This is a genomic window from Bacteroides pyogenes DSM 20611 = JCM 6294, from assembly GCF_000428105.1.
In the GTDB taxonomy this organism is placed as follows: domain Bacteria; phylum Bacteroidota; class Bacteroidia; order Bacteroidales; family Bacteroidaceae; genus Bacteroides; species Bacteroides pyogenes.
Genome location: NZ_ATZH01000027.1, coordinates 1 through 57,671, shown reverse-complemented (window position 1 = coordinate 57,671; position 57,671 = coordinate 1). Strand labels below are relative to the sequence as shown.

At 41.0% G+C, this 57,671-nt stretch carries 45 protein-coding genes, 1 tRNA gene and 2 pseudogenes (1 of these 48 running past the window's edge); 26 read left to right on the top strand and 22 right to left on the bottom strand.

The genetic code is table 11. The annotated features are described in order from the left end of the window. A protein-coding gene (locus C234_RS0107830) for a hypothetical protein (protein ID WP_027325307.1) crosses the window boundary here: on the top strand, positions 1–118 show its 3' portion. It extends 260 nt beyond the left edge of the window; only the last 118 of its 378 coding nucleotides appear in the window; the start codon falls outside the window, past its left edge; its stop codon occupies positions 116–118. A gap of 122 nt (positions 119–240) precedes the next feature. Here C234_RS0107830 and C234_RS0107825 read toward each other — a convergent pair whose 3' ends face one another. Continuing rightward, positions 241–675: a hypothetical protein gene (locus C234_RS0107825; RefSeq protein ID WP_148295184.1), complete on the bottom strand. Its 435-nt coding sequence runs from the start codon at positions 673–675 to the stop codon at positions 241–243. A gap of 188 nt (positions 676–863) precedes the next feature. Then, complete coding sequence (locus C234_RS0107820) at positions 864–1,577, bottom strand: tRNA1(Val) (adenine(37)-N6)-methyltransferase (RefSeq protein ID WP_027325305.1); 714 nt, start codon at positions 1,575–1,577, stop codon at positions 864–866. Between the two features lie 239 nt (positions 1,578–1,816). On the opposite strand from C234_RS0107820, the gene lon reads away from it, so the two are divergent. From lon to C234_RS0107805, 3 genes are read left to right on the top strand one after another with little or no spacing between them, the layout of a single operon-like run. After that, positions 1,817–4,282, top strand: a complete 2,466-nt coding sequence (gene lon, locus C234_RS0107815) for an endopeptidase La (protein WP_027325304.1) — start codon at positions 1,817–1,819, stop codon at positions 4,280–4,282. After that, positions 4,279–5,409 carry a tRNA guanosine(34) transglycosylase Tgt gene (tgt, locus tag C234_RS0107810; RefSeq protein ID WP_027325303.1) on the top strand — a complete coding sequence of 377 codons (1,131 nt, stop codon included), beginning with the start codon at positions 4,279–4,281 and terminating at the stop codon, positions 5,407–5,409. The genes lon and tgt overlap by 4 nt, the downstream gene beginning before the upstream one ends. Positions 5,410–5,411: 2 nt before the next feature. Then, positions 5,412–6,509, top strand: coding sequence for an LptF/LptG family permease (locus C234_RS0107805; RefSeq protein ID WP_027325302.1), 1,098 nt, complete (start codon positions 5,412–5,414; stop codon positions 6,507–6,509). Positions 6,510–6,846: 337 nt separating this feature from the next. Here C234_RS0107805 and C234_RS0107800 read toward each other — a convergent pair whose 3' ends face one another. After that, positions 6,847–7,350, bottom strand: a complete 504-nt coding sequence (locus C234_RS0107800) for a redoxin domain-containing protein (protein ID WP_027325301.1) — start codon at positions 7,348–7,350, stop codon at positions 6,847–6,849. Positions 7,351–7,613: 263 nt separating this feature from the next. Between C234_RS0107800 and serB the strand changes: the two genes are divergently transcribed. Both serB and C234_RS0107790 read left to right on the top strand, forming a co-directional pair. Then, the gene (gene serB / locus C234_RS0107795) at positions 7,614–8,843 is read left to right on the top strand and encodes a phosphoserine phosphatase SerB (RefSeq protein ID WP_027325300.1); all 1,230 of its coding nucleotides are present in this window, start codon (positions 7,614–7,616) and stop codon (positions 8,841–8,843) included. 46 nt (positions 8,844–8,889) lie between these two features. Beyond that, positions 8,890–10,140 carry a DEAD/DEAH box helicase gene (locus C234_RS0107790; protein WP_027325299.1) on the top strand — a complete coding sequence of 417 codons (1,251 nt, stop codon included), beginning with the start codon at positions 8,890–8,892 and terminating at the stop codon, positions 10,138–10,140. A gap of 12 nt (positions 10,141–10,152) precedes the next feature. Here C234_RS0107790 and C234_RS0107785 read toward each other — a convergent pair whose 3' ends face one another. From C234_RS0107785 to rfbC, 3 genes are read right to left on the bottom strand one after another with little or no spacing between them, the layout of a single operon-like run. Further along, positions 10,153–10,956 carry a DUF4738 domain-containing protein gene (locus tag C234_RS0107785; protein WP_027325298.1) on the bottom strand — a complete coding sequence of 268 codons (804 nt, stop codon included), beginning with the start codon at positions 10,954–10,956 and terminating at the stop codon, positions 10,153–10,155. A 35-nt stretch (positions 10,957–10,991) separates the two neighbouring features. Further along, a complete protein-coding gene (locus C234_RS0107780; RefSeq protein WP_027325297.1) occupies positions 10,992–12,305 on the bottom strand; it encodes a UDP-glucose dehydrogenase family protein in 1,314 nt (437 codons plus the stop codon). A 22-nt stretch (positions 12,306–12,327) separates the two neighbouring features. After that, on the bottom strand, positions 12,328–12,876 hold the full coding sequence (rfbC, locus tag C234_RS0107775) for a dTDP-4-dehydrorhamnose 3,5-epimerase (protein ID WP_027325296.1): 549 nt from the start codon (positions 12,874–12,876) through the stop codon (positions 12,328–12,330). Positions 12,877–12,966: 90 nt separating this feature from the next. On the opposite strand from rfbC, the gene C234_RS0107770 reads away from it, so the two are divergent. Both C234_RS0107770 and C234_RS0107765 read left to right on the top strand, forming a co-directional pair. Next, positions 12,967–14,022, top strand: a complete 1,056-nt coding sequence (locus C234_RS0107770) for an HU domain-containing protein (protein ID WP_027325295.1) — start codon at positions 12,967–12,969, stop codon at positions 14,020–14,022. Positions 14,023–14,041: 19 nt separating this feature from the next. Continuing rightward, positions 14,042–14,581, top strand: a complete 540-nt coding sequence (locus C234_RS0107765) for an FHA domain-containing protein (RefSeq protein WP_027325294.1) — start codon at positions 14,042–14,044, stop codon at positions 14,579–14,581. 235 nt (positions 14,582–14,816) lie between these two features. Here C234_RS0107765 and C234_RS0107760 read toward each other — a convergent pair whose 3' ends face one another. Both C234_RS0107760 and gyrA read right to left on the bottom strand, forming a co-directional pair. After that, entirely contained in the window at positions 14,817–16,031 is a 1,215-nt protein-coding gene (locus C234_RS0107760) for a tetratricopeptide repeat protein (RefSeq protein ID WP_027325293.1), read from the bottom strand. Between the two features lie 31 nt (positions 16,032–16,062). After that, positions 16,063–18,630, bottom strand: coding sequence for a DNA gyrase subunit A (gene gyrA / locus C234_RS0107755; protein WP_027325292.1), 2,568 nt, complete (start codon positions 18,628–18,630; stop codon positions 16,063–16,065). A gap of 359 nt (positions 18,631–18,989) precedes the next feature. Here gyrA and C234_RS0107750 point away from each other — a divergent pair, with 359 nt between their 5' ends. Together C234_RS0107750 and htpG are read left to right on the top strand one after the other, a co-directional pair. Further along, on the top strand, positions 18,990–21,515 hold the full coding sequence (locus C234_RS0107750) for an ATP-dependent Clp protease ATP-binding subunit (protein WP_027325291.1): 2,526 nt from the start codon (positions 18,990–18,992) through the stop codon (positions 21,513–21,515). Between the two features lie 129 nt (positions 21,516–21,644). Further along, positions 21,645–23,690, top strand: a complete 2,046-nt coding sequence (htpG, locus tag C234_RS0107745) for a molecular chaperone HtpG (RefSeq protein WP_027325290.1) — start codon at positions 21,645–21,647, stop codon at positions 23,688–23,690. Positions 23,691–23,811: 121 nt separating this feature from the next. Here htpG and C234_RS0107740 read toward each other — a convergent pair whose 3' ends face one another. The 5 genes from C234_RS0107740 to C234_RS0107720 all read right to left on the bottom strand — a co-directional run bounded on the left by C234_RS0107740 (position 23,812) and on the right by C234_RS0107720 (position 29,826). Further along, positions 23,812–24,981, bottom strand: a complete 1,170-nt coding sequence (locus C234_RS0107740) for an MORN repeat-containing protein (RefSeq protein ID WP_027325289.1) — start codon at positions 24,979–24,981, stop codon at positions 23,812–23,814. 79 nt (positions 24,982–25,060) lie between these two features. After that, positions 25,061–26,344, bottom strand: coding sequence for a M16 family metallopeptidase (locus C234_RS0107735; RefSeq protein ID WP_027325288.1), 1,284 nt, complete (start codon positions 26,342–26,344; stop codon positions 25,061–25,063). A 7-nt stretch (positions 26,345–26,351) separates the two neighbouring features. After that, entirely contained in the window at positions 26,352–27,107 is a 756-nt protein-coding gene (gene kdsB / locus C234_RS0107730) for a 3-deoxy-manno-octulosonate cytidylyltransferase (RefSeq protein WP_027325287.1), read from the bottom strand. After that, the gene (locus C234_RS0107725) at positions 27,104–27,496 is read right to left on the bottom strand and encodes a 2-amino-4-hydroxy-6-hydroxymethyldihydropteridine diphosphokinase (RefSeq protein ID WP_027325286.1); all 393 of its coding nucleotides are present in this window, start codon (positions 27,494–27,496) and stop codon (positions 27,104–27,106) included. The genes kdsB and C234_RS0107725 overlap by 4 nt, the downstream gene beginning before the upstream one ends. Positions 27,497–27,498: 2 nt before the next feature. Next, positions 27,499–29,826, bottom strand: coding sequence for a transglycosylase domain-containing protein (locus C234_RS0107720; protein ID WP_027325285.1), 2,328 nt, complete (start codon positions 29,824–29,826; stop codon positions 27,499–27,501). A 261-nt stretch (positions 29,827–30,087) separates the two neighbouring features. Between C234_RS0107720 and pyrB the strand changes: the two genes are divergently transcribed. The 5 genes from pyrB (at position 30,088) to glyA (ending at position 34,329) form a co-directional block, all read left to right on the top strand. After that, complete coding sequence (gene pyrB, locus C234_RS0107715; RefSeq protein ID WP_027325284.1) at positions 30,088–31,029, top strand: aspartate carbamoyltransferase; 942 nt, start codon at positions 30,088–30,090, stop codon at positions 31,027–31,029. Continuing rightward, positions 31,026–31,487, top strand: a complete 462-nt coding sequence (pyrI, locus tag C234_RS0107710) for an aspartate carbamoyltransferase regulatory subunit (RefSeq protein ID WP_021644733.1) — start codon at positions 31,026–31,028, stop codon at positions 31,485–31,487. Before pyrB ends, pyrI begins: the two co-directional genes overlap by 4 nt. A gap of 104 nt (positions 31,488–31,591) precedes the next feature. Further along, on the top strand, positions 31,592–32,158 hold the full coding sequence (locus tag C234_RS0107705) for a flavin reductase family protein (RefSeq protein ID WP_021644732.1): 567 nt from the start codon (positions 31,592–31,594) through the stop codon (positions 32,156–32,158). A gap of 1 nt (position 32,159) precedes the next feature. Beyond that, positions 32,160–32,906 carry a porin family protein gene (locus C234_RS0107700; protein WP_051290199.1) on the top strand — a complete coding sequence of 249 codons (747 nt, stop codon included), beginning with the start codon at positions 32,160–32,162 and terminating at the stop codon, positions 32,904–32,906. A 142-nt stretch (positions 32,907–33,048) separates the two neighbouring features. After that, complete coding sequence (glyA, locus tag C234_RS0107695; protein WP_027325282.1) at positions 33,049–34,329, top strand: serine hydroxymethyltransferase; 1,281 nt, start codon at positions 33,049–33,051, stop codon at positions 34,327–34,329. A gap of 277 nt (positions 34,330–34,606) precedes the next feature. Here glyA and C234_RS0107690 read toward each other — a convergent pair whose 3' ends face one another. From C234_RS0107690 to C234_RS0107665, 5 genes are all read right to left on the bottom strand, one after another. After that, a complete protein-coding gene (locus tag C234_RS0107690; protein WP_027325281.1) occupies positions 34,607–35,641 on the bottom strand; it encodes a DUF4857 domain-containing protein in 1,035 nt (344 codons plus the stop codon). Positions 35,642–35,680: 39 nt separating this feature from the next. After that, positions 35,681–36,349: a hypothetical protein gene (locus C234_RS0107685; protein WP_027325280.1), complete on the bottom strand. Its 669-nt coding sequence runs from the start codon at positions 36,347–36,349 to the stop codon at positions 35,681–35,683. Between the two features lie 33 nt (positions 36,350–36,382). Beyond that, on the bottom strand, positions 36,383–37,270 hold the full coding sequence (locus tag C234_RS0107680; protein ID WP_027325279.1) for an ABC transporter ATP-binding protein: 888 nt from the start codon (positions 37,268–37,270) through the stop codon (positions 36,383–36,385). Positions 37,271–37,647: 377 nt separating this feature from the next. Further along, positions 37,648–38,217, bottom strand: a complete 570-nt coding sequence (locus C234_RS0107670; RefSeq protein ID WP_027325277.1) for a PepSY-associated TM helix domain-containing protein — start codon at positions 38,215–38,217, stop codon at positions 37,648–37,650. Continuing rightward, entirely contained in the window at positions 38,201–38,797 is a 597-nt protein-coding gene (locus C234_RS0107665) for a hypothetical protein (protein WP_034537243.1), read from the bottom strand. The genes C234_RS0107670 and C234_RS0107665 overlap by 17 nt, the downstream gene beginning before the upstream one ends. A gap of 157 nt (positions 38,798–38,954) precedes the next feature. On the opposite strand from C234_RS0107665, the gene C234_RS0107660 reads away from it, so the two are divergent. Genes C234_RS0107660 through C234_RS0107650 form a run of 3 tightly spaced genes read left to right on the top strand, consistent with a single transcriptional unit; the run spans position 38,955 to position 44,514 of the window. Next, on the top strand, positions 38,955–41,702 hold the full coding sequence (locus C234_RS0107660; protein WP_027325275.1) for a TonB-dependent receptor: 2,748 nt from the start codon (positions 38,955–38,957) through the stop codon (positions 41,700–41,702). A gap of 35 nt (positions 41,703–41,737) precedes the next feature. Then, entirely contained in the window at positions 41,738–42,976 is a 1,239-nt protein-coding gene (locus C234_RS0107655; protein ID WP_027325274.1) for a DUF4876 domain-containing protein, read from the top strand. 20 nt (positions 42,977–42,996) lie between these two features. Further along, positions 42,997–44,514 carry a DUF6850 family outer membrane beta-barrel protein gene (locus tag C234_RS0107650; protein ID WP_027325273.1) on the top strand — a complete coding sequence of 506 codons (1,518 nt, stop codon included), beginning with the start codon at positions 42,997–42,999 and terminating at the stop codon, positions 44,512–44,514. Between the two features lie 155 nt (positions 44,515–44,669). Here C234_RS0107650 and C234_RS0107645 read toward each other — a convergent pair whose 3' ends face one another. Continuing rightward, on the bottom strand, positions 44,670–47,918 hold the full coding sequence (locus tag C234_RS0107645) for a TonB-dependent receptor (protein ID WP_027325272.1): 3,249 nt from the start codon (positions 47,916–47,918) through the stop codon (positions 44,670–44,672). 361 nt (positions 47,919–48,279) lie between these two features. Next, complete coding sequence (gene ettA / locus C234_RS0107640) at positions 48,280–49,968, bottom strand: energy-dependent translational throttle protein EttA (RefSeq protein WP_027325271.1); 1,689 nt, start codon at positions 49,966–49,968, stop codon at positions 48,280–48,282. Positions 49,969–50,090: 122 nt separating this feature from the next. Between ettA and C234_RS0107635 the strand changes: the two genes are divergently transcribed. Together C234_RS0107635 and C234_RS17120 are read left to right on the top strand one after the other, a co-directional pair. Then, positions 50,091–50,163: transfer RNA gene (locus C234_RS0107635), tRNA-Lys, on the top strand. A gap of 242 nt (positions 50,164–50,405) precedes the next feature. After that, positions 50,406–50,546 (top strand): annotated as a pseudogene (locus C234_RS17120) (Arm DNA-binding domain-containing protein); the annotation flags it as partial. Between the two features lie 62 nt (positions 50,547–50,608). On the opposite strand, the gene C234_RS0107630 reads toward C234_RS17120, so the two are convergent. Both C234_RS0107630 and C234_RS0107625 read right to left on the bottom strand, forming a co-directional pair. Beyond that, the gene (locus C234_RS0107630; protein ID WP_081688139.1) at positions 50,609–51,451 is read right to left on the bottom strand and encodes an IS3 family transposase; all 843 of its coding nucleotides are present in this window, start codon (positions 51,449–51,451) and stop codon (positions 50,609–50,611) included. Then, positions 51,448–51,726, bottom strand: coding sequence for a transposase (locus tag C234_RS0107625; protein WP_027325269.1), 279 nt, complete (start codon positions 51,724–51,726; stop codon positions 51,448–51,450). Before C234_RS0107625 ends, C234_RS0107630 begins: the two co-directional genes overlap by 4 nt. 81 nt (positions 51,727–51,807) lie before the next feature. On the opposite strand from C234_RS0107625, the pseudogene C234_RS18025 reads away from it, so the two are divergent. The 6 genes and pseudogenes from C234_RS18025 to tnpA all read left to right on the top strand — a co-directional run. Continuing rightward, positions 51,808–52,149, top strand: a pseudogene (locus tag C234_RS18025) (DUF5712 family protein); the annotation flags it as partial. 131 nt (positions 52,150–52,280) lie between these two features. Then, on the top strand, positions 52,281–53,348 hold the full coding sequence (locus tag C234_RS0107615; protein ID WP_027325267.1) for a DNA cytosine methyltransferase: 1,068 nt from the start codon (positions 52,281–52,283) through the stop codon (positions 53,346–53,348). 7 nt (positions 53,349–53,355) lie between these two features. Beyond that, complete coding sequence (locus tag C234_RS0107610) at positions 53,356–54,396, top strand: HD domain-containing protein (protein WP_034537247.1); 1,041 nt, start codon at positions 53,356–53,358, stop codon at positions 54,394–54,396. After that, entirely contained in the window at positions 54,393–56,168 is a 1,776-nt protein-coding gene (locus tag C234_RS16110) for an ORC-CDC6 family AAA ATPase (protein ID WP_051290197.1), read from the top strand. The genes C234_RS0107610 and C234_RS16110 overlap by 4 nt, the downstream gene beginning before the upstream one ends. Positions 56,169–56,185: 17 nt before the next feature. Further along, the gene (locus tag C234_RS0107600) at positions 56,186–57,151 is read left to right on the top strand and encodes a hypothetical protein (RefSeq protein WP_034537251.1); all 966 of its coding nucleotides are present in this window, start codon (positions 56,186–56,188) and stop codon (positions 57,149–57,151) included. A 228-nt stretch (positions 57,152–57,379) separates the two neighbouring features. Beyond that, positions 57,380–57,622: an IS66 family insertion sequence element accessory protein TnpA gene (gene tnpA / locus C234_RS17770; RefSeq protein WP_148295180.1), complete on the top strand. Its 243-nt coding sequence runs from the start codon at positions 57,380–57,382 to the stop codon at positions 57,620–57,622. Positions 57,623–57,671: the final 49 nt, after the last annotated feature.

The following is a 57,671-nucleotide window of genomic DNA, read 5'->3' as shown; positions in this document are numbered from 1 at the left end:
CGCATACATCCAATATCTATGGGTACGACAACAGAATAACCTCAATAACAAGACTGTGATATACATTCCGACTGAAGCCAATCTTCCTGTTTTGGAAGCCGTAAGAGACAAACAATAATAACAGTCACAGAATACACAGCTTTCTCCGGACAGGTCCATATTAAGATAGTGGAATAACAACGCGTGTATAATAACAATGACCCGACGGAAGCCGGGTCATTGTTATTATATATTCATTCTTTATTTATGCGGGTACTTCAAAGGAGTGAGCTTAATTTCCAGTTTTTCTTTTTTCCCCGGATCAAAAGTTTTGCCTGTAGACCAAATCTCACAATTATCATCATAACCACGTTGAACAACGAACATCAGCATTCTTTGCTTTTTAGTACCGAACCAAAGATTATAATCCAAATCAACAGTGACTATTCCCGCATCATTTGTTTTCAATCTTAAGATAGGCTCGGTTCTATTATTATTTTTGAACTTTGCATATGTCTCCTCATCATACATTTTCACTTCTACATTGGCTGCTATTGTACCATCAGCATTTACAACTTTTACCATAGCTTGAGCATTTCCGGTCGCTTCATCATCTTTTTGGCAGCTTGCAAAAGTTACAGACAACATAATCATTAACACTGATAAAATAGAGCAATAAGTTAAATTTTTCTTCATAATCATTTCTTTTTTCTTGTTATTCGCTGCAAAGATAGTGCATTTTTATTCAACGAACCAAGAAAATAATCTTTATGTTAACACTTTTAAAAGAAATATCACAAAAGAATTCATTTTACCCTATTTACGCTACCAAATGATACACAAATCCTATAAAATATATCTTAAAGACAGAAAATAGCGGTACATCAATCCAAATTTAAATAATACATGCGGGTCAAATCGACATATTCTTTACTGTATTGATGGCGAGAGACTTCTGTAAGCAACTCTTCAACAATGCACTCTTTCCGGTGACAAGAAAAAGAGATGAGCGTTCGCTTCGGACTTCCTCCCGGCTTGGTAAGCACAAATAGCTGCCGAACCGGATACAACCTCTCTTTTTCGGCAATTTTTTTTACTCTTTCCGCTACATCGACAGGAATCACTACAGTAAACACTCCTTTTTCGGATAACAAACCGGAAACCCCTTTCAATAAATCTTCATAAGTCAACGCCTGATTATGCCGGGCGATGCTCCGTGAAGAATCTGGGCAATGCAAGGATTCTACAAAATAAGGCGGATTGCATACTATGACATCAAACTTTTCGTCAGTGCGGTATTCTTTAAAATCTTTCGCGATTACCTCTATCCTACCCTTCCAAGGAGATCGGCTTACATTTTCTTTTGCTTGTTCCGCCGCACGCTCATCAATCTCTAAGGCAACGATATCGGCGTCAGGCAAAGCTCGTTGAGCCAGCATCAAGGCAACCAGACCCGTTCCTGTGCCGATATCGAGTATCCGACGGGCATTTTCAACAGACGTCCACGCGCCTAATAATACGCCGTCCGTACCAACTTTCATGGCACATTTATCGTGCCATACCGTAAACTGTTTAAACTTAAAAAAAGGATTTGACATAGCTACTCTCTTAAACTCCAAAGGCTTTTCAACAATGATCTTCGGTGTCAATAAACCTATTCCGGCTTAATCCGGACAAAATTAAATAATAATTATGAAAAGCGTTTGCTGCCTATTCATATTTTGGCATTGTTTTTGTGTTTTTATTCCACACGCATTTTAATTATTAAACAGAATAAACTAACTTTGCAACCGATTTATGCGCATTTCATAGCATAAACTTTAATTAAAACGGACAAATGAAAGAAAAATACTTATTGGAAGACAGCAGCGATAACGCATTTTCGCTCATTGCGGACTTCGAAGGGAATGACGAGCATGCGTTTGATGTGAATATAAATTCCGGTGAAATTCTTCCGGTTCTTCCTCTTCGCAACATGGTTTTGTTTCCGGGAGTTTTCCTGCCCATATCCGTGGGACGGAAATCTTCTTTGAAACTGGTGCATGATGCCGAAAAGGGGCAAAAAGACATTGCGGTGGTATGCCAACGGGCCGTGCAAATAGAAGAACCGAAAATGGAGGATTTGCATCATATAGGTACAGTGGGGCGTATTGTACGTGTATTGGAAATGCCCGACCAGACGACAACAGTCATTCTTCAAGGGAGAAAACGCTTGCACCTGAAGAGCATTACCGAAAGCCATCCTTACCTGAAAGGTGAAATCGAACTCTTGGAAGAAGAAGTTCCCGGCAAAGATGACAAAGAGTTTCAGGCATTGGTAGAAGCATGCAAGGATTTGACGATACGATTCATCAAATCTTCTGATACATTGCATCAGGATTCCGCCTTTGCAATCAAAAATATTACAAACGCAATGTTTTTGGTCAACTTCATATGCTCCAATATGCCGTTCAAGAAAGACGAAAAAATGGAGTTGCTGAGCATAAACTCTCTAAGAGAACGCACTTACCATTTGCTGGAAATTCTGAATCGTGAGGTGCAATTGGCAGAGATTAAAGCATCGATTCAGATGAGAGCGCGTGAAGATATCGACCAACAGCAACGCGAATACTTCTTGCAACAGCAGATAAAGACCATTCAAGACGAACTGGGAGGAAGCGGACAGGAGCAAGAGATTGAAGAAATGCGCGAAAAAGCGGAGAAAATGAAATGGAACGCCGAGGTAAAAGCCACTTTCCTCAAAGAACTCGCGAAATTAGAGCGCACACATCCGCAATCGCCTGACTACAGCGTGCAACTGAACTATCTGCAAACGATGCTGAATTTACCGTGGGGAGTGTATACTACAGACAATCTGAACTTGAAAAACGCTGAAAAGACGTTGAATAAAGATCATTACGGATTGGAGAATGTAAAAGAACGCATCTTGGAACATCTGGCTGTGCTTAAACTGAAAGGCGATATGAAATCGCCGATTATTTGCCTGTACGGTCCTCCGGGCGTGGGTAAAACCTCGCTTGGCAAGTCGATTGCGGCAGCACTGAAACGTAAATACGTACGCATGTCTTTGGGAGGCGTGCACGATGAAGCCGAAATCCGGGGGCATCGCAAAACATATATAGGCGCCATGCCGGGACGGATTATCAAAAGCCTCATTAAGGCAGGCTCGTCCAACCCCGTGTTTATTCTGGATGAAATAGACAAAGTAACTTCAGACCGGCAAGGCGACCCGTCGTCGGCATTGTTGGAAGTACTCGATCCGGAACAAAACACAGCTTTCCATGATAACTTCCTCGATGTGGATTACGATCTTTCCAAGGTGCTGTTTATTGCTACGGCCAACAACCTGAATACGATCCCTGCTCCCCTGCTCGACCGCATGGAGTTGATTGAAGTAAGCGGCTATATCACTGAAGAGAAAATTGAGATCGCTCGCAGACACTTGGTCCCTAAGGAGTTGGAAGCTAACGGACTAAAGAAAACGGATATCAAAATTCCGAAAAATACGCTCGAAGTTATCATCGAATCGTACACACGTGAGAGTGGTGTACGCGGACTGGAAAAGAAAATCGGCAAAATTCTCCGTAAAGCGGCACGTCAATATGCGACCGATAATTATTTCGCCAAGCCGGAGATAAAACCGTCTGACTTATATGATATTTTAGGCGCGCCGGAGTATACGAGAGACAAGTATCAGGGCAACGAATATGCCGGCGTGGTGACCGGATTGGCTTGGACGGCCGTAGGCGGCGAAATTCTGTTTGTAGAAACCAGCTTAAGTCGGGGAAAAGGAGAACGTCTCACATTAACCGGAAATCTGGGAGATGTGATGAAGGAGTCGGCGATGCTGGCGCTCGAATACATTAAGGCACACGCTTCCATCTTAGGATTAAACCAAGAAATTTTTGAAAATTGGAATGTTCATATTCATGTGCCCGAAGGTGCTATCCCTAAAGACGGTCCCTCGGCGGGAATCACAATGGCAACTTCGCTGGCTTCAGCTCTGACGCAGCGAAAAGTGAAAGCCAATCTTGCCATGACCGGTGAAATCACCTTACGAGGCAAAGTTCTTCCGGTGGGCGGTATCAAAGAAAAGATTCTGGCAGCCAAACGGGCCGGCATTAAGGAAATCATCATGAGCGCAGAGAATAAAAAGAATATAGATGAAATTCAGGAAATTTACCTGAAAGGGCTGACTTTCCATTACGTAAACGATATAAAAGAAGTTTTTGCCATTGCGCTAACCGACGAGAAAGTGGCGGACGCAATCGATTTATCTATAAAGAAAGCTCCGAAAGAATGACGTTCGAACTACAACATACAGATGCAAAAAGCAATGCCCGGGCAGGTCTTATAACGACCGACCACGGGCAGATACAGACTCCTATTTTTATGCCGGTAGGGACATTGGGGAGCGTAAAGGGAGTACATTTAACCGAGCTGAAGGAAGACATAAAAGCTCAGATTATTTTAGGAAATACTTACCACTTATATCTTCGTCCGGGATTGGATGTGATTGAAAAAGCCGGCGGTTTGCACCGTTTCAATGGCTTCGACCGCCCTATGCTGACGGATAGCGGAGGATTTCAGGTGTTTTCATTGGCAGGCATCCGCAAACTTCGTGAAGAAGGCGCCGAGTTCCGTTCGCACATCGACGGTAGCAAACATGTCTTTACACCCGAAAAGGTAATGGATATAGAACGTACCATCGGGGCAGATATTATGATGGCTTTCGACGAATGCCCTCCCGGAGACTCCGACTACGAATATGCCAAAAAGTCATTGGGACTGACACACCGGTGGCTCGACCGTTGTATCCAACGATTTAACGAAACGGAACCGAAGTATGGCTACCGCCAATCGTTGTTCCCTATTGTTCAGGGATGCGTATACCCCGATTTGCGGAAGCAGTCGGCAGAATTCATCGCATCGAAAGAAGCCGACGGGAATGCTATTGGCGGATTGGCGGTAGGTGAGCCGGTAGATAAGATGTATGAAATGATTGAACTTGTCAACGGCATTCTACCTAAAGATAAGCCTCGCTATTTGATGGGAGTGGGAACACCGGTTAATATTCTCGAAGGCATTGAGCGTGGGGTAGACATGTTCGACTGCGTAATGCCTACTCGCAACGGACGAAACGGCATGTTGTTCACCAAAGACGGGATTATCAACATGCGAAACAAAAAATGGGAAACAGACTTCTCGCCCATCGAAGCAGACGGTGCATCCGTAGTAGACACTCTATACAGTAAAGCTTATCTTCGCCACCTCTTCCATGCACAAGAATTGTTGGCGATGCAAATCGCTTCCATACATAATCTCGCATTTTATTTATGGTTGGCAGGTGAAGCCCGCAAGCATATCATTGCCGGTGATTTTTCTACATGGAAACCGATGATGGTGAACAAAGTGTCAACAAGACTGTAAAAATGAAAAGCAATCAATTCATAAAGCGGCTGGACTGGTATATCATCAAGAAATTCTTGGGGACATACGTTTTTGCTATCGCACTGATTATATCCATCGCGGTGGTATTCGACTTTAACGAGAAAATGGATAAATTGATGGAGCATGAGGCTCCTTGGAGTAAGATTATCTTCGAATACTACATGAATTTCATCCCTTACTTCTCCAATCTATTTAGTCCGCTGTTTGTATTTATCGCGGTAATCTTTTTCACCTCCAAGCTGGCGGAAAATTCCGAGATCATCGCCATGTTTTCTACAGGCATGAGTTTTAAACGGATGATGCGCCCCTACATGATCTCAGCAAGTATCATTGCGCTGGTCACGTTTCTATTAAGTGCGTACGTAATCCCACAAGGAAGTATTACCCGATTAAACTTTGAAGACAAATACATTAAGTCGAAGAAAAAAAATATGGCCCATAACGTACAGCTGGAAGTAGATAATGGCGTCATAGCATATATCGACAATTATAATGACGCCATGAAAACAGGTAATCGCTTTTCACTTGATAAATTTGTCGACAAGAAACTTGTGTCTCATTTGACGGCACGACGCATCACGTACGATACTACCACCGTAAATAAATGGACAATTCATGACTACATGATTCGTGAACTCGATGGCCTGAAAGAAAAAATCACTAAAGGTGACCGCATAGACTCACTGATCAACATGGATCCGTCGGACTTCCTGATTATGAAAAATCAACAGGAGATGATGACCAGTCCGCAGTTAAGCGAATACATAAACAAACAGAAGAAAAGAGGGTTTGCTAATATAAAAGAGTTTGAAATAGAGTATCACAAGCGGATAGCGATGTCATTCGCATCGTTCATTCTGACCATTATCGGAGTATCTCTCTCATCACGTAAGATGAAAGGCGGAATGGGACTCCATCTGGGCATTGGTCTTGGCCTGAGTTTCTCTTATATTTTATTTCAAACCATTTCTTCCACATTTGCCGTAAATGGGAATGTTCCGCCCGTCATAGCAGTTTGGATTCCCAACCTTCTGTATGCGGCTATTGCATTCTTCCTATACAAGCATGCTCCCAAATAGCAGCAGCACGGCACTCGTCCATTTTTCATTCACAACCCACTGAAGTTATAAACAATTATGCAATGGCACACTCAATTTCTTTCAGAAATATCGGGCAGCTCAAAATAGCTTCTTCAAATACTTCATCGTGCCGTAACAGGAATAGAATCATAGAAAAATATTAGAAAATATTTACTGTGTCTGCCGAAAATAGAAATTCCGCTTGCTTTGCCGGATGGCAAGCACAAGCGGAACTTTTTGTTGTATCCATTTCCTCTTTTGTCTGTTCTCTACATCAGCCGAAACACGGAAGATTTCGAGAAGTCCTTTTCTCCTTATGCTATATACGTTTCAAGCGTCAACCGATCTCTTTTACATAAGCAGAAAGGTCTGCAGCAGAGATGTTTTTGGCAATAATCACACCATTTCCATCCAATAAATAGTTAGTGAACCCTCTATTCAAATTGTATTTTTTAAATAATCTCGAGTTCTCGCCCTGCGTTTCCACGAAACAAGTCGGCGTAACTATTTGGTCCTTACGAACTGTTTCCTTAAAAATCGATTCAAACTCATCGAACGAAATAGAAACCAGTTTTACATTGCGGGAAGAACGAAGCACATTGCTCAAACTTATGTTTTGCATCCGGGAATGCGCATCGTAACTCGCCCAAAAACTAAGCAATACGTATCGGCCTTTCAATTGATTGAGCTGAAATGCCGGTTGCGTATCCAATGTAGATTCGACTTTAAAATCAGGGGCTACATTACCCTCATTCAAACCTCCGGTAGGTTTGTCTTTCTCAACGAAAGCGGTCAAGGAACAAATTAGTAATACAACAAAAATCCATTTTACATGTCTCATGTAATTCGGTTTTAGTTAATACTATCCGGGACTGTCCTCAAACAGTGGTTTCTTCCCGAAATGTTTATTTTCAGGCATCAGCGGAGAGGAATCCGCTGACTATCAGAGCCTTTATCTTTGAAACCGGATGCAAAGGTAAACAATTATCAAACAAACTTCCAAAAAAACAAGTAAAAATCTCATTTTTTCGCCTGTTTTTTTCATGTTATTTAGCATAAAAACAAAGTTTTTTCCCTACTTTTGCAAGATAAAAGCCTGTTTTTATGCACTCATCAAATACCGAACTGATTTTGATCAGAGTTACCGGCGAAGATCGTCCGGGACTCACCGCCTCCGTGACCGAGATTTTGGCCAAGTACGATGCCACAATCCTCGATATCGGTCAGGCAGATATACACAACACTTTGTCGTTGGGCATCCTTTGCAGAAGCGAAGAAAAAGACTCCGGATTCATTATGAAAGAATTATTATTCAAAGCTTCATCTCTGGGAGTCTCCATACGGTTTGAACCGATCACAACCGAGCAATACGAAAACTGGGTGGGAATGCAAGGAAAGAATCGATACATCCTGACTATATTGGGACGGAAGCTTTCTGCCCGCCAAATATCGGCCGCCACACGTATTCTATCCGAACAAGGCTTGAATATCGACGCTATCAAGCGTTTGACAGGACGGATCCCTTTGGATGAAGATCAAACGAAAGCGCGAACCCGTGCCTGTATCGAACTTTCTGTACGGGGTACCCCCAAAGACCGAATTGCCATGCAAGAACAATTAATGGAACTTTCCAGCGATTTGGCTATGGACTTCTCGTTCCAGCAAGACAATATGTATCGTCGTATGCGTCGTCTCATCTGCTTTGATATGGACTCCACACTGATTGAGACCGAAGTGATTGACGAGCTAGCGATACGTGCAGGGGTGGGTGACGAAGTAAAAGCAATCACAGAAAGCGCCATGCGTGGGGAAATCGACTTTACAGAGAGCTTTACCCGTCGCGTAGCCCTATTGAAAGGGCTCGACGAATCGGTGATGCAGGATATTGCCGAGAAACTCCCCATCACCGAAGGAGTAGACCGTCTGATGGATGTACTGAAAAAATACGGTTACAAAATCGCTATCCTTTCGGGAGGTTTCACTTATTTCGGGCAGTATCTGCAAAAGAAATACGGTATAGACTATGTATATGCGAACGAGCTGGAAATAATAGACGGGAAACTTACCGGCAGGCATTTGGGGGATATAGTAGACGGCAAACGCAAAGCCGAATTGCTACGGCTGATAGCACAAGTAGAGAAGGTGGATATTGCCCAGACAATTGCCGTAGGCGATGGCGCTAACGATCTCCCGATGCTGGGAATAGCCGGATTGGGAATTGCCTTTCATGCCAAACCGAAAGTTGTTGCCAATGCCAAGCAATCCATCAACACCATCGGCATCGACGGAGTACTTTATTTCTTAGGATTCAAAGACTCTTATCTGGACATATAACGACAAACAAAACATATTTCACCTTTTGCCAATAAATAAAAAAGTAATGAAGTTTTCCGAACTACAGTTGAATGAGAATGTTCTCGAAGCACTTGATGCGATGAGATTTGACGAATGCACTCCTATACAAGAACAAGCCATTCCGCTAATTCTCGAAGGGAAAGATTTAATAGCAGTAGCTCAAACCGGCACAGGTAAAACAGCCGCATTTCTGCTGCCCATACTAAATAAATTATCGGAAGGAGGACACCCGGAAGACGCAATAAACTGCATAGTCATGTCGCCTACACGCGAGCTCGCGCAGCAAATTGATCAGCAGATGGAAGGTTTTTCTTATTTCATGCCGGTATCGAGCGTCGCAGTATACGGAGGTAATGACGGAATACTCTTCGAACAGCAAAAGAAAGGATTAACTTTAGGAGCAGATGTGGTTATCGCCACTCCCGGGCGGCTGATTGCGCATCTAAACTTGGGGTATGTCGACCTGTCGAAAGTCTCATATTTCATATTGGATGAAGCGGACCGAATGCTCGACATGGGATTTTACGAAGACATTATGCAAATCGTGAAGTTCCTCCCGAAAGAACGGCAAACCATCATGTTTTCGGCAACAATGCCCGCAAAGATCCAACAATTGGCCAAAACTATTTTACGCGACCCCGTAGAAATAAAGCTGGCGGTTTCGAAACCAGCAGATAAAATCATCCAAGCGGCTTATGTGTGCTATGAAAATCAAAAGTTGGGAATCGTACGTACACTTTTCACTGACGAAGTGCCCGAACGTGTCATCATCTTCGCTTCTTCGAAGATTAAAGTAAAAGAAGTAACGAAGGCTTTAAAAATGATGAAACTGAATGTAGGAGAAATGCATTCGGACTTGGAACAAGCGCAGCGGGAAGAAGTAATGCGAGATTTTAAAGCAGGAAGAATTAATATTTTGATAGCAACAGATATCGTAGCACGAGGTATAGACATCGATGACATTCGCCTGGTTATTAATTTCGACGTCCCCCACGACAGCGAAGACTATGTACACCGAATCGGACGTACGGCACGTGCCAACAACGATGGAGTCGCCATCACATTTATAAGTGAAAAAGAGCAGTCCAATTTTAAATATATTGAAAACTTCCTCGGCAAGGATATTTATAAAATACCTCTTCCCGAAGAATTGGGAGAAGCTCCTGAATACAAGCCACGGTCAGGACGGAACAACCATGCTTCGAAAAAGAAACCCAAAGGGAAACGACCGAATGGAAAAAGAAACAACGGGGCATTTCCCGATAAAAGAAAATAAAGCGTAGAGGAATTATTTAGCCGGAACAATATCGAATGTCCCGTCGAAAGCAATGATTAAATAAGCCAGACAATAAATAGAACTTTCAGGAATGGACAATACCGCTTGATAACGAAAGCCGTTCCGGTCTACTTTAATAAATTTAATATCAGATAAAATACTCTGATTTAAAAAATCTGCGGGTACTACTTTTTCAAACATTTGTTTCGTAATATCGCTGGCAAACAAACTTTTCTTACCTTCGTACACGCAAACGTGCATTATGTTATCGTAATATACGCTCTCCATGCTGATACCTTCTTCCGAATAGGTGGTTTTGATAACTTTATGTGTAGAAGGATTCACATAAACATACGCCCGGTAGCGCACACCATCGTAATTAACCACACTGTCCCTTTTTGTAACTTCCGTATAAGTAGGTATTACAACTTTTTTATGAACAAACGACAATGAATCATTCTCATCGTCCGATTTATGCAGTTTTACTACATTATCGGCCATCGAATGGAACCAGAATATATGTTCCGCTTGTTTATCGATTTTATAGTAAGTCGTATCTCTACCATAAGTATAAAGAGTGTCGCGTATGATTTTAAAAGCAATTGGAGCGCTTTGGGAATCGGCATAATAAATGGTATCCCCTTTGATATACATCAACGGAATGTCTGTTTCATCATCCAACCAGATACCTTGCAATAGCTCTTTGGCCTTTATGTTTTCCGGAGATTCGGAAAGTTGGTCTTTCTTGGCTTCCTTGCATGACAGAATCAAAAAAGCCAATAAAGAGACTGTGCAGACTGTGAGATATTTAGTCATTCGTTTAATTTTTCTATAAAGATACACTATTTATCTTATTTTCCAATGCAGGAATATGTAAAACCAAGTTCTTCCATCTCTTTTTTATCATAAATATTGCGACCATCCAACACAATTAAGCGAGACATCGTTTTTTTTATGACCGCCCATGACGGCAAACGGAATTCTTTCCACTCGGTAATTAGCAACAAAGCGTCCGCATCTAATACAGCGTCATACATGTCACTGGCATAATAGACATCATCTCCTATCCGTCGCTTGCATTCTGCCATTGCAGCAGGATCGTACACCCTAATGCAGCATCCTGCTTCTAAGAGCTTTTCAATTAAAACAAGTGCGGGAGCCTCGCGCATATCGTCTGTTTCCGGTTTAAACGAAAGTCCCCAAAGAGCTATCGTTTTGCCTTTCAAGTCACCATCAAACTGCCGCAACAACTTATCAAACAATATGCTTTTTTGCCGACTGTTTACTTCCTCTACAGCACGAAGCACACGCATAGTGTATCCATTCTGCTCTGCCGTTTTGATCAATGCTTTCACATCTTTTGGAAAACACGATCCTCCATACCCGATGCCCGGATACAAAAACTTACGTCCTATACGTGTATCCGAACCTATTCCGCTACGTACCATATTGACATCTGCTCCTACCAATTCGCACAAATTCGCAATATCATTCATAAAACTGATACGGGTTGCCAACATGGAGTTTGCAGCATATTTAGTCATTTCCGCAGATGGAATATCCATAAAAATCACTCGGAAATTATTTAGCAAGAACGGTTTATAAAGTTTAGACATTATTTTTTTAGCACGCTCTGACTCGACACCGACAACGACCCGATCAGGACTCATAAAATCATTAACGGCATTTCCTTCTTTCAAAAACTCAGGATTGGAAGCAACATCAAATTCAATCTCAACACCTCTTTTGTCTAATTCAGCCAGAATTGCTTCACGAACTCTACAAGCTGTTCCTACTGGAACAGTACTTTTGGTGACAACCAGTTTGTAAGACTTCATATTGCGCCCGATAGTACGCGCCACTTCCAGCACATAACTCAGATCTGCGCTTCCGTCTTCATCAGGCGGAGTACCTACAGCAATAAAAATCACTTCTACATCATTCAAGCAATTTCCCAAAGAAGTAGTAAAATTTAATCTTCCGGCTTTCGTATTACGGATCACCATTTCTTCGAGTCCATTCTCATAAATAGGAATTTCTCCTTTTTTCAACAACTCTATTTTCGTTTTATCAGTATCCACGCAAACCACGTTCACACCAATCTCTGCAAAGCATGTGCCGGTTACCAATCCTACATACCCTGTTCCTACAATTGCAATTTTCATATCAACAGTATTTGTTAAAACATTATTCAAAACAAATGGCATCCTTAAAGGATATGCCTTGCTTATCTTTTGGCGACAAAATCATTTGCGATTCTGAAATAGGCCATTCGATTCCCAAACTCGGGTCATCATACCTTATTGTTGTTTCGGAATGAGGGGCATATTTATTGTCCACTTTATACATAAGAATAGCATCTTCGCTCAATACCGCAAAGCCATGGGCAAAACCACGAGGAATAAAAAACTGCCTTTTGTTTTTCTCGCTAAGCAACATACTCACGTGTCTCCCAAAAGTAGAAGACGAACGTCTTAAATCGACAGCCACGTCCAACACCTCACCTTTAACAACACGCACTAATTTTGCTTGACTAAGCTCCCCCATTTGATAATGTAGTCCACGTAACACACCAAAAGATGATTGCGATTCATTTTCCTGTATAAACTCTACCGGACCTATATTCGTTTCGAACTCTTCTTTTTTAAAAGATTCCATAAAATACCCCCGTTCATCGGAAAGCACTACGGGTTCTATAAGCCATAAGCCGTTTATCTCTGTCTGTATATATTTCATCATTAGTGATAGTAATTAAAACAGTACAAAAGTAGCGTTTTTTTCATAGTTTTTTGGGATATATTCAATTTATCTCTTATTTTTGCACTCATGACAGAGTTAGCACGACATATAGAAGCATTATTATTGGAAAATGACTGTGTCATTGTTCCTGGATTAGGTGGGTTTGTGACTCATTATGATTCGGCAAAATATATTAAAAAAGAAAATCTTTTTTTACCTCCTGTGCGTAGCATAGGATTTAATTCCCAATTAAAATTGAATGATGGAATTTTGGTACAGTCATATATGGCAACCTACCATACGGATTTCTCTGATGCTGCACGAATGGTAGAAAAGGACGTAAACCGACTCATTCAAATGTTGCACGATGAAGGAAAAGTTTACTTAGAAAATATCGGTGAAATCTTTTATAACATGCACGGCAGTTATGATTTCAAACCTTGCAATTTCAAAATAACGACTCCTTCTTTATATGGCTTGGATACTTTCAAAATTCAAGAACTGAAAGTTTTGAAAGTAAAACAAAAATCAGAAACTCTCGCCAATGCAACAGAGAGAGAAAAAACATATGAAATCAGAATCAATCGCTCGTTTTTGCGTAATGCTGCTGCAATGGTTGCTACCGTTGTGATGTTTTTTGCTTTCTCTATTCCAGTGGAAAATACAAGAATCAGACAAACCAATTATGCTCAATTGTTGCCCGGAGAACTGTTTGGACAAATAGAAAAACAATCTGTAGTAATTACTCCTGTTCATACAAATACGCTAACGGCTCATCCTCACAAATCGGTTTCAACTCTTCCAAAGAAAGCCCATATAGCATCTACAACAACAAAAACCGATTCGATAACAACAAAAGAAATTAAAGTAAGTAAACCGGAAACACCCTCTACAAATGCGGTTCAATCTTTATCAAGGACCTCATTCCACATCATTGTTATCGGAGGAATCGGTTTAAAAGACGCCCAAATCATAGCTGACAATTTAAAGATAAAGGGTTTTACACAGGCCAAAGTGTTGAATGAAAATGGAAAAATTCGTGTAAGTATCTGCTCTTTCAACAATCGAGAAGAAGCAATGAAGCAATTGTTGGAATTAAGAAAAAGCGAGACCTACCAAAATGCATGGTTGTTAGTCAAATGAAAATCTTTATATAATAAAAATGAAACGAGTTCTTTGTCCTAAATGCGAAAATTATCTCTATTTCGATGAAACAAAATACAGTGAAGGCCAATCCCTCGTATTTTTATGCGAACATTGTGGTAAACAATTCAGCATCCGAATAGGTAAAAGTAAAATAAAAGCCCTTCGAAAAGAGGAAAATTTAGAGAAACAAGCAGAAACACACAAAGAAGAATTCGGATATATCACAGTAATTGAAAACGTTTTCGGCTTTAAACAAATACTCCCTTTGCAAGAAGGAGATAATGTAATTGGTCGCCGCTGCATAGGAACTGTTATCAATACTCCGATTGAAAGTGGAGATATGAGTATGGATAGACGACATTGCATTATTAATGTAAAACGCAACAAACAGGGTAAGATCGTTTATACATTGCGAGATGCTCCGAGCCTGACAGGCACCTTTTTAATGAATGAACTTTTGAAAGACAAAGATCGCATTAAAATTGAAGATGGTTCCATTATTACTATTGGAGCAACTACATTCATTCTTCACGCTGCAAAAGAAGGATTAGCATAATATAGTGTTTAGGGCTGTATTCGGTTTATTCCGAATCATCATGCCAGATGGGGTTAACTTCGACTCTCAAAGGAGTAGATAAGCAATGAAAATGGCATGTGAAATGAAATAAATCAATCATTTACACATGCCATCTTTTATTTTTAGAACATTTACTGAATATCCCTATATGTAATTATGGGATATTCCCTTTACTTTGAGTTCCGCATTTCTTTATTACAAGAATCTCTTTGATTTATTTCATCAAAGCATCTATTTCTTCAAACTCAGGTCCCATATTTAAGTTATAGTATACACGGTAAAGACCTTGTTTCCATAAATCTTCCTGGTCGGGTTTCAAAGCCCTTGCCTTTTCATAATAAGGTTTAGCTTCCTCATATAATTTTTTTATAACAGCTTGCGCTTCCGCATATTTGGGATCGTTAATATCAGTGGTCGCTTTATCTGCATAATCTTGAGCTTTCATTAAATACACTAAACCTACATTAGAATACGCTTCCGCATATTCAGGATCAGACTCAATCGCTTTTTTATAAAATTCAATAGCTTTATCGTAATCTTTCATATTATGATAAAGATATGCCTTTACATATAAATACAATTTATTGTTAGGATCATTAGTCAACATCTTGTCTGCAAATTCCATTGCTTTAGACGCCTGATTGGTTCCATTATAATAATCTACTAAATTGGCGAAAAAATAGTCATTTCCCGGGAATTGTAGAATTCCATCCTCCAAGCTTTTAATCCACATGGCAGTATCTCCTTTAGTTTTATATGCTTCAGCCAGGAGCTGCATGGCAAACTTTCCGCCATCTTTATCGGTCAAAGCCATGGGAGCATACTTTAATACTGCATCTTTATCCCCTACTCTATCGGCTGCCAAAGTTGCATAATAAGCTATTTGCGGTAAAAGAGTATCATTTTTCGCCAATTCTTTGTCTGCTAACATAGGATAAGAAGCCGATTCTACATAAGTTCCAAAGAACTTCAAAGCTTCATCGTTCTTATCCATGTTGAAGAATTGAATACCACCGTTAATCAAATTAGGGCGCTCTGCCAACATATTAGAAGCATTATTCTTTCTAAATTTATTTTTGATTTTACCTTTCTCATTAGGCACCTGCGCCAAATCATCGCACTTCACATAATATTCATACATTTTTAGAATACTATTATATACTTTCAATGTATCATAAGGTTTTCTCAAAAAAGCATTTTTCATTTGCTCTTCATTGATACGTTTCTGAATAAACCCGGCAACATCCCAAGTCTCAGGAAGTTCTTTTGTCTCAGAATTGTTCATCGCCTCATTAATCAATTGCTCAGCTTGATTAAAATTAGGTTTTACTTCACTGGCAATGCTTTTTGCTTCTTTTACCTTTTTCATTTGGGCAAATGAAGTGCTAACAGCCATTAATAAAACCATCGAAAATAATACTCTTTTCATAATTGTTGTTCGATTAGTTATTAATAATATGTCAATTCTCTGTTTCATCATTATTTTCATTGGTATCGGTAGTGTTATTTTCAGTATTTTCTACTGTTTCATCACTCATAATTTTCCCTTCTAATTCTTCTTCCGGAACTTCATCTTCAAGACTCTCTGACTTTACCTTACAAACAGAGCCAATCTGATCGTTACGTTTTTCAAGATTAATTAAACGAACCCCTTGAGTAGCACGCCCCATAATACGCACATCAGAAACTTTCAAACGAATCGTAATACCGGATTTATTGATAATCATCAAGTCATTCTCGTCTGTAACAGATTTGATTGTAACCAATTTTCCTGTTTTCTCGGTAATGTTCATGGTCTTAACACCTTTACCTCCACGATTTGTCTTGCGATAGTCTTCTATCTCGGAACGCTTACCATAACCCTGTTCTGAAACAACCATTACAGACTCTGTATCAAGATCTTTCAAGCAAATCATTCCTACTACTTCATCTTCTTCGTCATCATCCAGTATGATACCACGAACACCTGTTGCAGTACGTCCCATTACACGCACTGTTGCTTCATGGAAACGAATAGCCCGTCCATTCCGATTGGCTATGATGATTTCATTGTTGCCATTTGTCATTCGAACTTCAATAACACTATCGTCTTCACGAATAGTTATGGCGTTGACACCATTTTGGCGCGGACGGGAATACTGTTCAAGCAAGGTCTTTTTAATCACACCTTTCTTTGTACAGAACAACACATAATGGCTATTGATAAATTCAGTGTCTTCCAAACTTTTCACACGAAGGTAGGCAGTTACATTATCATCCGAATCAATGTTCAACAAGTTTTGAATGGCACGTCCTTTAGAGTTTTTCGTACCTTCCGGAATCTCGTATACTTTCAGCCAATAACATTTTCCCTTTTGAGTAAAAAACATCATAGTGTTGTGCATTGTAGCAGGATAAATATGCTCAACAAAATCCTCGTCACGGGTTTCAGTTCCTTTTGAACCTACCCCGCCACGGTTCTGCGCACGAAAATCGGCCAACGGCGTACGTTTAATATATCCTAAGTGAGAAATTGTTATAATCATCTGATCATCCGCATAAAAATCCTCCGGATTGAACTCCTCAGAAGAGTAAACAATTTCGGAACGTCTTTCGTCTCCATACTTGGCCTTTACTTCCAACAATTCTTCTTTTATCACGTTTCGGCACACAGCATCATCTGTTAGAATGCTTTCCAAATACGTTATCTGCTTCATGACCTCTTCGTATTCTGCATGAAGTTGTTCCTGCATCAAACCGGTCAATTGCCTTAAGCGCATCTCCACAATGGCACGTGACTGTATTTCAGTCAAATCGAAACGTTCTATCAACCCGGCAATTGCATCATTCGGTGTCTTAGCTGCACGAATAATACGAATCACCTCATCTATATTATCAGAAGCAATAATTAAGCCCTCGAGAATATGCGCGCGTTCTTTTGCTTTTCGTAAATCGAATTGAGTACGACGAATAACGACCTCATGTCTATGTTCTACGAAATACTTGATCATATCTCTTAGGTTCAAAGTCTTCGGCCTTCCATGCACTAATGCAACATTATTCACACCAAACGATGTTTGCAAAGCTGTCATTTTGTACAACTTATTCAAGACAACATTTGCATTAGCATCACGTTTTACGTCGATTACAATACGCATACCTTCACGATCGGATTCATCATTCGCATTCGAGATGCCTTCAATTCGTTTGTCATTAACAAGGTCTGCAATATTCTTGATCAAATCAGCCTTATTTACATTATAAGGAATTTCCGTTATTATAATTTTATCGTGCGTTTGTCCGCTTTCTATCTCTGCTTTTGCACGCATAACTACGCGTCCTCGACCAGTCAAATATGATTCGCGCACACCACTCATACCATATATATATCCACCCGTTGGAAAATCGGGAGCTTTAACGAAATTCATCAGCTCCTCCACCGTAATTTCAGAATTGTCAACGTAAGCTTCACAAGCGTCGATTACTTCAGACAGGTTGTGCGGAGGCATATTAGTAGCCATACCGACAGCAATACCGGATGCTCCATTTACCAAAAGATTAGGAATGCGCGTTGGCATTACCTTAGGTTCCACTAATGTATTATCAAAGTTCGGATCAAAATCAACAGTTTCTTTGTATAAATCATCCATCATCGCTTCACCAAGCTTGTTCAGACGAGCTTCTGTATAACGCATCGCTGCAGGACTGTCGCCGTCTACCGAACCAAAATTACCTTGCCCGTCTACTAAAGGATATCGCATAGCCCATTCTTGAGCCATACGAACCATTGCCAAATATACGGAAGAATCTCCATGGGGATGATACTTACCAAGTACTTCCCCCACTATTCTGGCAGATTTTTTATATGGTTTATCCGATGTATTTCCCAGTTCCATCATTCCATACAAAATTCTACGGTGAACGGGTTTAAATCCATCTCTAACATCCGGAAGAGCTCGTGAAACAATAACCGACATAGAATAATCTATATACGATGATTTCATTTCTTCCTCGATATTAATCTTTATAATTCTGTCTTGTTCAAGCATTTAAAAGGAATATTAATTATACAATCTATGGTTTGTGAAAAACCATGCTAAAGTACTACTTTTCCCGAACATACGAAAGTTTTTTCAAAGAAACTTTGCTCTCCTCTTGTCGGCAAACAGCTTTCAGGAAACTAAATCCTACCTTAATACGAAATAGAGTATTGAATACGCAAACCCACTAAAAAGTGGTATATCAAATCATGGATTATGGATTAAGTCATATCTTCTGAAAGAAATTTCTATTTTGTGGCACACCATTTGTTCTTTGTTTTAAAAGAAGTAAATAATAACGCATGCTTTAATTAAATGCGTATATTTGCAATATAAGGTATAAAGTTCATAGAATGAAAGGATAAAGTATGAATAATCAATTCTCACAAAGAGTTTCAGATATTATTATCTACAGCAAAGAAGAAGCCAATCGTTTAAGGAATAAACATATAGGCCCTGAACACCTATTGTTAGGAATAATACGGGACGGTGAAGGAAAAGCTGTTGAAATCTTATCAAAACTTAACACGGATTTAGGGCTTATAAAACATGAGATAGAAGCTCGTTTGAAAGCAGAAGCAGATAACATGCTGCTGCCAGATGCGGATATACCCTTATCCAACGACGCCGCCAAAATATTAAAAATGTGTATATTGGAAGCTCGTGGAATGAAAAGCAATATTGCAGATACAGAACATGTTTTATTGGCTATTTTAAAAGAAAAGAAAAACATGGCAGCCTCTGTACTTGAATCAAATGATGTAAATTATGTAAAAGTACTGGAACAGACCTCGTTGCAGCCGGACCTCAACTCCGGTATGGGGTTTCCGGAAGACGATGATGAAGATGAAGAAGAAACTCCCTCTTCCCGACCCGGCAATTACGGAGAACATCGACAACAAGCACAAGCCGTTGCCAGAAAGACAGCCAACGACACACCGGTACTTGACAACTTTGGCATAGACATGACGAAAGCTGCTGAGGAGGGACGTTTGGATCCGGTAGTCGGACGGGAAAAAGAGATTGAACGCTTGGCTCAAATCTTAAGCCGCCGCAAAAAGAACAATCCTATATTAATAGGAGAACCGGGAGTCGGAAAATCAGCGATTGTTGAAGGGCTTGCTCTAAGAATCATTCAAAAAAAAGTATCGCGTGTTTTATTTGACAAACGCGTGGTAACACTTGATATGGCAGCAGTAGTAGCCGGAACGAAATATCGTGGACAGTTTGAAGAGCGTATCCGATCAATTTTAAACGAATTGCAACGTAACTCAAATGTTATTTTATTTATAGATGAGATACATACGATTGTCGGAGCAGGTTCTGCTGCCGGCTCTATGGATGCGGCCAATATGTTGAAACCGGCTTTAGCTAGAGGAGAGTTACAATGTATCGGCGCTACGACATTAGATGAATATCGAAAGAATATAGAAAAAGACGGAGCTTTGGAGCGACGCTTTCAGAAAGTAATGGTAGAGCCGACAAACATTACCGAAACTCTTCAAATCTTACGTAATATCAAAGATAAGTATGAAGATCATCACAATGTGAACTATACAGATGAAGCACTAAAGGCATGTGTAAATCTGACGGGGCGATATATCACCGATCGTAATTTCCCAGATAAAGCCATCGATGCTTTAGACGAAGCAGGCTCTCGTGTACATCTTACCAACGTGAATGTTCCTAAAGAAATTGAAGAGCAAGAAAAACTGATTGAAGAAACAAAAATAAAGAAAAACGAAGCTGTAAAATCACAGAATTTCGAACTTGCTGCCAGTTTTCGGGATAAAGAAAAGGAACTTCTATTCCAGTTGGATCTTATGAAAAAAGAATGGGAAGATAGTTTGAAAGACAACAGGCAAACCGTTGATGCCGAAGAGATCGCAAATGTAGTTTCCATGATGTCCGGTGTCCCCGTTCAGCGCATGGCTCAAGCCGAAGAGCTTAAATTGGCAAACATGAAAGAAAACCTTCAATCAAAGGTTATTGCTCAAGATGTAGCTATCGAAAAACTAGTTAAAGCTATTTTAAGAAGTCGTGTAGGACTAAAAGACCCCAATAAGCCAATTGGAACTTTCATGTTCTTAGGCCCTACAGGCGTGGGTAAAACCCATTTAGCTAAAGAACTGGCAAAATACATGTTCGGCTCTTTTGACGCATTGATTCGTATAGACATGAGTGAATTTATGGAAAAATTTACGGTATCACGCTTAGTCGGAGCTCCTCCGGGATATGTCGGTTATGAGGAAGGCGGACAACTTACCGAAAAAGTACGCCGCAAGCCATATTCCATAATCCTGCTTGATGAAATAGAGAAAGCGCACCCTGACGTCTTTAACCTGCTTCTTCAAGTAATGGACGAAGGACGGTTGACTGACAGTTATGGCAGAATGGTAGATTTTAAAAACACAGTTTTAATCATGACCTCTAATATTGGAACCAGACAATTAAAAGAGTTTGGACGAGGTATCGGATTCACCACACAAAACCGCCTGGATGATAAAGAGTTTTCACGAAGCGTCATACAGAAGGCTTTAAACAAGTCGTTTGCACCTGAATTCTTAAACCGTGTCGATGAAATAATAACCTTCGATCAGCTCTCTATAGAAGCTATAAAAAAGATCATAGAGATTGAGCTCAATGGCTTATACAGCCGAATAGAAACGATTGGCTACAAACTTCAGATTGATGAAAAAGCCAAAGAGTTTATTGCTGAGAAAGGATATGATGTGCAATACGGAGCCCGACCGCTAAAGCGTGCCATTCAGAGTTATTTGGAAGATGAAATATCGGAACTTATCGTTTCCTCCACATTAAAAGAAGGTGACACTATTCAAGTATTATTGAATGAAGAAAAGAAAAAACTGGAAATGAAAGTCCTTACCCAATAGATTGCAGCATTTTGAAACATTTCATTATGCCAGAATGTCAGGCCCCGGGGTCTGGCATTTTTTTTGCCTTTCTCAGAACAAAGATTCAAACAGGAATAATTTTATCAATAAACTAAAACATACGTTATTATGCAAAAAGGAAATATTGGGGTTACTACAGAAAACATTTTCCCTATTATCAAAAAATTTTTGTACAGTGACCATGAAATCTTTCTTCGTGAATTGGTATCCAACTCTGTAGACGCTACTCAGAAACTGAACACATTGGCTTCTATTGGTGAATTCAAAGGCAATTTGGGTGATTTGACCATCCATGTAGAATTAGGCAAGGATACTATTACCATTTCCGACCGGGGAATCGGATTGACCGCTGAAGAAATCGATAGATATATCAATCAGATAGCATTCTCCGGAGCCAATGATTTCTTGGAAAAATATAAAAATGACGCCAATGCCATTATCGGACATTTTGGATTGGGCTTCTATTCCGCATTCATGGTTGCCAAAAAAGTTGAAATTATCACCAAATCTTATAAGGAAGGTTCACAGGCTGTAAAATGGACTTGCGACGGAAGCCCGGAGTTTACCATCGAAAACGTAGACAAACCTGACCGAGGATCGGATATCATATTATACATCGACGATGACTGTAAAGAGTTCCTTGAAGAATCACGTATTTCGAGCCTCTTGAAAAAATATTGCAGTTTTCTTCCTATACCTATTGCATTCGGAAAGAAAAAGGAATGGAAAGACGGCAAACAAGTGGAAACAGCAGAAGATAATATCATTAATGACACGGCTCCCCTATGGACACGCAAACCAAGCGATTTGTCGGATGAAGACTATAAATCTTTTTACAGTCAACTATATCCGATGTCTGACGAACCGCTGTTTTGGATTCACTTGAATGTAGACTATCCTTTTCATTTGACCGGTATTTTATATTTTCCCAAAATAAAGAGCAACATTGAATTAAACAAAAACAAGATTCAATTATATTGCAATCAGGTATATGTAACAGATTCTGTAGAAGGTATTGTTCCGGACTTCTTGACCCTTTTGCATGGTGTTATCGATTCTCCGGACATACCTCTGAATGTATCCCGTTCTTATCTGCAAAGTGATTCGAATGTAAAAAAAATATCAACATATATCACAAAAAAAGTATCTGACCGTTTGCAGTCCATATTCAAAAGCGACCGCAAGCAATTTGAAGAGAAGTGGAATGATTTAAAAATATTCATCAATTATGGTATGCTTACTCAAGAAGATTTTTATGAGAAAGCCCAAAATTTCGCTCTCTTCACTGATACAAACAACAAGTATTATACATTCGAAGAGTATCAGACGCTTGTTAAAGATAATCAAACAGATAAAGATGGGAACCTTATCTACCTTTATACAAACGACAAGAATGAACAATACGGTTATATCGAATCTGCAGAAAGCAAAGGCTATAATGTATTGCTCATGGACGGTCAACTTGATGTAGCTATGGTAAGCATGTTGGAGCAAAAGCTTGAGAAATCTCGCTTCACACGTGTAGACAGTGATGTAATCGATCGTTTGATAGTAAAAGAAGATCATAAGCCCGACAATCTTGAAGTAGAAAAGCAAGAAGCGTTGACCAGCGCTTTCAAAAGCCAATTACCCAAGATAGAGAAAGTCGAATTTAATGTTATGACTCAAGCATTGGGAGAAAACTCTACCCCTGTTATGATCACTCAAAGCGAATACATGCGCCGTATGAAAGAAATGGCCAACATTCAAGCGGGAATGAGCTTTTACAGAGAAATGCCGGATATGTTTAATCTCGTTTTAAACTCCGATCATAAACTTGTAAAACAAGTTCTACAAGAAGAAGAAAAAGCCTGTTTGTCTGAAATTAATGCTGTTCAAACAGAAATAAACATGATAAACGAACGTTCTAAAGAGCTGAAGGATAGTCAAAAAGGGAAAAAAGAAGAAGACATCCCTACTGCCGAAAAGAGTGAGTTGAATGATCTTGAGAAAAAACAAAATGAGCTTAAAGCCAAAAAAGAATCAATCTATTCAAGATATGCTAATGATAACAAAATAATTCGTCAACTGATCGACTTAGCATTGTTGCAGAACAACATGTTGAAAGGTGAAGCTTTAAACAACTTTATCAAGCGTAGTATAGAATTAATCTAGGTATTCGTCAAGCACTATAAAGTATTTTGTATAAAAGAGAAATACGGGACTCGTTATGAATCCCGTATTTCTCTTTTATACAAAATTTTTGACAGTATCTATTTATTGGACAGTGCTCTCATTATAGTTTCTCTAATCTTCCATTCTTATATCTGCCTTTTCGAATCACTTTTCCATTTTTATCTGTTTCTACGAACGGGCCATCCTTTTTTCCTTGTTTAAAAAAACCTTCAAAACGGTTCCCGTCTTTATCTGTTTGTACCGCCTGTCCATCTTCTAAGCCATCTAAAAAGCCGCCTTTATAAGTCAGCCCTGTAACGGTTTTCAACACACCTTGACCATTTGGGCGATTGTTTTTCCAATCCCCTTCGTATATATCGCCGTTGCTCCAATGGTAAATTCCTTGACCTTCACGCTTATTGTTCTTCCAATCACCTTCATACACCGCGCCGTTTGTCCATGTAAATTTCCCCTTTCCGTCTTGCATGCCGTCTTTAAATTCCCCTACATATTTATCACCGTTCATATGATGATAAACACCTTGTCCGGTACGTCCTCCTAAAAGATATGAGCCCTCGTAACGATCGCCGCTATGGAAATAATATGTTCCTTTGCCGTGCTGGATATCTTCCGACCAATCTCCTTCATATTTATCACCATTAATATATTCAAACACACCTTTTCCATGACGCACATCGTCTTTCCATTCACCGGTATATTTACACCCATCATCCCACTCCATCGTTCCATTGCCGTTTTTTTTATCGTTTTTCCACTGACCTGAGTAATTTGCTCCACTCGCCCATGTGTAAGACCCTTCACCTTCACGTTTGTCTTTTATCCAGTTTCCTACATATTTATCGCCATTATGATAATACATCGTTCCCGCTCCTTGCTGAAAGTCCTGATACCACATACCTTCGTAACGATTATTATTCATAAAATAATAGATGCCTTTCCCATGTTGTTGATCTTCATACCACTGTCCCTCATATTTCTCTCCATCAGAGAATGTATAGACACCGTATCCTTCTCTTTTTCCTTTAACATATTCTCCTTCATACACATCACCGTTTTTAAAGACCGTCTTGCCTTTACCATTCGGCTTACGACCTTTCATCTCACCCGTATAAACGCTTCCGTCTTTAAAAGTATAATTCCCTATTTTTAATTCTGCCGAGAATACATTTCTTATTTTCCCGAACACTCCGCCATTATTCTTGTTTTGAGCCGACGCTCCTCCTTGAACAAAAAGAGTCAGGAAAAGTAGTGTATATAAATTTTTTCTCATAAGATTTGATCGTTAATCATTAAATACAATTTTGACAAAGATACAATTCTCCTGTAAAAATGCGCAACTGCAGAGTTTTTTATGACAACTTTTTACCAGCAACGACCTCTTTTAATGTCTCTTTGCATAAATATTGCTGTGCCAATTCTTGAATTTCCCGAGCTGTTATATTCTTTACAACAGTTAAGGCATGCGAGAAGTATTGTTCGTCCAATCCACAGGTAAAAGCTGTTATCCATGCGTCTGCCAAAGAAAAAGGCGATTCATAATTGCGACACATTTCTCCCAACATATAATTACGCACCATATCCAATTCTTTCGAGGAGACAAGATCCTGATGCAGCTTTTCTATTTCATTATATACTTCTTGAATCAATAATTCTACGTATCTGTTGTCTGTCTCTGCCGATATTTCTAAAACTCCACTATCCGGAAAAGACAATATTCCTGCGGATATTCCGTATGTATACCCTTTCTCTTCACGGATATTCGACATCAGCCTGCTTCCAAAATAACCGCCGAACAGCGTTAGCAATACTTGCAGTTTCGAAAAATCAGCATGTTTTCTTGTGATAGTAGTACATCCTATTTTAACAGCGCTTTGCAATGCGTCTTCGCGCTCTATAACGATTCGTTTGTCCGGAGAAGCGATAATCGGATATTGCTCGAGAGTCACCAACTGTTCATATTGACCGAACGGGGTTCCAAAAGTGTCGGTTACACAACGAATGGTTTCATCTGTTACTTTTCCCGACAAAAAGATATGGCAATTGCCTGAATGATAATATTGTTTATAAAAATCAAGCAATACTTCCCGGTTTATGGCATTATAATCTTCCCTTTCCACAATGTTTCCGCAGGGGTGTCCTACTCCATATAGTGCCCGCAGAAGAGCTCGTTGCGCCAAAAAATCAACCTTCGAAGCATTTATCAAATATTGTTGAAGGTTATTTGATACAATGATTTGCAATTCTTTTTCAGGAAAAGCGGCTTCTTTTACCATCGATTCAACAATCTCAAGCGTCTCAGCCAGATACTTATTCAATGAATAAACTGTCAGATATCCATAATCCGCAGAGCCGGAAAGCTCGAGCCAAGAACCATAATAGTCCAATTTTTCAGCAATATCAGATGAGGTATATCTTCGTGTACCTTCGCGTAACATTCTATTTGTAAAAAATGCCTGTAGTCTTAGAGACTGATGCCAACGTCCTCCGGCAAAAAGAATATCGACTCTAATCACCTCCTGTTCTCCTGCGCCAATAATTGTCAATGGGATTCCATTCGGTAAAGCCTCCCTTACAGGAAGAGTTATGTGAAAATCGTCCAATGTTTCTATTTCAGGGTGTTGCGCTCGATCCATGAATTATTTATTGTCTATTCTTCAAAAAAGATTCAGCATGCTCCAAATCTTGCGGCGTGTCTATCCCGATTGTTTCTATTTCACTAATTGCAACTTTAATCCGATAGCCGTTCTCCAGCCAACGGAGTTGTTCCAATGACTCCGCTATTTCCAACGCCGACTGTTCTATAGCCGTAATCTCTTTCAGCACATCTTTACGGAAAGCATATAATCCGATATGCTTATAATAAACATGCTTTTGCAGCCATTGCTCACAATCCGCATTTCGCTGATAAGGAATCACAGAGCGACTGAAATAGAGAGCCTGTTTGTTTTTATCGATAACCACTTTAGGAGAGTTTATATTTTCTAATGCCGCATACGAATCTTTTACGGTAAACGGTTTCACCAACGTGGCAATTTGAGTCTCCGGATCTTCTAAAAAGCAGTCTCTCAACGAGTTTATTTGTGAAGGTTGAATAAAAGGTTCATCTCCTTGTATGTTGAAAACGACATCAAAATCATCATTTATCTTAGTAGCCGCTTCATAACAACGATCTGTTCCACTTTTATGATGAACCGAAGTCATGACTACTTTACCTCCGAAAGATTTTACGGCAGCTTCAATACGTTCATCGTCAGTAGCTACATAAACCTCATCCAATGTATCTTTCACCTGCTCATACACCCGTTGGATAAGCATTTTTCCATCCAATACCGCCAAAGGCTTGGCCGGAAAACGCGTAGATGCATAACGTGCAGGTATAATTCCCAAGAAAGTCATAATGTCTCCTTTGTTTCTGTTTTAAAAATTTCTTTTATTCCTTTTATGACATACTCTCGTTTCATATCCTGCGGTTTTAGGATCCGATGATGAAACAAGAGTAAATCTATATCTAACGCAATTATCCCTTTTTCCTGATCTTTTAAACAGCGTCCTGCTTTTTTCTCTATGTTTTTCAATTCAACCTTGATTTGCTCTTCTTTCAAATGAGAGAAAAAGAATCCTATTTGATTAGAAAACATAGCTTGGTTTTTTATTCCGACAGGCAATGTTTCCTGCTCTGTAGAAAAACGTATATTCGGAAATAATTCCATTAAATGTTCTCTCGCCAAAGCCAGATTTTCTTTTCTCCTATAATTGCTTCCAATGCATAAAATGCCTTTTTCCATACTCAATTGAACAAATCGTCCATTCCTACATCCTCGATGATATCATCCATCGAAGTTTCCGAGCCGGCACACGGGTCAAAGCCTTCGGGAAGTTTAAAACGTTCTTGCTGACTGTAGCCTAAAGAAGGGTCATCGAATACTTTCTTCATATATTTAGCCCAAATAGGCAATGCCAATGAAGCCCCTTGCCCATAAGTCATCGTGTCGAAATGAATGTCTCTTTCTTCTCCTCCTACCCAACATCCGGATACCAGATTCGGAGTAAATCCCATAAACCATCCGTCTGCGTTGCGGTTGGTTGTTCCGGTTTTACCTCCCATATCGGCAGTGATTCCATAGCGACGAACCCTTCCGCCCGTACCTTCATTGATAACAGCTCGAAGCATTACTAACATTTTATATACGCTGATAGGACTAACCACTTCTTCCATTTGCGGATTGAATGTCGAAAGTACATTTCCATCACTGTCTTCAATTCTTGTAACAAACAATGGAGCCACACGAATGCCTTTATTTGCAAAAGCCGTATAAGCACTTACCATTTCGCCCACAGATATTTCACATGGGCCTAAACATAAAGAAACGGTTGGCTGAATCTCTTTATTACGTACTCCGAAAGCATGAATCAACCGAACCAACGCATATGGATTCAATTTCCCCATGAGATATGCCGATATCCAGTTGTCCGAATTCGCCAACCCCCACTTTAACGACACCATTTCCCCATAACGCTTCTTGTTTGTATTTCGAGGCGACCATGGTCTTCCGTTTTCATCGATCAATGTTTGCTCCACATGACGCGTTTGATCACAAGGTGAAAATCCGTTTTCCATCGCCAAAGTATACAAATAAGGTTTAATGGTAGATCCCACTTGCCTGCGTCCCACCATAGCCATATCATATTGAAAATATGTATAATTGGGACCGCCGACATACGCTTTTACATGTCCGTTCACAGGATCCATAGACATGAAACCGGTGCGCAGGAAGTGCTTATAGTAACGAATCGAGTCCATCGGGGTCATAACCGTGTCTTTGATACCGGTCCACGAAAAGACAGACATTTCTTCGGGAGTATTGAACGCTTTCTGTATCTCGGCTTCCGAGGCTCCCGCAGCTTTCATTATCCTGTAACGGTCTGTTTGTTTCATAGAACGTGCCAATATTGCATTAACCTCGTCCGGAGTAAGCATATTGGTATACGGCGCTTGCTTGCGTCCTTTTTTCGATTTAAAAAATTCCGGTTGCAGATAATCGCCCAAATGCTCTTTTACCGCTTCTTCAGCATATTGCTGCATACGCGAATTGATTGTCGTGTAAATTTTCAATCCGTCAGTATAAATATTATAGGTAGAGCCGTCTTTCTTATGGTTTTTCTCACACCAGCCATACAATGGGTCCGTTTCCCAAGAAAGAGAATCTTCATAATATTTCTGCATTTGCCAACTGCGATAATCGCTCTTCACAGGTTTTTTAGCGGCAATTACGCCACGAAGATATTCCCGGAAATAGGTAGCCAACCCTTCTTTATGATCCACCCGGTTATAAGTTAATTTCAATGGAAGAGCTTTTAACGAGTCACATTCGGCAACAGTAATATATCCGGCTTTGCGCATTTGCTCTATCACCACGTTGCGGCGTCCTTTCGCCCTTTCATTAAACCGAACCGGATTATAAAGCGACGGATTTTTACACATACCTACCAACATAGCCGCTTCTTCTATCTTCAACTCTTTCGGTTCAGAACCAAAATAAGTATATGCCGCAGTTTTTATACCTACCGCATTGTTCAAGAAGTCGAATTTATTTAGATACATGCTCAGAATTTCCTCTTTCGTATAATATCGCTCCAGCTTCACTGCAATGACCCATTCGATCGGCTTTTGAAAAAGTCGCTGAAGTGTGTTTCGGGCAACTTTTTCAGTAAACAACTGTTTAGCGAGTTGTTGCGACAAAGTACTTCCCCCTCCCGCGTTCTTTTGAAAAAGCAAACCGCGCTTCAGAAAAGCACGAAACAAAGCCTTCGCGTCAATGCCCGAATGTTCGGCAAAACGGATATCTTCCGTAGCGATAAGAGCGTTGATGATATGAGGAGACAAATCTTCATAAGCGGTATATACCCGGTTCTCCTTGCTATACGACCACGTACCCAGCACCTTGCCGTCTTCAGAAAAGATTTCCGTAGCAAATTTATAATTGGGATTTTCCAACTCCTCAACCGGAGGCATATAGCCTATCCATCCTTTAGAAATAGAAACAAATACGGTTATAATAACCACCAAAGCAACGGCTAGGAATATCCATAGTATTTTTATTATTTTCCGAATCATCTTTTTTAAAGCTTTATTAAAATAAAACGCGCTCATTTAAAGTGGCAAAGGTAGATAAATTCCACTATACTCCCATCAAGATTTATAATTATTTGTTCTTTCCCGTAACAAATCGATCATTCAAATCAGATTTATCCGGCAAATACACATTGACGGAATAATTTAAAAATAGTGCAGCTCAAGTATCTCTTTTTCCATATTTTCTCCTTACCTTTACACACTGGTAAAACAAGTTCTATTATGTATAAAGAAGATGACAAAATGGAAAACAGAAGCTTAGTGAGCATTGCCGAACATTCAAAAGAAAAAATCCTCTACATGCTCGAAATGGCGGAACAATTTGAAAAGAAACCGAATCGCCGTTTATTGCATGACAAAGTGGTAGCCACATTATTTTTTGAGCCCTCTACCCGCACCCGCCTCAGTTTCGAAACGGCAGCAAACCGATTGGGCGCCCGTGTCATCGGATTTACAGATCCGAAGGTAACCAGCTCTTCGAAAGGAGAAACACTTAAAGATACGATTTTAATGGTCAGCAGTTACGCCGATATCATCGTCATGCGACACTATCTTGAAGGAGCGGCACGATATGCCAGTGAAGTCGCCCCTGTTCCCATAGTCAACGCAGGTGACGGAGCCAATCAGCATCCTTCGCAGACGATGCTCGACTTGTATTCAATATACAAAACACAGGGCACGCTCGAAAACCTCAACATCTACTTGGTAGGCGACCTGAAATACGGGCGCACGGTACACTCCCTGCTTATGGCCATGCGCCATTTCAACCCGACTTTCCACTTTATCGCTCCGGATGAGCTGAAAATGCCGGAAGAATATAAGATATACTGCCGAGAGCACCAAATCAGATATACGGAACATACGGATTTTACCGAAGAGATTATCGCCGATGCGGATATTTTGTATATGACTCGTGTACAGCGAGAAAGATTTACAGATTTAATGGAATACGAACGAGTGAAAAACGTATATATACTTCGCAACAAAATGCTGGAAAACACTCGCCCGAACCTTCGTATCCTCCATCCTCTGCCCCGTGTGAACGAGATATCTTATGACGTGGACGATAACCCCAAAGCATATTATTTCCAACAAGCGCAAAACGGATTATATGCACGTGAAGCCATTCTTTGTGATGTTTTGGGTATTACATTGGAAGACATTAAAAAAGACATGCCGTTATGAACAGAAAGAAACAAGAACTACAGGTTGCCGCTTTAGAGAACGGAACCGTAATCGACCATATTCCTTCAGAGAAATTGTTTACCGTCGTACAACTGCTGGGTGTAGAACAGATGACAAGCAACATTACTATCGGGTTTAATCTTGACAGCAAGAAGCTCGGCAGGAAAGGCATTATAAAGATTGCCGACAAGTTTTTTTGCGACGACGAAATCAACCGCATCGCAGTAGTGGCTCCACGTGTTCAATTGAATATTATCCGCGACTACGAAGTGATAGAAAAAAGGGAAGTGCAGCTCCCCGATGAATTGCGCAGTATCGTAAGATGCGCGAACCCGAAATGCATTACGAACAATGAGCCGATGGCTACGCGGTTTCACGTGATAGATAAAGAAAACTGCATTGTAAAATGCCACTATTGCGAGAAAGAGCAAAAACGGGATGAGCTGGTTATCATCTAAATCCTTACGCATCTCTCTTCATGAGCATGCGGTTTTTATGTAAAAACGGGAAACGAAACCGAACCTAATAAAAAAAGATAAGTCGGTAAAAAAGAAATAATGCAATGAAACAAGATTGGAAACCGGGCACGATGATTTATCCATTGCCTGCCGTGCTGGTGAGCTGCGGGAAAGAAGAAAGCGAATACAATATTATCACTGTGGCATGGACAGGCACAATTTGCTCGAACCCGCCCATGTGCTACATATCCGTACGTCCCGAACGGCACTCCTACGAAATTATAAAAAGAAACATGGAGTTCGTTATCAACCTTACCACTAAAGATATGGCATACGCTACCGATTGGTGTGGAGTGCGCTCGGGAAAAGATTACCGTAAGTTCGAAGAAATGAGACTTACTCCGGGACGGTGTTCGGTAGTAAGCGCGCCGCTGATCGAAGAATCTCCCCTTTGCATCGAATGCCGTGTTAAAGAAATCATATCGCTCGGATCACATGATATGTTTATTGCCGATGTGGTAAACGTACGGGCCGACGACCGGAACCTGAATGCGGAGACAGGCAAACTGGAATTGGCCGAAACCAATCCGTTGGTCTATGTACATGGAGGTTATTACGAGTTAGGAAAGAAAATAGGAAAATTCGGCTGGAGTGTAGAAAAAAAGAAATAAAATGAAGTTCACAGGCAGGATACAGCTACTTTTGCTTTGCGGTTTGTTCACCATCCCGTATGTAGTTTATGCACAAAACAACAGCACGGATAAAGTGAGCGCTCCAAATACTCAGAAATTCAATTGGGGTGTGAAAGCCGGTTTCAACTCAACCATGTTTATTGTTTCTAAACTGAAAATCAACGATGTAACTATTGATGAAGTTCAAAACAACTATAAAATCGGCTATTTCCTTTCTCTTTTCACACGTGTCAATATAAAGAACAGCTTTATCCAGCCCGAGGTTTCTTACAATGTGAGCAAGGGCGAAATCGCTTTCGACAAGCTTGGAGTGCAGCATCCCGATATCGAACCGGATATTGCGGCGGTTCAATCCACTTTACACAGCATCGACTTCCCTGTTTTGTACGGATATAATGTAGTTAAAAAGGGACCTTACGAAATGTCTGTTTTCATCGGTCCCAAGTTCCGTTACTTATGGAGGAAAAAGAGTGAGATACAATTTAAAAACTTCGACCAAAAAGAAGTGGTGGAAGAACTTCATCCGCTCAATGCCTCCATTGTTGTAGGCATCGGCGTCAACATCTCCCGCATTTTCTTCGATTTCCGCTACGAACAAGGAGTGGTGAACATGTCGAAATCAATCACCTACAGCTACGAGCAAACAGATAAAGCTACCGGTGTCAACCCCATTATCTTTAAGCGTCGTGACAGCGCGCTGAGCTTTTCGCTCGGTTTGCTTCTATGACCGCAAAAACAAGCACATTTTTTCGTTAACACAGTCGATTTAAATACGCTTTTATAGTTTATTTATCTATTTATTTTCCTTAACTTTGTACGCATTCCATAAGGGTATCTCGAATTAAAACTTTAATCTTATTTACAAAAGAATGAAAAGAGACGACTTAATTTTCGACATCATCGAAAAAGAACATCAACGTCAGCTTAAAGGTATAGAGCTGATCGCATCCGAGAATTTTGTAAGTGACCAAGTGATGGAGGCAATGGGTTCTTGCCTGACAAACAAGTATGCGGAAGGTTATCCCGGCAAACGCTATTACGGAGGCTGTGAAGTAGTCGATCAAAGCGAACAAATCGCTATCGACCGGCTGAAAGAGATCTTCGGAGCCGAATGGGCGAATGTGCAGCCCCATTCCGGAGCACAGGCCAATGAAGCCGTTTTTCTGGCTGTGTTGAAACCGGGCGACAAATTCATGGGATTGAATCTGGCACACGGAGGTCATTTATCTCACGGGTCGGCAGTCAATACATCAGGCATTATCTATACGCCGTGCGAATATAACTTGAACAAAGAGACCGGACGGGTAGATTACGATCAGATGGAAGAAATCGCTCTACGTGAAAAACCGAAATTAATCATAGGCGGAGGCTCTGCATATTCCCGTGAATGGGATTACAAACGTATGCGCGAAATTGCAGACAAGGTAGGCGCTATTCTGATGATCGACATGGCGCATCCTGCCGGTTTGATAGCTGCCGGATTGCTCGACAATCCCGTGAAATATGCCCACATTGTCACTTCCACTACCCACAAGACACTTCGCGGGCCTCGCGGAGGAGTCATTATGATGGGCAAGGATTTTCCCAACCCATGGGGCAAGAAAACTCCGAAAGGGGAAATAAAAATGATGTCTCAGCTATTGGATTCTGCCGTATTCCCGGGTGTTCAGGGAGGTCCATTGGAACATGTCATTGCAGCCAAAGCGGTAGCATTCGGAGAAATTCTCCGCCCGGAATATAAAGAATACGCCAAACAAGTGCAGAAGAACGCGTCGGTGCTCGCAAAAGCTTTGATCGACCGGGGATTCACCATCGTTTCGGGAGGTACGGACAATCACTCGATGCTGGTGGATTTGCGTAGCAAATATCCGGAGCTGACAGGTAAAGTTGCAGAGAAAGCGTTGGTAGCCGCCGACATTACCGTCAACAAAAATATGGTGCCGTTCGACACCCGTTCGGCTTTCCAGACTTCAGGCATTCGCCTGGGTACTCCGGCAATCACTACGCGTGGCGCAAAAGAAGACTTGATGCTGGAAATTGCGGAAATGATCGAAACCGTCTTGTCGAATGTGGACAATGAGGAGGTTATCGCCAAGGTACGCGCCCGTGTCAACGAAACGATGAAGAAATATCCTATCTTCGCGTACTAAGCCTGCCGATCGGACGGGCAAACGGCTTGGCTAAACGAACGGAAAGCCTGATCGAACGGCAAACCCGGTGCGACAGGTGGCAAGCCGGAGAAAGAAAAGTCTATAAGTCCTACTGCCTTTATCGGTCGACAAGAAAATAAAGAATGCGGATTAATCGAAAAGAGCTATCCACTCCGATTGATAAATCCGCATTCTTTTCATTCTAAGGAAGAATACATTTCTTCGGGAAAAAACAGGCCTCTTAAAATCCTTTCTCGACTTTCCTCCCCCAGAACGTTTATTCGAAACGGGGATATACCCATTTATCCTTGTAGGAAGTAAAAGTCAAGCCGGGTATCGAATTCCGGGAGCGGGAACGGACAAAAGATTTAATCAATGTATAATCATTCGCATCGACCGCATAATAACAATCCTCACGAGGAGTCGATATCCGGATAGTCCAATCGAACATATTCCCCAATAGGGTCAGCTCATCCGATTCGGGATTGAAAGAAGAGACGCCCACCTTGACGACTTCATACGTGCGGTTGTTAAGCACATAGAGGCTGTGATCCGCCCCGCTGAGCAGCCCCAACACTTTTTTGTTCCTGAATTCCGTTACATAAAGATGCTTCAGCTCCACTCCTTCCGGGAGATTCACCGCACGAACAAAAGGACGTCCCTTCACTTGTTTCAGATGGAACAGGCGCGAATCGGCGTCGAGTACCAGATAGCCCTCGTCGTATTCTTTTTTTACGGTAGGGTTTCCGGCAATTGCCCGGGCGGGGAAATGAAATCCTTTTTTCTTCATCGCCTCCGTAAACCGAAGACTCTTTAAAACATTCACGCTATTGGAAGCCATATCTATGAATTCGATGCCTTTGCCCGTAATCCGGAATACATCGTCCGGCATTTTCAGGTCTACCCTGCCCGAAAGCGATTCGAGCAACGGGTAAAGTCCGATGACGGGAGCATTGACTTCCGACGGAACGCTGCGGAAAGTTATATTTTCCATCTGTACCTCTTTCGGCGTTACGGCGACTCCGTGTATAGAATCGGGAAAACGGTCGTCGGCCACCAGCTGGCGGAGGTAAAACATCGGCAGAATGCTGTCGAATTGCGCCTGCGTGTAAACACCTCCGGCGAGGTCGCGCCTGATCATTCCCTTTTCTTCTTCATGCCCGATCATGGCAAAATCGCCGATCACCGTACTATATAACGTAAAAGGCGTCTTGCCGGGTTTAGCCGCAAAGAAGTTGTAGCACCAAGGCAATTGCCATAGCAGCAGAAAACAAACAGTCAGAAAAAGCAGTAGGGTACTAAAATGTTTCATTCTTCGTTTTTTCATAATGATTAATCAAAACACCCGGAATCAGTCTTGCTTGCCGGCTTTGAACCGGAGGACGGAGATCCATGAAAAAGAAGCCGTAAGCAGGGTATATACTGTCAGCGCGGGAATAAACGGAGTATATGCTTCGGGAGTGGTAGACAAAAAGAAAACGCGCAGCAACAGTACGGTTACAACCAAATTGACGACACGCCGTTTCCAAGCCGGCTCCAAGCATATCCACGAAATCAGCAGGTAGGCGGAAATGCCTGCGAGAAACCAGGGGAAAGCAGTGAGTAAAATATGATTCCTCAGCTCCGGCGCCATCACTCCGCTCAGGTAGATGTACATCAGCAAAAAGCCCGAACCCAAGCAAAGCAGCAGGAGAATGAGCCCCGAAAGCAGCATGGATCCGATCATTTTCAATTCCGGACACGGGAGATGCAGCGTCAGCTTCAGGCATTTGCGCTGCATTTCGGGCACAAACTGCGCGATTGCCATCAAAATTCCCACCAACAGCGGAATGTATTGAAGCAAATCCACGAAAACAACATCGCGTTGCAGCATCACTTCCCAGACATGGGCAATCCCTTTCATCCCCGCCACTCGGTGGATGCGAAGTATGGAATAGCCCGAAAATCCGAGCATAACGACAACGGAAAACAGGAAAAACCACCGTGTCTTGATCCATTCTTTATAAAATATAGCGTTCACTTGTTTCTATTTTCTATGTTTAAACTGAAATAATCAATATTTTCCGGTCAGTCCGATAAAGGCGTCTTCCAGATTCACCGTTTCGTGCTGCAACCCGGAGTACGGGACCGATAGATCATGCAGCCTCCTTTCCGCCTCGTGCGGAGGGAGGAAAGAGAAAAACTCCAGCGTATTTCTAAGAACGGAAGGATGATAGAAACCCTCCGTCGAGACCGGTTCGTATCTTTCCGCAACGTGGCAAGTATATCTCCGCAACTCTTTCAGCAAAGTGTCCACAGGCTTTTGAATCAGTATTTTCCCGTAATCCATCATGATGCAGTCGTCTATCAGCCGTTCCATATCTTGAATGATGTGCGAGGTGAGAAACACCGTTTTGCCTTCAGACCGCGCATAATCGCGAAGATAGTCGACAAACAGACGGCGATAGCCGGGATCGAGTCCGAGCGAAAAATCATCGAGCACAAGCAATTCGGGGTTTTGCGCCAGAATCAGTCCGAGCGCAACCTGAGAACGTTGTCCGCAAGACATACGCGAGATTCTTTGTCGCGGGGCAACCTTCAGTTTGTTCATCAGTTCGTAGTAAGCCTCTTTTTTCCATTGCCCGGGATAAAAAGAAGCGTAAAACTTTTCGATTTGCGAAATGCTCATGAACTGATACTGCACGTGTCCTTCTATAAGAAGCCCGATGTTGCGGCGCAAGGCGGGATCCATCGTTTGTATATTCTGCCCGAAAATCAGGCACTCTCCGGAGCGGGGTTTCAGATAACCGCTCAAAATGTTGATAGTAGTCGTCTTGCCCGTCCCGTTCTTCCCAAGCAGCCCCAAGATGCGTCCTTTCGGTACATGAAAACTCAGATTCTCGTAAATCAACCGTTTCCCGTAATAATGGGTCAGGTTTTTGCATTCTATAATAGGTTCCATCATTCAAAATGAATAAAAACAGGGTTAGTTCGCGACAGCCGCCATATCGGCAACTTCCGTCGCCGCATCCGGTTACGGACACGCATGCGCGCTTCGCAAAGGGGGCAAATATCCCGAACGGCGGAAAGATCGAGACAGAAGCCGGAAAAGATAAAGAGTTCGTCGAGTTTCCCACCGGGGAAACAAAAGTTTCCCCGGTGGGACAATAAAGTTTCCCCACGGGGAAACTATTGTTTCCCGCAAGGGAAACTTTTGAAACTCCGAATGCTTCTTTCTTTCATCCCGTACAACCCGGATAAATCAGCGTAAAAGACCGCACACGCTGCCATTATTTCAAAAAACAACAGCAGCGCACGGAATCTTCGTACACTCGTTTCTCAAAAAAAGAAAAGGAATATCAGCGGAATCAGAATGCCGGCAAGCAGCTCGATGCCTCCTCTGCCTATCAGACCTTTGCCGCCTTTGATCATCAGCATACCGGAAAAGGTAATGACGATCAGTCCTATGGCAAAAAGATCGGCAAAATATGTCCACCATTTTCCCGGATTATAATGCAAGCGAGCCATCGCTCCGATGATGGGACGCCGGGAAACCGATTCGTATACCGCTTCGCCCGTCCGCACGTTGATCACCAAGTTGGAACCGCCTTTGAGAAACACCTTCATCACATCCCGATCCGGGAAATAATGTTTCGTATAGTTACCTTCCTCCTTGAGCGGGAGCAGCAGCTCCAACACCTTTTCTTTGGTCATTTCCTGCTCGCCGGGAAGAGATTCGTTTACCTTATACTCCTTGCGGCTGACAGAAAAATGAGGATTGATCGTGTCCCGGTGGTTCATTACGATGCCCGACACGGCATAAATCAGCAGCATGCCGGAGAAGAAGAACGACAGGTCACGATGGATTATCCGGCTCCACTTGCGTAAATCGCTACTCTTGAATGTCATACGAAGTAGCCTCTATGTAGTAGAACGACAGATAATCCTTTCCGCTCTTCTCTTTGTTGGCGGCTATCTTTGCGCGGAAATCTGCGATACGGTCCGCCGATGTAGCGGCGGTTTCGCCACGGGCTTTCTTTTCTGTGGAGCACCCCTCTTCGCCTTCCCCGTGTTTTTTTTCAGACTGTGCGTTTATCTGGGCTTCCCACTCTTGAAGATAGGCTTCATCTATCCGCTGCTCCTTCAAATATCCTTTCACGCGTACAATGGAATTTACGCACTTCGCATCGAAAGCTCCCAAAGCTCCGGCTTCCACACGAATGGTTTGCGTGTCGTCGCTTCCCATCAGGAAGATTTTTTTCGCGCCATGCTTGCAAGTATGCGTGCACACGCCTTCCACTGTCACTTCTTGTCCCGCAAGATTCCCGGCATTTGCCAGCAAAGAGTCTACCTCCAAAGCCGTGTTGCCGGCCTGTTCTGCTACAGTCGGTTCAGCCGCAGCGTTTTTTTGTTTGTTGCCACATGACACCCCGATAAGGGTCAGCGCCGTCAAGGCCGCCAGAAGTGAAATTTTCTTAGTCTTTTTCATATTCTTTCGTTTTTATTTCCGACTGCAAAATTACAACATATATACGATTGTTCCATACCCAATTCTTGCTATTTTATCTTTCATTATACCAATAAGTTGTCATTGTGCCCCCGGAGAAGAAAACGTATTTTTGAACCGCGAAACAGATGGCCCGAAAATGAATAGAATACTGCTGATTATCATATATATATGCTTTTTCAAAACAGCGTTTGGACAAAAGATCGATAATACCTATACCTTATTTATAAGCGTGACCGATGAGACCGGTCGCGAGTCTCTTCCTTCGGCATTGGTGGAGTTGACGGACAAAGAAGGGAGGAAATATACCGGCATCACAGACATGAACGGAAAGATTCAACTGCATTTGCCGCTTTCCATGTTTCAGATGAAAGTATCCTACGTAGGGTATCGGGTTTTCGTGAAAACATTCGAACTGAATCACTCCCTCACCTTTCATATCCAAATGTATCCCGGCGAAAACCTGCTCGACGAAGTGGTTGTCACCGCTTCCGAATCGAAAGGGCTGTCCACTTCTTCGCATATCGACAGAACCGCCATGGGGCATTTACAGCCCACCGGTTTCTCCGATTTACTGGAGTTGCTTCCGGGAGGGATAGCCAAAGATCCTTCGATGGGGACGGCCAATCTGATCAGGATACGCGAAGCGGGCGCTCCTTCTTCTCATTATGACATATCTTCATTGGGAACTTCGTTTGTCGTAGACGGCATCCCGCTTTCCGGCGATGCCAACTTGCAGGCTACTCCCGGCGCTTCGAGCCTTTCGGGGAAGCAACAGGGTTTTGTATCGAAAGGCATCGATATGCGAAGCATCCCTACCGACAATATCGAATCGGTAGAGGTGATACGCGGAATCCCTTCGGCGGAATACGGCGACCTGACCGGCGGGGTGGTGAAGATTCACCGCAAAAACAAAACGTCTCCTTTCGAAGCCCGCTTCAAAAGCGACCAGTTCAGCAAACTGTTCTATGCGGGAAAGGGATTCGCAATCGGCAATCACCAAAATATCCTGAACGTCTCGCTGGACTATCTCGACTCCAAGACAGACCCGCGAAACAATATGGAAAACTACAAACGCCTCACAGGTTCTCTCCGCTTCTCGGCTCAGAAACACGTTCGCCGCTCGCTATTGGAGTGGAACAGCCACCTGGATTACAGCGGCTCGTTCGATAATGAGAAAAAAGACATAGACACCGACGAGAAGCAAGATAGGTTCCGCTCTTCGTACAACCGGATGGCATGGGGCAATACGTTTCGGTGGAAACCCCTGCAACCGGGCTTTCTGCATTTAATAGAAATAAGCAGCTCCCTTAGTTTGCAGTTGGATAAACTGGAGCAAACCAAAAACGTCTACCTGAATATGCCTTCTTCCGTTCCCAACAGTATGACGGAAGGCGAGCACGACGGCTTGTTTCTTCCTTCCAATTACTTGGCTCACCTGACGGTGGACGGAAAACCCTTCAATGCTTTCCTGAAACTGAAAGCAAGTTTCAGTTTTCAGACATTCAGAATGAAACATTCACTCCTTGCGGGAGCGGAATACTCCGTCGACAAGAACTACGGCAAAGGCGAGTTGTACGATTCCGCACGCCCTGTCAGTCCGTCGATGCGCGGACGTCCCCGCCCCTACAAAGACATTCCCGCCCTGCAGAAGCTTTCGATCTATGCGGAAGACAGGATAACCATTCCGGTGGGGAAGCACCTTTTCAGTTTGCTGGCAGGCATACGTTTCAATACCATGCTCGGTTTGAACGACGGATACAGCTTGCAAAACAAAATATATCCCGATCCGCGCGCCAACGCCAAATGGAAGTTTCCGGAGATAATGGTTGCGGGCAAAGAAATGACCTTCTCGGTGGGAGGAGGATACGGCATACAGACCAAAACGCCTACTATGGCGCAACTGTATCCGGGCTTGATATATTATGACATCGAAGAGATGAACTACTACCACAACAACCCCGACTACAGAAGACTGTATCTGATGACTTATATATGGAGTCCTGCAAACCACGGGCTGAGGGCGGCGCGAAACAGGAAATGGGAATTGAGCGCCGACGTCGTATGGGCGGGCAACAGGCTGTCGGTAACTTATTTCAGGGAATCTTGCCGCACAGGGTTCAGAACCCACACTGCTTTAAAATCGCTCTCATACAAAAGATACGACACAAGCGGAATCGACCCCGACAAGTTGACTGCCCCACCCGATCCTTCCGTACTCCCATACAAAGAGATACGAATGCTTATCGGCTACGGGCAAACGAAAAACGGAAGCAGGATAGACAAAGAAGGGATTGAATTTCAGTTCCAGTCTAAACGAATCCCGAAAATAAACACGAGAATCACCCTGAACGGAGCATGGTTCAACACTCTCTATAACATCGATGCGCCGGTTGTGGAGCATCCCTCCATCGTCCTGAACGGCGAACGCTATCCATACTACGGGATATACGACTCCAACGACGGAAACCGGCAAGAGAGATTCAACACGAATCTGATCATCGACACTTATCTGCCCCGGTTGGGACTTACTTTTTCCACATCGGCGCAGTGCATGTGGTTTACGAAAATGAAAACGTTGCCCAAAAGCCGAGTGCCTTATGCGTATGTAGACGAATACGGCGAAAAGCATCCGTACACCCATGCCGACGTGACCGACCCTGTCCGCCAATGGTTGGTGCGCAAGGAATATTCCGTCACCGAACAGGATGTGCCGTTTGCCATGATCATCAACCTGAAAGCGACCAAGCAACTCGGCAAACACATCAATCTGGCTTTGTTTGTCAACAAGATATTGGATTATACACCCGACTACCAAAGAAACGGGCTGATGATTCACCGCTCCGTTTCGCCCTATTTCGGCATGGAAGCCAATCTCAAATTTTAAATAACAAATTTTTAAACCCGATAAAATAAGAAAACATGAGAAAAATTATCAATTTACTAGTAGTAATCACCCTTGCTTTCTGCATGGGTGCCTGTAGCGATGAGAACGGCAAAAACGGCATTCCTGTCTCAACCGTTACCTTTACGTTGAGTGAAATCAATAATCTCAAAGAAGTCAGCTATACGGAAGCAAGTGTTACCTACAAAAACCTGACGAATGCTATCGAGAAAAATGAAAAGGTTTCCATTCGCGACAATCGGTTTGCATTGAACATGCCTCAAGGCCTTTACTCCATCTCGTTCGAAGCGAAAGGAACATATAAACTGGATGGAAAAACTCATAACACGACCTTTAAAGCCCTAATAAATCCTGCCACAGTAAAAGGAGAAACTTGCGCGCTTAGCTTCAATCCGTTCGTGTACAGCGAAAACGCGGGTTTTGTGATTGAAGAGATTTTTTATGCGGGAACCGTGTATCCGAATACCCAAAAGCCATATCTGGGCGATCAGTATTTTAAAATAACGAACAACTCCGACAAAGCATTGGACGCAGGCGGACTGACATTGGTAGAAACCAAGTTCAACTCCTCAACGAAATTCGATTATACCCCGGATATAATGGGCGAAGCCATTACCGCCGATGCTATTTACTCCATCCCCTCCAATGGTGAGAAAAAATACATGGTACAGCCGGGTGCATCTATCATTATATGCGATAAAGCCACCAATCACAAAGAATCAAATCCAAATTCATTCGATTTGAGTAAAGCGAACTTCGAATGGTATGATAAATCCACTAACTCAACTACCGATACGGATAACCCGAGTGTTCCCAATTTGGATAAAATATATTGTTATACTTTGTCTACTTGGATTCCAAGTCAGCAAGGAAACAGGGCATACGCTTTGGTAGACATGAAGGAAAAGGATGGTTTCCTTGAGAAATATAAATACGAATATTCCTGGAAAATGATAATTCCTAAAACCGGAAAAGAGAAAATAATGCACAGTTCTACTTACAAAATTCCCAATGCATGGGTAGTCGATGCCGTACAATTGTCTACACCCGACAAACATAAATGGAATGTAGTAAACGCTTCGCTCGATGCCGGATATACATATTGCGGGAAAAGCTCCAATGATAAAAGCAAGCATGGCAAATGCGTGCGCAGAAAAGTACTTTCTACCACTGCCGACGGACGTAAAATATTACAAGATACGAATAATTCTACAGACGATTTCGAACGCGACGCAGTTCCGTCATTGGCTGATTAATCTTTCATTCAACTATTTTTATGTCAACACTTCGCCTTCTTCTTGTTGCCATCTCTACGGGAATCTTTTCGGCTGCAAACTACGCTTCAGATACTCTCCGCATCGACCGGAAAGTGTGGCAGAACGTTCGCTCCGACCGCCATTTCGCCGGAAGGGTTTGGGAGAATCCCGCTTTAAAAATCTTTATGAATCAGGCTCCGCTATCTCAAATATTGGTGGAAGGATTCACACATAAGGAAACGGAAAGCGTATCCTTGCAACAGGGAGACGGCGAACATGGATTTGCCGTCAAAGCAAATTCTGTGTTACGGTTCACCCCGGAAAGTGAAATCAGAGGCACTGCAGAATATGTCAATAAAAAGCGCACATCGGTTCTGTGGAACGAATCGAGCGATTACGAAACAATTTACCCGTATGTCTCCGCCGATGAGCAGGGAGGCGACCTGAACAGCGAGGCCTATCGCTTCAGCGGTGAGTACACGCATGAGGCAAAAGCATATACATGGGCTGCACGATTGGCTTATCGGGCGGTCATGGAATTCAGAAACGTAGACCCCCGCCCCAAAAACACCGTATCCGATTTATGGGTTACCGTAGCCGGAAGCCGGAAAATAGCAGGCAATTATCGCGGGGCGGTATCTCTTCACGCAGGAAAATACAAACAAGACAATACGCTTAAATTTTTCAACGATTTGGGAGGCAGTACGATTTATCATCTCACGGGCTTGGGCATGCATTATGTACGTTTCGCCGGAACAAACACCGGCGTTCTTTATGACGGGGCTTCTTTCGGAGGAAGTTTCGAATGGCTGCCGGAACACCAACGCGGTGTATCGGTATCGGTAGGATATCGTCATTTCGGATGCGATAAGCAAATGAAAGACCTGGGAGACATCACGCTATGTACATTGAAAGAAAACGTGTTTTCCGGTGAAGCGGCATATACAAACGGACAGAAAGGGGTGAAAGCAAGTGTTGTCGCTAAAAAACGTTCCGGAACGGAAAATCTTTTCGGTTCGCCTACCGGAGCCATTTATCCGTTTCTGAACAGCGTGCGGAGTTATGCTCATAGCCGGAGCGAGTTCAAGCTGGCGGGAATGTACGGACAAACCTCTCCTACCCTGTCATGGAATCTGATTTCGGAAATAGCTCTTCACATCACGGACGAAAACTATCTTGATGGCACAAGGCACATCGGTGCAAAACAAGCGAACTTCCGCTTCGACTGGCAGACGAACAAGGCTTTTCGGCATTCATCACTGACTACGGTCTTGTCTTTAGGCTATCGCCAAAGCGTGTCGGCAAGCCGACAAATGGAGGAACAGAAGGAGACCGATATCTTAAAACCGCTGACGGATAGAAAATTCCAACAGCTTTCGTCTCATTGTTCAACAATATCGGGAGTGGCACGTTGGGATATTCCTGTTTCTTTGATCACAGAAGGAGGCGTTTACATACAAGCAAATGCCGAATATGCTCATTACCGCAGCTTCGCCACGCTATGGAAAGCCGGGTTATCGCTGGGACTCACTTTCTGAGAAGCGAACTTTTTGAAGTATGATAAAGCCATCGATATAGATCGAACGCTCAGCCGATAATCCTTGTTTGAGAAACGAGAATATAAAAAAAATGTGCCGGCAAACGATGTCATTCAACAGCTTTGCCGGCACAACTTTTCGATATTATGCAAATTTTAGAATGTCAATTTAACACCCAATTGCATCTGCCACGCACTTCCGGTTGAAGCCGTATAATCCCATTTGGAATTCTTCAAAAACTCTTCGCGTGAAGGAGCGTTCAGTTGGTAAGTAAGAGGCTCTCCTACCTTACTCGCAGTTTTCAAAAGTCTGACATTGTTGTAGCTCTGCAAGCCGCATGAACGATAAGCTCCCCATTTTGAATTCAACAGATTGCCCACGTTCAGCATATCGAGACTTACTTGAATCCCATATTTACGACCGCCTATTTTAGCATAGAAATCCTGGGCAATCTTCATGTCGAAACGATGAATCCACGGTTCTAAAGCCGCAGCACGCTCAACATATTTCCCTTTACGTTCTTTCAAATAAGAATCATTGATTACATAATTCCAAAAATCCTCCTGCTGTTCGGCTGCCAAATAGGTAATAGCATTTGTCTCTTTATCCTTAACATCAACAAACTTCATTTCATCTTTGGAAGCCGGCACGTAAATCAAATCGGAATAATTTCCGTCACCATTCATATCATTATAATAAGTATACGAAAAACGTCCCTGCTGATATCCGGTATAGAACAAAGATACAGTGGTTTTCATATTTGCATAAGCTATCTCATAAGATGCATTGGCAATCAGACGATGAGGAGTAGAGAATAATGAATAAGAAAGGCCCGGATCGTTCAAAGAATTGACAGCCACATTGTTCTGCCATACAGAAGCGGCAGAGGAGCCCGGATTGGCGGTCATATCCTTGGCCATGGTATATGTATAACCGAATGAACCGGTAAAACCGAAATCGAATTTCTTCGTCAGCACCGCATTGAATGAATACTGGTATCCTTTTTCATCTCCATTAGTCAGCTGGATAACAGTTTTCGTTTTGTCATTACTGTAATATTTATTTCTCTCCCAATACACACGTCCCGGTTGTTCGCTATATTCTCCCGAAGGAGCGCTTTCGTTTATGTTTTTTTGAACCACATTATAGACATCGCGCGTATACATGGCGCCTACGGAAAGCATAAACCCGTAAGGCAATTGGAATTCCGCATTTACGTTACTGCGCCACACTTGAGGCATTTTAAAGTTCGGATCGACATAAGCGATAGAACCGGGCACGGTTTTATCGGGAGAAGTCGGGAACAGATTAGGATACTTGCCAAGAGTTTCTTTGTAATTCGGGTTAAAGCTAAAGTCTGACGGTAATTCTTCCTTTTTAAACTCGACCATATTTTGCATCTGGCCTGCATTGGTAGGCTGATTCGTAAACCATACAAAAGGCAACAATCCCGTAAACAACCCCGTTCCTCCGGTCAATACAATGGAACGGTCTCCCTTTACATCCCAGTTGAATCCCAAACGGGGAGAAACCAATAACTTACTTTTCGGCCACTTAGATACATCCACATGCGTATTATTGAATGACTCTTTCTTAATCGCTTCGTTTTCTGCCATATCGTCAAAATAAATAGGCAAATCAAAACGAAGACCGTAAGTCAGCTTAAAGTTTGGCGTAATCGAATATTCGTCCTGAGCGTAAGCTCCAAGCATTCCGAATGTAAGTTCTGCTCCCGGCGCATCCTTTCCGTGGTATCCATAAGTAATGCCATATAAGGTTGGCAGTTTGTTTTCCATAAAATCCGCCATCGACGCATAACGGTAATACCCGTATGGAGCACGTAAATAAGAGTTCATGAAATATTGTCTTTCAAAAGTGGCTCCGGCTGTTATCAAATGGTTTCTCTTATTGATAGTCACATTATCGGTAATAGTAAACACATTGTTTTCCACATTATTAAAAGGCGTAAACAATTCCGTGCCCAATGTCATATATTGCTTATTGTCCTTATATATGTCCACCATCGGGAACGGATCTCCTTTGGTATTACGGGTATCACGAATATGCGTATAAGTCATCAACAGCTTGTTCTGTACGGTGGCAGACAAAATACTGTTCAACTCTCCGGAAAGAGAAGTAACAATGTTTTTGAAACCATAGTTGGAATTGCCAAATGTAAAAGCATCGACTCCGTAACGATTCGAATTCGTCTTTGTAATGACAGAAGAAGTCGAACTGATGCTGGCGTCATTCTCAGACTTCACGGTATTGAAGCGCAAAGACAATTTGTGCGCTTTATTAATGTTCCAGTCCATACGGGCCATTATCTTCCAGTTCTTACTTTCAAAGTCGTCAAACTTTTCATAATTTCCGGGATCATAGCCATATGTGCTGCGTACAAAATCGCTGACTGTTTTCAAATCACCTATCCAGGTTCTGGAGATATGCATTTTATTATCGCCGCTACCAATGTTTTCTTTATTTGGCGTCCACAATATACCCGGAGAAGTACTGTTCTCCAATTCGGCGTTCACAAAGAAAAACAGTTTGTCTTTCACGATCGGCGCTCCTAACGTAAACCCGTACATGCTCGACCGGTAACTTTTCACATTAGGCACATCGACGCCATTAATAGATTTTCCGATGAAATTTTTCGGCTTCTGATAAGTATAAGCAGTTCCTTTTATATTATTCGTACCGCTTTTTGTAACCGCATTAATAGAGGCTCCGGTAAAATTCGAATATGTAACGTTATAAGGAGATACATTCACGCTTATTTCGTCAATAGCATCAAGGGAAATAGGTTGAGCATCTCCGCCCGGCATATTTCTCGAACTTAAACCGAAATTATTATTCAAGGCCGCGCCATCAATAGTGATTGTATTATACCGTCCGTCACGTCCTGCAAAAGAGTTACTCCCTCCGGCATAAGGAGAAAGCTTGGTAAAATCGGTAATGCTTCGATTAATAGTCGGCAGCGTAGTAAGCTGACGCTCACTTACATTAGTCACCGTCCCCATTTTCTCCACTGTTCTTTGTGCCGTTACAGTAACCTCATCGAGCAACTCGGAACTTTCCTTTAAAGAAATATTCAACACATAATTTTCTCCCAACGAAAGGTTAACTCCCGTATAAATAGCCGTCTGGTAGCCGACATAAGAAACTTCCACTTTGTATGGACCTCCTGTACGCATACCCTGTAGATTGAATTGTCCGCTGGCATTGGTTACGGTTCCATAACGGGTACCCGACGGTTCGTGAACAGCAACGACCGTTGCCCCAATAATAGACTCATCTTGTGCAGACACTTTACCACTCATACTCGAAGTAGTAACTTGAGCACCGGCAGTAGCAAAAAGCATTAGCATCGCTACTAAGAAAAAAGATCGGATTCTTCCTTGCATAATGTAATCGGTTTGTTAATACTATATAATAGGTTGTACATTTTCTGCAAATGTAATTAATATTATTTAGAATCACATTGCATTTATGCTACATTATTTTAGAGAGATAAACATTTTCTTACATAAGCAAGAAGCAGCGAGTTTGCGTTAAAATAGAATTGACAATCGAAAACCCCATAGGTTAAAAATCTTTTTAGAATAATCCCCCCTGTTTTAGCTTTGCATTGGTCAGCAATCAGGACGAAAACAAATGGCTATTAGGTTTCAATTCACCGATTATAAGAGAGGCTGCCTCATCTTTCAATATTGAGACAGCCCCATTATTTTCCTTGATAACGAAAATGGTTAAACACAGACTTTTTTAATCTGTCATCAACTTCCTGTAACGCATGCGTTTCGGTTCTACATTACCCAGACGTTTCATCTTATTCTCTTCATACTCCGAGTAAGAACCTTCAAAATAGAATACATTCGAATCTCCCTCGAATGCCAGAATATGTGTACAAATACGGTCGAGGAACCAACGGTCGTGGGAAATTACGACGGCACAACCGGCAAAATCTTCCAGACCCTCTTCAAGAGCACGCAGTGTGTTTACATCGATATCATTGGTCGGCTCATCAAGCAACAAAACGTTTCCTTCTTCTTTCAATGCCATCGCCAGATGCAAACGGTTACGCTCACCGCCGGAAAGCACTCCGCATAGTTTTTCCTGATCGGTGCCGGAGAAATTAAAACGCGACAAGTAAGCGCGGGCGTTGATGTCGCGACCGCCCATACGCAACAATTCGTTGCCACCGGAGATCACCTGATAGACACTCTTGTTCGGGTCGATATCCTTATGCTGTTGGTCTACATAAGCTACCTTAACTGTCTCTCCTACTTCAAACTCACCCTTATCTACAGTTTCCATCCCCATTATTAAACGGAAAAGCGTTGTCTTACCCGCACCGTTCGGACCGATTACTCCTACGATGCCATTGGGGGGAAGCATGAAGTTCAAGTCGTCAAACAATAGCTTATCGCCATAAGCTTTCGCTACGTTCTTCGCTTCAATAACCTTATTTCCAAGACGCGGGCCGTTAGGAATGAAGATTTCCAGCCGCTCCTCCTTTTCTTTCACATCCTCGTTCAGCAATTTGTCATAAGAGTTCAAACGAGCTTTACCTTTTGCCTGACGGGCTTTAGGAGCCATACGCACCCATTCCAGCTCTCGTTCCAAAGTCTTCCGGCGTTTGCTGGCCGTTTTTTCTTCCATCTCCATGCGCTTTGTCTTTTGCTCCAACCACGAAGAATAATTTCCTTTCCATGGAATACCTTCACCGCGGTCAAGTTCAAGAATCCATCCCGCAACATGATCCAGGAAGTAGCGGTCGTGTGTCACGGCAATCACCGTTCCTTCATACTGCTGCAAATGCTGTTCGAGCCAATCGATAGATTCCGCATCCAAATGGTTGGTAGGCTCATCCAGCAACAGTATATCCGGTTTCTGCAAAAGCAGTCGGCAAAGCGCTACCCGACGGCGTTCTCCGCCCGACAGATGCTTCACCGGCCGGTCTTCAGGAGGACAGCGGAGCGCATCCATCGCACGTTCCAACTTAGTATCCAGATTCCATGCATCCGTAGCATCGATTATATCTTGCAACTCAGCCTGACGAGCAAACAAAGCATCCATTTTATCTTGATCCTCATAATATTCAGGCAAGCCGAACTTCTGATTTATCTCTTCATATTCCGCAAGCGCGTCAACAACCGGTTGCACGCCTTCCATCACCACTTCTTTTACAGTTTTCGTATCGTCCAAATAAGGTTCCTGGGCAAGGTATCCTACAGAATATCCCGGAGAGAAAACCACCTCGCCTTGGTAGGACTTTTCCAAACCGGCAATAATCTTCAGTAATGTAGATTTTCCCGATCCATTCAGACCTATGATACCGATCTTTGCTCCATAGAAGAACGACAAGTAAATGTCTTTCAACACATTTTTATTTGGTTGGAACGCTTTGCTCACCCCCACCATTGAGAAGATAATTTTTTTATCGTCAGCCATATATTAAAATTGTATATTGTTGATAATGGCACAAAGATATGAAAAATGTTTGAAAAGTTTTGGAATTCTCGGAAAATGTCCTACCTTTGCACCCGCATTTTGAAAGAAAAGCAATAAGGATTGATTCGCTAGCTCAGCAGGTAGAGCACAACACTTTTAATGTTGGGGTCCTGGGTTCGAGCCCCAGGCGGATCACAAAAAACAAAAGAAAAATCAAGCAAATCCCTGATAATCAAACATTATCGGGGATTTCTTTTTTCTAGCAGGTAGCAGAAAATAGCCGTTTCAAGCATATTATCGGTGGATAAATCGTGGGACTAAAATTTAGTTCGAAAAATTTCCACGAATTTGCATCTTTCTCACTGATTCATAGTATTTTGCATGGTCGTACTTTGGAAGAGAATACATAGTTTTGTAACTCTAAAAACGATGTAAAAATGGCTAGAAAATCATTTTCTGTTTTGTTCTTTATCAAAAAAGCCAAGTTATTAAAGAACGGAGAAGCACCTGTGTGCATGAGAATCACTGTAAACGGCTGTATGGTAGATATTTCTATCAAAAGAAGTTGTTCCGTAAACTATAATACCCCCACTTAATTGGACAGGCTTCTCTTTAAGTTAAGATAGTTTTTTCTCATTTTTCAAGCCGCATTGGCATAATAGCAATTAGCAGGAGTTTTGTATGATAAGGATTGGTGTGGACGTTCTTGGTTATAAAACCGAAAATATCCGTTCAACCCTTTCCACAAAGATACACCATCTTCGTAAACATTCAAATAGATGTGCTCATATTTTACGCTGCGCCGGAGACGTTCTATGAAAACATTGTCCAGAGCGCGCCCTTTGCCGTCCATTGAAATCTTTATTTCGTTGTCGGTTAGCGCTTTGATGAATGCGTCGCTCGTAAATTGGCTGCCTTGGTCGGTGTTGAAAATTTCAGGCTTACCATGTTTGCTTATTGCTTCTTTCAAAATTTCTGCACACCATTCTGCACTCATTGAGTTGGAAAGCGACCAATGAAGCACGTAGCGACTGTACAAGTCTATTACCGCCATCAGATACATAAAACCCGTTTTCATCGGGATGAAGGTGATGTCGATTGCCCAAACTTGATTGCATCGCTCTATCTTCAGGTTTCGAAGCAAGTAGGGATACTTTTTGTGTGCTTTGTTTCCTATTGTTGTTTTGGGTTCCCTGTAGATGGTTTTCCAATCGAGTATTTCCATCAATCGGCGTATGCGTTTGTGGCTGACTTTATAGCCAAAGCCGACGAGCAGCGCCGTGAGCCGTAAAACTCCATAAAAGGGTGTTTTGAAATACTGCTCGTCGAGTAAACGAAGAATTGCCAAGTTTTCTTCGCTTTCGCCTTTGGGGACGTAGTAAAAACTGCTGCTGGCAATGGAAACCAAGTTTAGCTGCCTGCTAACAAACAGTGCCTCGTGATTGGTATCGACCATCTTTTTTCTTTCGTCAGCACTTCTCATTGCAACTTTTTTTTTAGATAGTCGTTCTCAACTTTCAATTGACCGATTTGCCAATAAAGCTTTTCAATATCAACCGGTTTTTCTTTTGGCTGCTGTTTGTCGGAACTGAATACTTGACCGAAATTTTGAAGTGCCTGGGCTTTCCATGCCGAAATCTGCGTTGGCAACAACTCATACTTCTTGGCTAAACTTTCTAATGTTTCGCGCTCTTTTAAAGATTCTAAAACGACTTTCACTTTGAACTCTGTGCTGAATTTTCTTCTTGTTGTGGACATAAGTTTTTTTTGTTAAAGATAATGTTTTTTCTTTCATCGTCATATCTTAACTTGTTGTCCAGTTTTTGGGGAGTATTATAGTTTGGCTACAACCGCCAACAATCAGAAGCGTTTGACTATCACAACACCATAAAGAACGGTTCAATCTCCGAACAACTTGAAATACAAAATCAAGACTTTACTGGAGAAAAGAAAAAAGATTTATTCAAATCCAGTGGAAAAGGAAACATGATTTCTTGCAATCTTGATAGCAAGAAAGATACTAAGCATACTTACAATCAGCAAAATAATAGTAGTGGTGATTCTCTGTTGTCAATCTTTTCATTGGGAGAAGGCAACAATTACGATGTAACATCAGCAGAGAATTTGCAGGCACAGAAGCGTAAAAAGAAAAAGAAGAAGAAGAAGAGGTATTGGACATAATATTCCTGTTACATATTGCTCTTTATAACAACATCTAGAGCTGTTTTATAACACTAACAGTCATATAATCAACAGAAAAGTAGAAACATAGCAAAAAAAATTATACCTTTGCGGCTAATTTTCGATTTCTTATGAAGAATTGTAAAACTAGTAAAATAGGCATTGATATATTTTCTGGCGCAGGAGGACTCAGCTTAGGAGCTGAATGGGCTGGTATAACTGTGCGTTATGCGGTAGAACTTGATCAGAATTCTGCTAAAACATATGCCAGAAACCATCCTAATACCCAAATTATTAAACAAGATATTTCAACTGTAAATACGGCTGATTTTTCTCATGAGAATTTTTTTATATTATTTGGAGGTCCACCATGCCAAGGCTTCTCAGTTTCTAATAGAAAAACTCGTAATCTTGAAAATGAAAATAATGGTTTATTTAAAGAGTTTCTTCGTTTTGTCTACGGCCTTAATCCTGAATGGTTTCTTTTTGAGAATGTCGAAGGGTTAGTCAATTTTGACAAAGGAAGAACTTTACGTTACATATTGAATCAGTTTAAAAGAATTGGATATACAACTTCTGAAGCAATCTTATATGCTTCAGATTATGGAGTTCCACAACATCGAAATCGTTTCTTCATCGTGGGAAATCGTCTCGGTATAAATTTTGAATTTCCTAATCCAACAGGTAAAGTTGTTACTGTTGGTGAAGCCATTAATGATTTACCAATATTAGAAAATGGAGCGCACTATCAATCACTACCTTATCGGGAAAATAATGAATTAAGTGAATATGCATCAATCATGCGTAAGAGATCAAAAGATGCTACTCAAAATTTTGTTTCAAGGAATGCTGATTATATAATAGAGCGATATAAGTATATTAAGCCAGGTCAAAATTGGAAAGCAATCCCTGAAGAGTTAATGAGTAATTATAAAGATAAGAATAATTGCCATAGTGGAATATATAGACGATTAAAGGAACATGAGCCATCTGTTGTTATTTCTAATTATAGAAAAAATATGCTGATACATCCATTGCAAGATAGAGGTTTGTCAGTAAGAGAAGCTGCAAGATTGCAAAGTTTTCCTGACGATTTTATTTTTGAAGGAACAATACATTATATTCAGCAACAAATAGGAAATGCAGTCCCCCCTCTTTTGGCAGAATCAATATTTCGTAAAATTTTGAGTTACAAATAAAATTACTATGAATTTAGATAATAATAATATTGAAGCATGGTTTCTACAAAGAAAGGAAAGTGAATTTCCTGACGGTCATGATTATGTAGCCAAATATCGCACAATAAGAGATTACATCAGACTCAATATACATCCTGAAATAAAAGCAATTGTAAAAGAATATCTTCCAGATTCATTATTAAATGACCATGGAGAAAGACACATAGCTAAAGTTATAGATAGAGCTACTGATCTCTTAAAAGATAACTCAGTTGAACTTTCACCATATGAAACATTTTTTTTGCTTCTATCAATTCAAATTCACGATGCAGGTCATATTATCAATGGAAGAAAAGAACATGAGAAAAATGCGAGAAAAATAATCTCCAAGTTTGATAATACTCTAATTAGTACGCCTGAAAGAAAATATATATCAGCAATAGCTTGTGCCCATTCCGGAAAAAATAATCCAATTGGGAACCTTCATGGAGAAGACATTGTTTATATATTCTCGACTAATGTAAGAATAAAACTAATTGCCTCCATATTAAGACTGGCGGATGAGCTGGCGGATGATTTTACTAGAACTTCCGTCTTTTTAAGAGAAAAAGAACTAATTATGGAAGAGAGCCAAATTTTCCATGAATTTTCTGCGTGCTTGGATTCCTGTAAAGCTTTAACAAAAAGTAAAGAAATTAAAATGATATTTTACCTTGAATCAAAACACATATCTAATCCACTTAAAAAAAATGGAGTAGATATTTTTTTAATTGATGAAATTTATGAGCGGACATTAAAAACATTTACAGAGTGTTTGTATTGTAATCGTTTTTTGCCAGAATCCGCAAGAATAAATATGGTTTCTGTTGAAATTAATTTTTGCGACAAAGATGGTGAAGACTTTTTTCGGAAAGTTTCTTATAGAATAGAAGAGCAAGATTATCCTATATTCCCAAAAGATTTTAATATTTTTTCTTTTTGCGAGAAAGACTTGATAGATGATGGTAATAAGATGACGGGGAAATATTTAAGCGAAAAGTTAACAACTTCTAATATGATAAAAGAATGAAAAATCCATTTGAAATAAAAACTCCAGAGCAGAACACCGCAGAAGAAATTGTAAAGCTATTTGTTGATGTTTTCTCAGATTTTCATCAAGTTCCAGAACTTGGTCATACTTTTTTAAATGGACCCCGAGGTTCTGGGAAAAGCATGATGTTTAGATACCTCCTGCCCGATTGTCAAAAAATAGTAACAGGGAAAAACTTCAATGAGCTTGATTTTTTCTCTATATACATCCCCATAAAGCTGACAAATATTAACATTTCTGAGCTAGAAAGATTTGAAAATCACGCAAGTAGCTTTATTAATGAACATTTACTCGTTACATATGTTTTATCAAAAACATTCAAATTTATATATGAGACATACAATGAAGAATTAAATAAGTATACTGATGAGATTCTTTATTTTTTCAAAAATGATTTTTTATGGAATATTGAGCTTTTAGGTATTGAAACACTTGTCAGTGAAAACAAGAATGGCTTCTGTATAATGAAAGATATTGCAGTATTCATGGATAAACTAAATAGAGAGTGTACGCAATATTGTAAAAAAGTAGGCTTATCAGGAGAGTTACTTCCATATTCAGGGCCACTAATGGATTTTATAGACTTCTTTAGTCCTGTAATTTCTGCATTAAAAAAAATACCTTGCTTTCCTCAAGGAAAGCCATTTTTCTTTTTAATAGACGATGCAGGATATTTAAATGAATCTCAAACCAAGGTTTTGAATACATGGGTTTCATACAGGTCTACCAAAGATATTTGCATCAAGATTTCGACTCAGCTAGACTATAAAAACTATCTAACAACTACAGGAAAAAGGATTGATTCTCCACACGATTACTCTGAAGTGAATATTGCTACTATTTACACTTCATCAAACAGAGATTATTACAAGAGAGTTAAAGCAATTGTAGAGAGAAGAATAAATGTTTATCTCAATAAAGAAACTTCAGCTGAAGTTTTTTTCCCAAATGATAAAATACAAGAAGAAAAGATTAAAGCACTATATGACGAAATATTGGAGAAAAACTTTGATGACGAAAAAGAATATGCGGGAGGTGATGCCGCACGAAGATATTCTCGTCCAGAATATATCAAAAGATTGCAAGAAACAAAATCTGGTAGTACATATAGCTATGCAGGATTCAACCAATTAGTAGCAATCTCTTCAGGCATAATAAGAAACTTCCTGGCTCCAGCACAAGATATGTACGCTGAATCATTATCCAGAAACAATAGTGTATTTGAAGGATTTATATCAGATTCTATCCAGAACGAAATTATAAAGAAGTATTCAACTTCATTCTTAGAAGATGAATTTTCTAAAATTTTCAAAGATTGCCTTAAAGATGAAAGAAAACTAAAAAAAGCTGATAAATTATATAATTTAATCACATCTTTAGGAGAATTATTTCATAGAATATTGGTGTCAAATTGTTCTGAAAGAAGAGTATTTTCTGTTGCATTGACAACGAGACCCGATTATGAGTTAAAAGAGATTCTCGACATGGGTATCCAACTAGGTTATCTACACGAAAGTACTATTGGTAATAAACTTGGTGGAGGACGTAACAAGTTATATGTATTAAGTAGACTCTTGGCACCACATTTCAAACTGGACCCAACAAGTTTTGCCGGATATCAATTTATGTCAAGTGATGATCTTAAAGTGGCTCTTTATAGCACAAAGAAATTCCTCAATATCTTTTCTAAGAAATTGATAGATGAGGAAAAAGTGATTCAAAAAGAATTAGATTTTGAAATAGATGAATAGTTAAAAAATAAATTATCATGGATAAATTCAGAAAAGTACAACTTAATGAACTAAAATCAGTTTTAACTTTTAAAATTGATTTATTCATTTGTAGCTCAAGTTTTGATGAAAGATGTCTTATCTTGATAAATACACTTGATTTAGACTTGGTAGAAAGAATCAGAATTTGTCATTTTGAGAATAACTATATAGTTTCCGAAAATAATTTGGATAAGATGAAAGCTATCTCTCCAGAGAAAGTGGAAACACTAATTTTGAAGAAACATAATCCTATTGCAGTATATGATATGTTTTATTCTCTTTTGTCGTCTATTCCTTCGGATTCGACAATAATTGTTGATACTACTACATTGACACGTGAAAATTTATTAATTTTATCTCGAATATTATTTGACAAATTTCAAAATATTCAATCTTATTTCTTATACACGCCTTCATCAGCATATTATGAACAAAATATGAAGCCTGAAGACATATGGCTTTCTAAAGGTGTTAGAGATATTAGAACTGTATTGGGGTATTCTGGTGATTTTTCAGCAATGAAAGAATTACTGTTAATAGTTCTTGTTGGATTTGAGTATGAAAGAGCTGAAACGCTTATTGAGATTTTTGAGCCATCAAAACTTTATATTGGACAAGCCTTTGATAGTACTTCTATCAATAGTGAATTGGCTAAAATCAATGACTGCCATTTTCAAAAGCTTAAAATGACAAATCCTCACTGTATACCTTTCTCGTTTTCCTGTATTGATATTGAAACAACGAAAGAAAGTCTAGAAGATATTATAGTTGAGAATAGAGAAAAATATAATATAGTGATTAGTCCCATGAGTAATAAGATATCAACAATATCTTGTGCTATAACTGCATTAACACATCCAGATATTCAAGTATGTTATGCATCTACGAATCAATATAATATAGATATTGCCTATTCCCCCTGTGATTATGTATATCTATTAAAGTTGAATAACTATTATTAGTACCTGATGCAATAGACGTAAATCCATAAATAGAAAGATAGAGAATCTGTATACTTTAGAAAAACAGGAATAATAAATACTTCTGCAATTTTGATGCTTTGTAGAAACTCATTATATTTGTTCTCTGTAAGCATTTGATAAACGTAAGCATTCGAACAAATACACCTTGTACAGCTTGGGGTTTGGTTGTAGCTTTGCATTAGCATATACAATCCAACCTCAATAATTATGAATAGATTAGAATTTGAAGAATTAGAATTGCAGGTGCAACAAAGTGGCCTGCCATTGAAATCGTACCTGCAACAAATAGGTGTAAGTTATTCAACTTATCACTATTGGCGTAAAAAATGTTCAGTTGACAGGGATCGTGTCAAACAGGAGTGGGCTCCCATCAGTTTCAAACAACCCGCCACGGTGGCGAAAACGGAGCATGCCCACCCACTCAGGACGGTTCTATCCACCCTTTTTTGATGCGATAAGCGGCTTAAAATCGGCTTAAAAAACGGAGTATTGCCGTTCA

What these genes read in the sequence shown, in the direction of transcription:
- ettA (WP_027325271.1), bottom strand. Translation starts at nt 49,968, where the DNA reads ATGGCTGACGATAAAAAAATTATCTTCTCAATGGTGGGGGTGAGCAAA.
- tgt (WP_027325303.1), top strand. Translation starts at nt 4,279, where the DNA reads ATGACGTTCGAACTACAACATACAGATGCAAAAAGCAATGCCCGGGCA.
- C234_RS0107740 (WP_027325289.1), bottom strand. Translation starts at nt 24,981, where the DNA reads ATGAGAAAAAATTTATATACACTACTTTTCCTGACTCTTTTTGTTCAA.
- C234_RS0107765 (WP_027325294.1), top strand. Translation starts at nt 14,042, where the DNA reads ATGAAACGAGTTCTTTGTCCTAAATGCGAAAATTATCTCTATTTCGAT.
- C234_RS0107770 (WP_027325295.1), top strand. Translation starts at nt 12,967, where the DNA reads ATGACAGAGTTAGCACGACATATAGAAGCATTATTATTGGAAAATGAC.
- C234_RS0107690 (WP_027325281.1), bottom strand. Translation starts at nt 35,641, where the DNA reads ATGAAACATTTTAGTACCCTACTGCTTTTTCTGACTGTTTGTTTTCTG.
- gyrA (WP_027325292.1), bottom strand. Translation starts at nt 18,630, where the DNA reads ATGCTTGAACAAGACAGAATTATAAAGATTAATATCGAGGAAGAAATG.
- serB (WP_027325300.1), top strand. Translation starts at nt 7,614, where the DNA reads ATGCACTCATCAAATACCGAACTGATTTTGATCAGAGTTACCGGCGAA.
- C234_RS0107800 (WP_027325301.1), bottom strand. Translation starts at nt 7,350, where the DNA reads ATGAGACATGTAAAATGGATTTTTGTTGTATTACTAATTTGTTCCTTG.
- C234_RS0107650 (WP_027325273.1), top strand. Translation starts at nt 42,997, where the DNA reads ATGTCAACACTTCGCCTTCTTCTTGTTGCCATCTCTACGGGAATCTTT.
- glyA (WP_027325282.1), top strand. Translation starts at nt 33,049, where the DNA reads ATGAAAAGAGACGACTTAATTTTCGACATCATCGAAAAAGAACATCAA.
- C234_RS0107725 (WP_027325286.1), bottom strand. Translation starts at nt 27,496, where the DNA reads ATGGAAAAAGGCATTTTATGCATTGGAAGCAATTATAGGAGAAAAGAA.
- pyrB (WP_027325284.1), top strand. Translation starts at nt 30,088, where the DNA reads ATGGAAAACAGAAGCTTAGTGAGCATTGCCGAACATTCAAAAGAAAAA.
- C234_RS0107760 (WP_027325293.1), bottom strand. Translation starts at nt 16,031, where the DNA reads ATGAAAAGAGTATTATTTTCGATGGTTTTATTAATGGCTGTTAGCACT.
- C234_RS0107750 (WP_027325291.1), top strand. Translation starts at nt 18,990, where the DNA reads ATGAATAATCAATTCTCACAAAGAGTTTCAGATATTATTATCTACAGC.
- C234_RS0107665 (WP_034537243.1), bottom strand. Translation starts at nt 38,797, where the DNA reads ATGAAAAAGACTAAGAAAATTTCACTTCTGGCGGCCTTGACGGCGCTG.
- C234_RS0107790 (WP_027325299.1), top strand. Translation starts at nt 8,890, where the DNA reads ATGAAGTTTTCCGAACTACAGTTGAATGAGAATGTTCTCGAAGCACTT.
- C234_RS0107615 (WP_027325267.1), top strand. Translation starts at nt 52,281, where the DNA reads ATGAAGAATTGTAAAACTAGTAAAATAGGCATTGATATATTTTCTGGC.
- C234_RS0107785 (WP_027325298.1), bottom strand. Translation starts at nt 10,956, where the DNA reads ATGACTAAATATCTCACAGTCTGCACAGTCTCTTTATTGGCTTTTTTG.
- C234_RS0107820 (WP_027325305.1), bottom strand. Translation starts at nt 1,577, where the DNA reads ATGTCAAATCCTTTTTTTAAGTTTAAACAGTTTACGGTATGGCACGAT.
- htpG (WP_027325290.1), top strand. Translation starts at nt 21,645, where the DNA reads ATGCAAAAAGGAAATATTGGGGTTACTACAGAAAACATTTTCCCTATT.
- kdsB (WP_027325287.1), bottom strand. Translation starts at nt 27,107, where the DNA reads ATGACTTTCTTGGGAATTATACCTGCACGTTATGCATCTACGCGTTTT.
- C234_RS0107705 (WP_021644732.1), top strand. Translation starts at nt 31,592, where the DNA reads ATGAAACAAGATTGGAAACCGGGCACGATGATTTATCCATTGCCTGCC.
- C234_RS0107625 (WP_027325269.1), bottom strand. Translation starts at nt 51,726, where the DNA reads ATGTCCACAACAAGAAGAAAATTCAGCACAGAGTTCAAAGTGAAAGTC.
- C234_RS0107735 (WP_027325288.1), bottom strand. Translation starts at nt 26,344, where the DNA reads ATGGATCGAGCGCAACACCCTGAAATAGAAACATTGGACGATTTTCAC.
- tnpA (WP_148295180.1), top strand. Translation starts at nt 57,380, where the DNA reads ATGAATAGATTAGAATTTGAAGAATTAGAATTGCAGGTGCAACAAAGT.
- C234_RS16110 (WP_051290197.1), top strand. Translation starts at nt 54,393, where the DNA reads ATGAAAAATCCATTTGAAATAAAAACTCCAGAGCAGAACACCGCAGAA.
- C234_RS0107630 (WP_081688139.1), bottom strand. Translation starts at nt 51,451, where the DNA reads ATGAGAAGTGCTGACGAAAGAAAAAAGATGGTCGATACCAATCACGAG.
- C234_RS0107600 (WP_034537251.1), top strand. Translation starts at nt 56,186, where the DNA reads ATGGATAAATTCAGAAAAGTACAACTTAATGAACTAAAATCAGTTTTA.
- C234_RS0107670 (WP_027325277.1), bottom strand. Translation starts at nt 38,217, where the DNA reads ATGACATTCAAGAGTAGCGATTTACGCAAGTGGAGCCGGATAATCCAT.
- rfbC (WP_027325296.1), bottom strand. Translation starts at nt 12,876, where the DNA reads ATGAAATATATACAGACAGAGATAAACGGCTTATGGCTTATAGAACCC.
- C234_RS0107680 (WP_027325279.1), bottom strand. Translation starts at nt 37,270, where the DNA reads ATGGAACCTATTATAGAATGCAAAAACCTGACCCATTATTACGGGAAA.
- pyrI (WP_021644733.1), top strand. Translation starts at nt 31,026, where the DNA reads ATGAACAGAAAGAAACAAGAACTACAGGTTGCCGCTTTAGAGAACGGA.
- C234_RS0107610 (WP_034537247.1), top strand. Translation starts at nt 53,356, where the DNA reads ATGAATTTAGATAATAATAATATTGAAGCATGGTTTCTACAAAGAAAG.
- C234_RS0107825 (WP_148295184.1), bottom strand. Translation starts at nt 675, where the DNA reads ATGAAGAAAAATTTAACTTATTGCTCTATTTTATCAGTGTTAATGATT.
- lon (WP_027325304.1), top strand. Translation starts at nt 1,817, where the DNA reads ATGAAAGAAAAATACTTATTGGAAGACAGCAGCGATAACGCATTTTCG.
- C234_RS0107780 (WP_027325297.1), bottom strand. Translation starts at nt 12,305, where the DNA reads ATGAAAATTGCAATTGTAGGAACAGGGTATGTAGGATTGGTAACCGGC.
- C234_RS0107655 (WP_027325274.1), top strand. Translation starts at nt 41,738, where the DNA reads ATGAGAAAAATTATCAATTTACTAGTAGTAATCACCCTTGCTTTCTGC.
- C234_RS0107700 (WP_051290199.1), top strand. Translation starts at nt 32,160, where the DNA reads ATGAAGTTCACAGGCAGGATACAGCTACTTTTGCTTTGCGGTTTGTTC.
- C234_RS0107720 (WP_027325285.1), bottom strand. Translation starts at nt 29,826, where the DNA reads ATGATTCGGAAAATAATAAAAATACTATGGATATTCCTAGCCGTTGCT.
- C234_RS0107645 (WP_027325272.1), bottom strand. Translation starts at nt 47,918, where the DNA reads ATGCAAGGAAGAATCCGATCTTTTTTCTTAGTAGCGATGCTAATGCTT.
- C234_RS0107660 (WP_027325275.1), top strand. Translation starts at nt 38,955, where the DNA reads ATGAATAGAATACTGCTGATTATCATATATATATGCTTTTTCAAAACA.
- C234_RS0107805 (WP_027325302.1), top strand. Translation starts at nt 5,412, where the DNA reads ATGAAAAGCAATCAATTCATAAAGCGGCTGGACTGGTATATCATCAAG.